The organism is Morganella morganii (genome assembly GCF_041099235.1).
GTDB classification, from domain to species: Bacteria; Pseudomonadota; Gammaproteobacteria; order Enterobacterales; family Enterobacteriaceae; genus Morganella; species Morganella morganii_E.
The window spans coordinates 2,093-58,390 of the sequence record NZ_JBFZSO010000005.1 but is presented as its reverse complement, the minus strand read 5'-3'; the positions used below and the strand labels follow the sequence as shown (position 1 = coordinate 58,390).

The window sequence follows — 56,298 nt, the reverse complement described above, 5'->3', positions numbered from 1 at the left end:
GTCTGAAAAAGCAGACACAGCGGCGGAGAAATCACAGGAATCCGCGCCGAAATCGTCGTCACAGAACGGCAACGGTAAAAACAAAGAGCCGCAGAAAGTCCCGTCTGTCTTTAAACGCGTGTAACCGCGCCGTCCCCGCGTAAATCCGTTATACTCCTCCGGTATATTTTATGACTGAATGAACCGGAGGATTATATGCTTACTCTTGAAACCCCGCGTCTGCATTTGCGTCCCTGGATGCCGGAAGATTATGCACCGTTCCGCGCGCTGAATGCGGATCCGGACGTTATGCGTTTTTTTCCGGACTGCCTGAGCGCGGCAGAAAGTGATGCGATGGCGGATGAAATTATCCGCCGTTTTAAACGGCAGAAAGCATTCGGATTGTGGGTGGCGGAAGAAAAAAGCAGCGGGGAATTTACCGGGTTTGTTGGTCTTAATATCCCGTCCGCGCCGTTTGATTTCAGTCCGTGTACTGAAATCGGCTGGCGTCTGGCGAAACGCTTCCACGGTAAAGGTTATGCAACCGAAGCGGCAAACATCGTGCTGCACCATGCCTTTATAACGCTGAATATGCCGGAGATTGTCGCGTTTACCGCGAAAGTGAATCTGCCTTCTGAGCGGGTGATGGTGAAGGCGGGGATGCGGTATCAGCGGGAGTTTCTGCATCCGTCACTGGAACAGGGGCATCCGTTACAGACGCATGTACTTTATAAGATCACACAGGCGGATTACCGCGCGCGTCAGTCCTGATTATTGCGGGGCGTGCGGCGGCGCTGCGGCAGTGGCGGTACCGGTTTTTTGTCATCGATAAGATGACGGACAGCCAGGATCGGATGATGCCACAGCATACGCGGCCCGGCCCAGCGCATAATCACTTTCATTTCTTCCCGCGGTTTTGGCTGATAACAGTGCACCGGGCACTGTTTACAGGCCGGTTTGTCTTCGCCGTAACGGCATTTTTCCAGCCGTTTCACTGCATACGCCAGCAGATCACGGTAATGTTCCGGAGCATCTGCCGGTGCCGGATGGCGCTGTTCATACAGTTCCACCATACGGGTAACGGTTTTAATTTCCCGCAAAATACGTTTGCCGGCCATCGGAAACTCCTCTTTCGTGCAGTAAAGCCCGTAAATTTAAATACTGTGCTAAAAATTTGCTTTCTTTTTATTTAAAAATAAAATACTGTATATGTATACAGTTCACGGAGAGCAACATCATGCGTATTGAAATTCTGTTAGATAAACGAAATGCAGTGCCTGCGCATCTTATCCAGTCCCTTGAAGTCCAGTTAAAACGCCGGATCCTGCCGTTATATCCGGATATGCAGTTCCGTATTGCGCAAAGCAGCCAGACCACGATTAATATTTCCGGCGTGAAATCCCCCGACGATAAACAGTCGCTGATGGATACCATTCAGACCATCTGGGAAGATGACAGCTGGATGGATGATGACAACGTGCAATCATGATTTTCTTCCTGTTACAGGAAACGCTATCTCCCGGTTTTTGTGCCTTCAGGGGAGATAGCGGTTTTTTTACGCCATTCAGTGATTGCAGATTTTCTCAGCTGATGTGCTGAATCCCTCTTCAGTACCGATAAACTTTCCGCGTGCCGCCAGAAAACTGACCAGTGCTTTTGCATCCATATTCTCTGCCGAGCAGGTATGGAAGCGGGTATTTTCGCCGAACGTGGCATGAATAGCCGCGATAAGTGATTCTGTGGTGTAATGTTTCCCGCTTTCAATAATCATATTCATGACCTCGTGGCCATGGACAGACGCTTTCTCAGACATAATAACTCCGGTCGGATAGTAAAGATGTAATTATTATGCATCTTTTGATGCGCAATAGATTGCGTCAGGTCAGATTATGGTGCGAAAGGGAAGGAGGCATAAGATAACGCCCGCGAAAAAGGGCGTTATCTGACAGGGGGAGAAACTACTGACACTCCGCTAAAATGCGCTGCATCTCATCTTTAACGTGCAGTTTTTCTTTTTTCAGCCGGACGACATTGTCGTTATAGCCTGCGCCGTTCGGGCCTTCAAGCTCGGCGATTTCATTATTTAACTGGTGATGTTTCAGATACAGTGCGGCAAAACGAGGATTTGAGTCTTTAAGCTGTGCTATAAGGGCTTGCTGATCAAATGGCATAGAACCTCCTGTTTGACGGGGAATACAGCCTTTTCAGTATAACAAACACACACCGGAATGCATGGGTCGTATCGTTATATCCGTGATCAGAATGGCATAAATATATCGTGATTTATTGGTGGTGCTGATGGTATCAGGCAGATTTATTAGTTTAACACACTGGCAGTGATGATTTATCTGAGATTATCTGCCAATTTATAAGAATATTCTGTGTTTTACTCTGGCAGTGAACTAAAGATTATTATAATGTTCTTAATAGTCAGCATGAAGATTATGAGACGATTTCATAATCAAATGTACTTATAAAACAAGGTAATTATTTGATGAAAAAATTGATCCTTCCTGTTATGGCCATGTTCGCCGCCGCAGGCGCTTATGCTGAAGAAGCAAAAATCGCTGATATGGAGCCGCTGAAGATTGTGAAAACCGACAATGGCATGAGTGAGCTGAAACATTTCCCGCAGGCTGCGTCAGGTCAGGTTCGCCATGTGATTGCCGTAGAGCCGAAATCTGATGAAGGGCAGTACAAAATCGAGCTGGTTGTCGGTAAAAAACAGATGGTGGACTGCAACCGTCAGTGGTTCGGCGGTACGCTGACACAGAAAACCGTTGAGGGTTTCGGTTATGACTATTATGAGACCGGCGACTTAGCCGGGCCGATGTCCACCATGATGGGCTGCCTCAATAATGAAAAACATGAAGCGTTTGTCAGCGCTAACCTGGGTGACGAAGCCTTTGTCCGTTACAACAGCCGCCTGCCGGTTGTGGTGTATGCCCCTAAAGATGTGGAAGTAAAATACCGTATCTGGAGCACGGATAACCAACTGCTGGATGCACCGGCAAAATAATCCGTTAATATCTGACATATAAAACACGGCATCCGCCGTGTTTTTTTATTCGGTTCTGTCATCATTTCGTCGTACACTTAAACCCATACTGTTTACGGGCGTAATTGTCGTCTATTACTGAGGCTATTGATTATGGAATTTCAGCCATCCCGCCAGATAGCAACCGCGCTGCAATGGGTTCTGAATATTGCACTGCTGATTTTAGGTGTGCTGCTGATTGTATTTATGGGAAAGGAAACACTGACGCTGATTAATCTGCTGTTTTCCGCGCAGGAGAAAACAACCTATCTGTTATTAGACAGTATCGTGACTTATTTCCTCTATTTTGAATTTATTGCCTTAATTGTGAAATACTTTTCGTCGGGCTACCATTTTCCGCTGCGCTATTTTATCTATATCGGCATTACGGCGATGGTGCGCTTAATTATTGTCGATCATTCAGATGCCAATGCGACATTCCTCCATACCTTGTCAATACTGGCGCTGACCGTGGCGTTATATCTGGCAAATACCGATAAGCTTAAACGCAGCTGAAATAACATGCCCCGCAGTGACGCGGGGCAGAATAAACAGATAAACGGGTTCAGCGGATAACCATCACCGATGTTTTGGCATGACGGACAATCGTTGCTGCGGTAGAGCCGAGCAGGAATGTTGCCGCCCCCGGGCGGTGAGAGCCCATCAGGATCAGGTCGGCGTTAATATCTTTGGCATAAGAGAGAATTTCGTTTTTGGCTGATCCGATAGCCGCGTGCAGGGTGTACTGACTTTCCGGCACGGCAATTCCTTTAATAATTTCTTTCAGTGCGGCAAGCGCCAGCTCAATGCGCTCTCCGGATTCCCGCATACTGACCGGCATTGAGGCGTATTCCACCCCGAAGAACATTTCCACGTTAGGGATAACGGTAAAGAAATGGATCTTAGGATTGTCAATTTTCGCCAGTGCTTCCACATGGGGCAGCATTTTGTCTGTCAGGTCATCTTCAAGAATATCAATCGGAACCAGAATCGTGTTGTACATACAGCCTCCTGTTAACTGAAATCAGTGACAGTATGACAAAAAATGACAGCGTGTGCTGTGATCATGACGGCAGCTTATTTAATTTGTGAAATGAAAATAACTATCGTTTATTTTTATTATTAACAATAATAAAAAGGAGAGAATGAATTAAAAAATATAATGATAACGTCATCAGTGACGGGAAATGAAAGAAGGCGTTTTAAAAGCGATAAGAATAATGATTCTCAGTTATAAAAATCAAATAAAATCATAAAATTGGAGACGTGAAAAAAATATTGTGGCATACTGCGGACGCTGAATTAATATTCTGATTTAACCTTGTTAATTGTAATTCTTTATTTCCTGTTCAGAAAGAACGGCATTAATCCGTTTGCTGAACTATAATGATCACGATTCACAGCAAGTATTTGCTTTGTATTAACCACAAAAATAATGTGGAATTAAATTATGTCCAATATACCGGCACAGGCGGATGAAACCGCCGAAAACAGCGCGGATATCAGCCGTGAGATAAAATTTGCGGCCGCGAAAAAAAGTACCTGGGTCAGCGTCTGGGTGAATACCCTGTTGTCTGCATGGCAGATTGTGGCGGGTATTTTCTCGCACTCACAGGGGCTGATTGCTGACGGGGTTCATACTCTGTCTGACCTTATCGCTGATTTTGTGGTACTGATTGCCAACCGCGGCAGCTGTAAAGCACCGGATGAGGAACACCCTTACGGCCATTTCCGTTACGAGAATGTGGCATCACTGGTTCTGGGCGTACTGCTGCTGGTCGTCAGCGGCGGGATGCTGTGGACCGCCGGTTCACGGATTATGTCGCCGGAAACTATTCCGGAAGTACACTCGCTGGCGCTGTATGTCGCGCTGCTGGCACTGCTGGCGAAAGAGGGCCTGTTCCGCTATATGCTGCATGTGGCGCGCAAAGTGAAATCCAATATGCTGGAGGCCAATGCCTGGCATGCCCGTTCGGATGCGGCATCATCGCTGGTGGTGGCCATCGGTATCACCGGCAGTCTGCTGGGTTATAAAATTCTGGATCCGATTGCGGCATTGGTGGTCGGGCTGTTTATTTTGCGCATGGGAGTGAAATTCACCCTGCAGTCTCTCCAGGATTTAATGGATCGCGGTGCGGATGAAGAAACCGTTGCCAAAATCACGCAGTCTGTGATGGAAACCCCGGGGGTGGAAGGGGTGCATGATCTGAAAACCCGTAAGTCCGGCGATTATCTGCTGGTGGATGTCCATATTGAAATTGATGAAAACCTGACGGTCAAAGAAGGTCATGATATCGCTATTGCAGCGGAAATGAATATCCGCCGTGATCCGCAGGTGCTGAGTGTGATGACGCATATTGATCCCGCCCAGTCCGTCCGGGCCGGGCTGACAACCTGATTATTATCTTCTGACAGAATCACCGTTGCGGGGATGAACCCGCAACGGTGATTCTGTTATTAGTTGCACCTGTACCCGGTTTAATTAGAATAGCGGGCATAATGACATTAATGATCAGAGTGCTGCGGGTATGATGAAATTTCCGGGATGGGAAAAATGCAGTTTCAGTGACTATGAAGCCTGCTGTGAAAAGTTCGGTTATAATGCGGAAACCTCACCGCACTATATTAAGTTCGCCATGGAGCAGGGCGTTGAACCGGATTTCTACGCTTACACAAAAAAAGGCGTTATTGAAGGTGCTGTCTGTACAGATAACGGCTGGCTGGCAAACGACAATAATAACCCCGCAAACCGCCTGAAGTGGATGTATTTCCCCCGCTACTCCATCCTGCTGCCTTTTAATAAAAACGTTAAATGTTTTCTGCCATTTAAAACCAAATCCCTGAGTACAGAATGCCGTCAGTTCTATAACAGCTCATTTTCACTGTTTTCCCGGCGTCATGTGGCCGTTTCAAAAGATCTGTCTGCTTTTTCTTCCAAAACCAAAGCCACCCGGAAAAAAGAGATCCGTAAATTTATGGCCGATGGCGGGACATTTGAAAATGTCAGCACCGTCGGGCCGGATTTTTTATTTGAAACCTACTTCCGGTTATATGCAGACCGGCGGGGGCATGAGGTGGAAAATAATCCGGTTATCCGCGCACTTTTTCATCATTGCTATAATAACTTTTTCGGGGAAATTGCGTTTCTTGACGGTAAAGCGGTGGGTATTCAGTTATTGCTTTCCACACCGTCAAAGCGGGGATCATTTATTGATTTTCTGAACATCGGCTACGATATGAATTTACGCAAATATTCTATCGGCACAATGCTGATGTGGCGCAATCTCTGTCTGACAGCAGAACTGCCCGCACCGGTAATTTATTCTTACGGCATGATGTCCGGGGAGTATAAAACCCGCTGGTGTGACCCGGTCAGTATCGGCCGTTCCATCACCTTCTGACGGAAAATACAGACAGATGCCTGTATTTTTATAAAGAACTGCGGGAAAGGCGGATAAACCGGCCCTGTTTATCCCGGTGCAGAGAATAGAGCACTTTTTTATCCCGTGCGGATAACCAGATTTCATCCTGTCCCTGCTCCTGCGTCCGGTAAAGATAATAACCGGCATTATTCAGGTAATTTTTCAGTGGTGCACAATCCCGTGCATCATGAAAAACAACACTGCTCATTTCAGAAACCGACCCTTCTGTCGGGATATATTCAAACTGATAATTCTCTGAGATCCGCGGCGCATTCCGTATCCCGCTGTCCGTGTACATATAGTAACGGTAAATATCGGATTCATGATAAATAATGCGTCCTGTTTCATGAAAAAACAGAAATAAGCCAAACAGCAAAACAGGAATACAAAGAAGTGATAATCTGATTTTTTTCATGCGCTGACCTTCAATACGTTGTCTGTATTTTTCCTGAATATCCGTATTCCGGAATAGTGTGCTACAGATCAAACGATATCAGCGAACGATGCTATCGTATTTATCTGATAATTATGGAAATTAATAATTATCTGAAAGGGTTGGAAATAGCAGAAACAGCAGATTATCCGGCAAAAATAACCTGCTGTGTACAGACGGGATAATTACTGTTGTCGTGCCTGCGGATTGACGCAATTCTGACTGACATCGCCTTTCAGGGCACGCAGCACATTATCCGCAGCGCAGGCAGCCATGGCATAGCGGGTTTCATGAGTGGCGGAGCCGATGTGCGGCATCAGCACGACATTATCCAGCGACAGCAGCGGTGAATCCGGCGGCAGCGGTTCCTGTTCAAAAACATCCAGACCGGCGGCGAGGATCGTTTTATCTTTCAGCGCTTGTGCCAGCGCGGCTTCGTCGATCACGGCACCGCGCCCGATATTGACCAGAATGGCACTGCGTTTCATTTTCTCAAACTGTTCGCGGCCAAATAAATGGCGGGTTTCCGCCGTCAGCGGCAGGGTGATACAGACAAAATCCGACTCTGCCAGCAGGGCATCGAGCGAACGATACTCCGCCTGATACGCTTTTTCGGTTTTTTCATGGCGGGAGCGGGCATTGTAGAGCACTTTCATGCCGAATCCGCAGTGCGCCCGGCGCGCCAGTGCATCACCGATACGGCCCATTCCGGCGATCCCCATCGTTTTATGGTGGACGTCACAACCGTACCAGTCCGGCGTGATACTTTCTGTCCATTCGCCGCGTTTCACCCGCTCTGAGCTGATGATCATTTTCCGTGCGGTCGCCAGCACCAGTGCCATCGTGGCATCGGCAACGGTTTCTGTCAGGACATCCGGGGTATGCATCAGCACCACGTTCCGCGCATTGAGAGCAGAGACATCAAAATTGTCATAACCGACAGTGATGGTGGAAGCCACCCGCAGTTTCGGGGCCATAGCCAGAAAACGGGCGTCAATTTTCCCGCCGGAGCCGAGGATAGCATCCGCCCCGGCCAGCAGCGGTTTTACTGACGGGTCAATGTCCGGATCTATTTCCGCCACGCAGTGAACATCGCATTCAGCGGACAGGCGGGTGAGGATGTCGTCAGGAATATCGCGGTAAACAAGAACGGATGGTTTCATCATGACCTCTCTGAGTGAAAAACTCACAAAATAATCTCTCTTTGATAGTATGATCATTATCACTATATTAAAAATAAATCTGACACTGCATCCAAAAGGCGTTACCCCATGATAAAAATGCAAAAAAGCCACTGGCTGTCCGGCTTTCAGTGGTATTTCTTTATTTTCTGCAATACGGTGCTGATCCCGCCGACACTGCAATCTGCGTTTCATCTTTCTGACGCCGCCACGCTGACTATCACACAATACAGTTTTATCGCCACCGCGCTCGGCAGCCTGGTGCAGGTGTTTACCGGCCACCAGCGCGCGATTATGGAAGGGCCGACCGGTCTGTGGTGGGCCACGATTCTGGGGATCGCTGTGGCGGAAGCCTCTTTCGGGACTTCTGCGGGGGTGACCGGCGCAAACCTTGCGATCGGGATTGCCTGTGCGGGGCTTATCACGCTGGTGATTGGTTTTACCGGCGCAGGAGCCCGTATTGCCCGGATTTTTAACCCTGCGGTGATGGCGGTGTTTATGTTTATGATAGGCGCGCAGCTGGTCTCTATTTTCCTGAAGGGAATGCTGGGACTGCCGTTCGGTATTATGCCGCCGGATGCCACCGTGAATTACCCGGTCTTTTTCCTCGCGCTGGCAACGCTGATCCTGGTGCTGGGTGTGATTGTGTATGCCCCGGTATCCGTGGCCAAATATGCGCTGCTGATTGGTGTCCTGCTGGGCTGGGGTGCGTATGTGCTGCTGTTTTCCCCGCCGGCGCGGGATGTGGCATCCGCATCATGGGAATTTCTGCCGCTCGGCAGCACTGACGGGTTTGAATTCCGCTGGGGTGTGATTATCACCTGTATCCTGACCGGGCTTCTGAATATCAGTAATACCTTCGGTGCCATCCGTTCGACGGATGTGTTTTACATGGATAAACTGCAGGAAAATAATGTCCTGTTCCGGCGCAGTTTTATTGTCACCGGCTCGGTGACGCTGCTGACCGCACCGCTGGCGGTGGTGCCGTTTGCACCGTTTGTCTCCTCGGTGGGATTAATCACCCAGACCAATGACAGCAGCCGGACATCTCTGGTGGTCGGCAGTGTGCTGTTTCTGCTGATGGGGCTGATCCCGCCGGTGACACTTTTCTTCAGCGGGTTACCGCTCGCCATCGGCAGTGCCGTGATGCTGGCGACCTATCTGCCGCTGATGTTTTCCTCACTGGCCTTCGTGGATAAAATTTCCCTGAATGCGCGCAATATTTACCGGCTGGCGATCCCGCTGTTCGTCGGTATTTTTCTGATCAATCCGCCCGCGGTCTTTATCAGCGACCTGCCGGTACTGCTGCGCCCGATGCTGGGGAACGGCATGCTGGTGGCGATCCTGCTGGCGGTATTATCAGAAAGTCTGGTGCGCTGGGATAAGGTAAAGTAGGGCAATTCTGCGGCATTTTTCCGGATGCACGGGAAACTGTGATAGACTTTGTGTCTGTTCCGGCTCCGGAAAATGCACTGACAAAAGGATATTTATGACGCACAAACTCTGGCTGGCAACCGCACTGCTCCCGATTTTGCTCAGCGGTTGTGCCGCGCCTCTGCCACCGGCGCAGACGCAGGAAAACTGCCCGGATTTCACCGGTGTTTATCAGCTGCCGCTGCAGGGGGAATCACAGAGTATTGCCCTGACGCTGCTGGATAAATCCACCAATCAGTATGGTGTGGGCGTGAAGGACAAAAACGGTGTTGATCATTTCACCTCACGTCCGTATCAGGGCGATATGGTGCGGATGGATAAAAAAGAGATGAACGGCCAGCTGGCATGCAGTGTGATGATTGACCAGGTGGGGCTGATTAAGCAGGTTGAAAAAGGCGGACCGATGCCGGGCTTCCCGGGGATTGCCCGCAACGATGATATTAAAATGGCCACCGGTTATGCGTTGTTTATTTTCAGTCCGCAGGGGATTGATTTTATTAACCTGATTAAAACATCAGACGCAGTGCCGGCGGAGTTGCAGCCACCGCGCTGATAGCATGAAGGTGGATGGTGACGCCTGTGATTCCGGCGATAACCGGTAAAAATGAAAAGTCGCTGTGAATACGTCCCTGTAAGCTCAGGCTCGCCATCCATGGCTCGCATGCTTTTCATTTTTTTACCGGTCATCACCCTGTTACATAAAGTCAGAAGTTCATAAATGCAAAAAGCCACCGGACGGTGGCTTTTCAGTATCTTCAGAATAATCAGATATTCTCAACGGACTGCTCGCCGCGGGCCAGCGCGGTTTGTGCGGTCGGGGCATCGGCGATTTTCCGCTCCTCTGCAGTCAGGGTTTTCTCATAACGGCTGTATTTCCACCAGGCGTAGCCGAGGAAAATCAGGATCCCGCTGACGTTATAGAACAGAATGGTTGCAATGTTGGCACCGGTCGGGAAGGTGGAGGCCAGGAAGCCGATAGTGAAAATCACAATCAGCAGGGAAACCACTGCAATCCCTGTGGTGCGTGAACCCATACGGAAGTCACGCGGGATATGATCCAGTTTACGGCGCAGATTCAGATACGCCAGCATGATAAACAGCGGCGGCAGCATTGAAGCAGCGGCGGTCATGTTAATGACAGTGTTCATCAGATCCTGAACGGTATCGGAACCGAGGGTCGGGATAAACATCAGCGGGATCACAATCAGGAACTGGATCCAGGCGGCACGTGCCGGCACGCCGTGTTTGTTCAGTTCCACGGTTTTGGCACCAAAGACACCTTTCGGGATCTCCGCGAAGAAGATTTTAACCGGTGCAGCGGTCCACATCAGCAGGGAGCCGAACATGGCGGTGAAAGAGACCACGCCGACAAAGCGGTTCATCAGGATCTCCGGCAGACCGAAATAGGTGGATAACCCTTCAAAGACCTGTACAGAGCCGCCGGTAAACTTCAGTGCTTCACGCGGTACAAACACGTTGATCACCACGGAGGAGACGGAATAGAGCAGGCCGATGAATAATCCGGCAATAATAATTACCTTCACGAATGCTTTACTGCCGCCTTTTACGTCATTCACATACACGGCAACAGATTCCGCACCTCCGGCCGCCATAAAGATCCACGCGGTGATCCCGAGGAATGCCCAGTTAAAGTTCGGCGTCATGGCTTCCACGGTGATCGGATCAGCAGGCTGAATTCCCCCCACCAGCGCAATACCGGCCAGTGCGATATACGAGAAGGTCAGCAGCAGCATCATTGAGGAAGTGACAGAGGTCATCGGCCCCAGCAGTTTTGCCCCGTTGGTGGACACATAGGTGGAGAACGCAAACAGCACAGTACTGAGCAGTGCGGTGGTGACCGGCGTGAAGATATACTCATAGCCGAGGAAGGCGTAAGAGGCATAGGCGATAACGCGCGGCAGCAGCGAGGTGAAGAAAAACAGGTTCACAAACCAGTAGGTATAGGCGGCGAGGAAAGCCCAGCGGCCGCCGAGAGCACTGCGCACCCAGGCGTACACACCGGCTTCGGAGTTTTTATTCAGGGAGACGAACTCCGCGATAATCAGACAGAACGGAATAAAGTAGAAAATAGTGGCGATAAAGAACATCGGTGCGGAGGCCAGTCCGAGCTCGATATTATTATTAATGACGTTGTTAAAACTGTATACAGCGGCAAAGGTCATGGACAGCAGTCCGAACTTGCCGATGGTATTACGCGCGGATGTGGACATAGCGTTCTCCGTGGATCTCGACGCGGGCGGGTACAGAGCCCTGTTTTGTCGGGTGAAGGCGGGGTGGTTCCCCGCACATTTATTTATTCAGGAAATAACCGTCTTCAATGGTCACGGTAAGCACCACTTTGCGGACATCACCGGTGCAGGTGAACCGGTATGCCTCGTGATTTTCACACACCAGCACATTGCCGGGTTTGCAGAGCAGGATTTCCCCTTTGCCGCGCAGGGTTTCGCGGTCCGTTTCATCACAGTAGGCATTTACCGTGGTCAGCGCGGATTTGGCGGCATACTCCACGTTTTCCTCTCCTTCCAGCCAGTAATGCACCTGAAAATAGCGGCGTTTACCGAGGAAATCCGGCTGCGGCGCTGCTTTAGTCTGAAGGCGGTATATCAGTGAATCACCGACAGAATAGGTCACATCAGGATGAATGGATGGCAGGTTATTGATGGCCTCAATACAACGCTGCCACTTTTTGCCCTGACGGAAAAAACGCTGAAAATCCGTTAAATCAGTAAACAGGATCATGCCCGGCCTCCTGAGTGTGTTTCGCCTGAAAAATGCAGTGTTGCCAGTGTTTCCGCACGGCAGTCGCCTTCGGTAAACGGCAGCAGTGTGAATCCGAAACGGAACGGCCGGAAATAGACACGGTAGCTGTCGAGAACTTCACTGCCCCAGGAGTTAGAGCCCAGCCCGGTCAGGGCGTGGTCAAGGTTCAGCGTGATATGACCGTCCGGCTGCCATTCATGCTGATGTTGGGCGCGGTGGAGTTCTTCCCCGCGGCACGGCCAGCAACTGAAATTGATTGGCTGATCAGGACGCACAAACAGGCCGCTGCCATGATTGTCTGTCAGCGCCAGCCAGCGGGTATCCTGATGGTTGCCGTTGTTCTGCGGGAACGGATAATTGACAAACAGGTCACTGACCGGTGACTGATAGCGGCCGATAAGATTGGCTTTGCAGCTGTCGGCGTAGTTCTCACCCGGCCCGCGCCCGTAGTATTCCGCGTGGTCAAAACGGGCGTCGATGCCCATATCCAGGCCGATGCACGGGATCACATGCGGATAATCACCGTAGGGCTCACCGCTGAGAGTCACCGCAACATGGCCGTCCGGCGCAATGGTGTAGCGGTAAGTGCAGCGCATACCGAAATCAAACACCGGCGGGGCAACCACGGAGTTCACCGTGACAATTACATGGCCGTTTTCCTGTACTGTTTCCATACCCCGGAAATGTTCCTGCATGATTTGCAGGTGTGCCGGATGCCATAAACCTTCATATTCCTGTTTATGGTTATCAATCATCGGTTTAAAGAAACGCATCCGTGGTGCGGCGGCGAGCAGGGATTGCCCGTGGTTTTCCCAGTGAATTAATTTTCCGTCGGTTTTTGAGAAGGTGAGGCTGAAATCACAACCGCGAATATGCATTTCCAACCGTTCGTCACAGACGGTCAGTGGTGTCGCATCATGGCGGATAAACGGCAGCACCGGTGCAGACGCGGCTGCCAGCGGGAACTGATAAACCGCGATTTCATGTCCGGCAGCACTGTAACGGGTGGCATTCAGACGGGTGACGATGATATTGACAAACATTTCGCGACCATCAGCAGCCGGTAAGTGCAGGGCAACGCGGGCGCTTTCGCGGGAGGCGAGTTCAGGCAGTGATAAAATTTCACTGTGAATAATATCGCCGTCAGCACTATATTCAGCGCGGATCTGACATTCTGCCAGCGTACTGAACCAGAAACGGTTTTCAATGGTGATTTCGCCGCTGTTCGCATCAAAATCGCGCACTTTCACCGGTGCAATCACCTGTTTGTACTCTTTCAGCCCGGCGGACGGGGTTTGATCCGGGAAAATCAGGCCATCCATGCAGAAGTTATAGTTGTTCGGGTAATCACCGTAGTCACCGCCGTATTTATAGAACGGACGACCCTGTTCATCCTGCGCCAGAATACCGTGATCACACCATTCCCAGACAAAATGTCCCTGAATGGCATCATGACGGTCAAACACCGCCTGGTATTCACTCAGTCCGCCCGGCCCGTTACCCATGGCGTGAGCATATTCACAGATAATGCGTGGTTTCGGGTGCGGATATTCACCAAACTCATTCATCATCGGTACGCGGGAATACATGGTGCTGATGATATCCACGACATCGGCATCACGGTCTTCTTCATAGTGAATAAGACGGGTGTCATCAATGGCTTTTGCGGCATCATACATGCCACGGATATTACAGCCGTAGCCGGATTCATTACCGAGCGACCACATAATCACGGACGGATGGTTTTTCTGTGCATGCACCTGGCGGCGGATGCGATCGACATACACCGGCTCCCAGGACGGATCATCGGTGATCTGACTGAGATTGCCGACGTTGGCAAAACCGTGGGTTTCCACATCGGTTTCCGCCATCACAAACAAGCCGTAAATATCGCACAGCTCGTAAAAACGCGGATCATTCGGGTAGTGCGCAGTACGGACGGCATTGATATTGTGCTGTTTCATCAGCCGCAGGTCCTGCTCCATCCGGCGGATACCGACAGCACGGCCTTTGTGTTCATCATTATCGTGACGGTTAACGCCGTGTAATTTCACATAATGATTATTGATATAAAACAGGCCGTTGCGGACGTTAATATCGCGGAATCCCACGCGCTGCGGGATCACACTGAGCAGATTGCCGTTGCTGTCCGACAGGCGGATCAGCAGATGATACAGATACGGATCTTCCGCACTCCAGCAGTGCGGGGAATCGATATCTGCGGTGAATATGATGGTATGATCGTCAGCAGTCAGGGTTTTTTTCTGCGAAAAACAGACGGTACTGCCGTCATATAAAACGGCCTCAATCTGCATCCCTTCTGCAGAACCGGCAATTTCCGCAGAGGCGGTCAGCCGGGCGCTGCGGTAATCCGGGGCAAAATCGGTGCGGACAGTCAGATCACGGACATGTACCGGCGGTTGTGCAATCAGATACACATCGCGGAAAATCCCCGCCATCCACCACATATCCTGGTCTTCAATATAGGTACTGTCTGCCCACTGCATGACGCGGACTGATAACAGGTTTTCCCCTGTGCTGACAAATGCGGTGATATCAAATTCAGCAGTCAGGCGGCTGCCTTTACTGAACCCGGCATAGTGGCCGTTCACATAGACTTCAAAGTAGGTTTCAACGCCGTCAAATTTAATAATAACGTGTTGTTGAGACCAGCTTTCATCCAGCGTAAACGTGCGCTGATAGGCACCGGTCGGGTTATCTGACGGGACAAACGGCACATCAATCGGGAACGGCCAGCCCTCATCGGTATACTGAAGCTGTCCGTGGCCTTCCATCTGCCACATATTCGGGACAGTGATGGATGACCATTCTGTCATCGGCGTGTGATAAAACGCCTCCGGTACGCGCAGCGGATGATCAAAATAGCGGAACTGCCATTGCCCGCTGAGCAGTTTAAAGCCCTGACTCAGCTCACGCTGATAAGTGCGGGCAGCGGTGTCGTTATCATAGGCAAAGAAATAGGCACGCGGCGGCAGGCGGTTTTCATGCAGCAGGGTGTAGTTTTCCCAGTTATTCACAGAAGCTCCTTCTTTATAGTCAGCAATCACTGCGGGCTATCGGATGAGATCAATCATTAACGGGATATTAGTAAAAGTTTTACTAAAAACTACACGGTAAAACTAAGATGTTTAACCTGATCACATAATCCGCACAACAGCGGCACAATCTTGTGAGCTGAAACGCTAAATTGTGTAAAAGGCAGTCATCTTTGCAGAAGGTAAATTTTACTGAAAGAAAAACGGCTGCCGGGAAAGGCTGCCGTCTGTTCAGTACAGGGAAGGGGTTACTTCGTGGTGCCGCGCAGAATAAGGCGGGAGGCGGCAAAGACCTGAAGCGGCTCCTGCCGCTCGTCACGCAGACGTTCAAACAGCAGATTCACGCCCTGACTGCCCATTACTTCGGAGTGGATGCGGACGGTCGACAGTGACGGAATGGTAAATTTGGCGGTCGGGATATCATTGACACTGATAAGGGCGATATCCTCCGGGATAGCAATATGCTGTTCATGCAGGGCGCGCAGCACGCCGATAGCAATGGAGTCAGAAGCGACAAACAGGGCCTTCGGGTAGCTCTCTTTGGCCAGCATCTGTTTTGCCAGAGCATAACCGGACGCGCTGGAGAAATCCCCGCGATAGATATCTTCCCCGCGCACCACACCGCGCAGCGAGCCGTATTCAGTAAATGCGACTTCGCGGATATCCGCCGCCGCCGGGGAATCCTGTCCGCCGATAAAACCTATCCGGTCATACCCCTGTGCAATAAAGAAATCGGTCACGGATTGCGCAATATACGCGAGGTCAATATCCACCGCGTCATAATCACTCTGACGATCGCTGAAATCGACAAAACAGACGGCAGAGCAGAGCGCCTGCACATCTGTCAGTACCGCGCGGGCACCATGTCCGATCAGCAGTACGCCGTCCGGGCGGGAAACCGTCTCCGGCAGGTTGTTTTCATAAGCGTGTGTCAGCTCAATACCCAGCCGTTCACTCTGTAATTCAATGCCGTGGCGGATGGAGAGATAGTAAGGATCATTAATTTCCGCTGTTTTCGGATAGCTGTAAACCGCCAGAAAATGCAGCCGCTGTGCCTGACGTTTGCCCGGGGTGTGACGGCGCTGAGCGGAAACGGTGTATTCCAGTTTCTCGGCGATTTCCAGAATACGCAGCTTGGTTTCTTCTTTTACACTGAGTGTCGGGTCGTCATTCAGCACCCGCGACACGGTCGCGAGTGAGACACCGGCTTGCCGGGCGATATCTTTTAGCGTGGCCATTTTTTTGTTCTTTCTCCTCCGGCCGGGAACTGCGGCAGGGCAACAGGCATCATTCAGGCAGTAACAGCTGCTTATAGTAGCACAGAAACTTTTAGTAAAAACCATTCAGCGCATTGGTGTAAACGTTTACACAAATCAGATCAGTATCACAGACTCAAAAACTATTCATGGTTAGAATCTTCCCCGTCCTCACGTTATACTTTGGTTTTCTCTGAATACATTACAAAGCCTGAGAGGTATATGTGGAAATTCTTGTCACCGGCGGTATGGGCTATATCGGCAGCCATACCTGCGTACAGCTGATGAATGCAGGCATGATACCGGTTATTGTGGATAATCTGTGTAACGCCAATGCCAAAGTTCTGGCGCGGATCACCGCAATTACCGGAAAAGAACCTGTTTTTTATCAGGGGGATATCCGTGATGAAGCCTTTCTTGACAGCGTGTTTGCCAAACACCGCATCGATGCGGTGATTCACTTTGCGGGCCTGAAAGCCGTGGGTGAATCCGTGGAAAAACCGGTTGAATATTATGATAACAATATCAACGGCACGCTGGTTCTGCTGCGCAGCATGAAGCGGGCACAGGTAAAACGGATTATTTTCAGCTCTTCCGCCACTGTTTACGGCGACCCGGCCAGTGTGCCGATCACCGAAGAATCCGCTATCGGTAACACCACAAACCCTTACGGCACCAGTAAATACATGGTTGAGCGCATTCTGAATGATGTGCTGATCGCAGATAATGACTGGTCTGTGTCACTGCTGCGTTATTTCAACCCGGTCGGTGCGCATCCGACAGGCACGATGGGTGAAGATCCGAAAGGTATCCCGAATAACCTGACGCCATATATCACTCAGGTTGCTATCGGCCGCCGTGAAAAAGTCAGTATCTATGGAAACGATTACCCTACACCAGACGGTACCGGGGTGCGTGATTATATCCATGTGATGGATCTGGCAGACGGCCATGTTGCGGCACTGAAAACCGTGGCACAGTCTTCCGGGCTGCATATCTATAACCTGGGCACCGGCAAAGGCACCAGTGTGCTGGAAATGATCGCGGCGTTCAGTAAAGCGGCCGGTAAACCGATCCCGTATGCTATCTGCGACCGCCGTCCGGGGGATATCGCCGAGTGCTGGTCCAGCCCGGATAAAGCGGCCCGTGATATGCAGTGGCGCGCCGTCCGTACTGTTGATGATATGGCGCAGGATGCCTGGCGCTGGCAGCAGCAGAACCCGGAAGGTTACGCAGACTGACGAAAGACGAAAACCGGTAACGCCTGAGGACAATCATCGCTAACCCGTTTCATCGTCAGAGAGAATTGTGTCTATGATGACTTTTGATCCGTCTGATTGCCCTCACCGCCGCTATAACCCGTTAACGGGACAGTGGATTTTAGTCTCTCCTCACCGGGCAAAGCGCCCGTGGCAGGGGAGAGATGAAGTCGCTGATGTGGCGGACTTACCGGCTTATGATCCGGACTGCTTTTTGTGTCCGGGAAATACCCGGGTAAGCGGCGATATTAATCCTGCTTACACCGGCACCTATGTTTTTCAGAATGATTTCTCCGCGCTGAGACCGCAGCCCTGCACACAGCCGGAAAATACCAGTCCGTTATTTCAGACTCAGGCCGTCAGCGGGCTGAGCCGCGTGCTCTGTTTTTCCCCCGATCACAGCAAAACCCTGCCGGAACTGCCGGTGGCACAAATCCGTGCCGTCATTGATACCTGGCAGGCGCAGGCACAGGAGCTCGGGGAGAAATACCTCTGGGTTCAGTTGTTTGAGAATAAAGGGGAACTGATGGGCTGCTCGCAGCCGCACCCGCACGGTCAGATCTGGGCAAGTGATTTTCTGCCTGATGCACTGAGCCGCAAGGACGGATTGCTGCGTGACTATTCCCGGCAGCACGGCAGCAACCTGCTGCTGGATTACGCCCGGGCGGAACTGAAAGACGGCAGCCGGATTGTGACAGAAACGGAACACTGGCTGGCAGTCGTGCCGTACTGGGCGGCGTGGCCGTTTGAAACCATGCTGCTGCCGAAACACCGCGTTATTACCCGGATGGACGCCATGACAGAGGCGGAGCGGGATGATCTTGCCGTTGCACTGAAAAAACTCACCAGCCGCTACGATAACCTGTTCCGCTGCGCTTTTCCGTACTCGATGGGCTGGCATTTTGCCCCGTATTTCCAGCAGGGCGAACCGCTGGATCACTGGCAGTTACATGCGCTCTATTATCCGCCGCTGCTGCGTTCCGCAACCGTGCGCAAATTTATGGTCGGCTATGAAATGCTGGCGGAAAGCCAGCGTGACCTGACACCGGAGCAGGCCGCAGAGCGGCTGCGTGCGGTCAGCGACCACCATTTTAAAACCCCTTTATAATCTGAGGTTTCCGATGAAAACAGTTATCAGCAAGGCACAGAATGCCTTTGAGCAATGCTTCGGCGCATCCCCTGACATGCTGATTCAGGCACCGGGCCGCGTGAATCTGATTGGCGAACATACAGATTATAACGACGGTTTTGTTCTGCCGTGTGCCATTGATTTCGGCACCGTGGCGGCGGCCTCGCGGCGTGAGGATCAGAAGGTCTGTGTGGTGGCGGCGGACTATGATAATGATCGTGATGAGTTTGATCTCTCACAACCGATCGAATACCGCGACAATAAATTGTGGGCGAATTATATCCGCGGCGTCATCAAATATCTGGCGGAGCGCGGTTTTGTGTTCGGCGGGATGAATATTGCGGTCAGCGGCAATGTGCCGCAGGGCGCGGGTCTGAGCAGTTCCGCCTCGCTGGAGGTGGTGATCGGTCAGACCGTTAAAGCCCTGTATGACTTACCCGTCAGCCGCGAAGTCATTGCCCTGAACGGGCAGCAGGCGGAGAACCGGTTTGTCGGCTGTAACTGCGGCATTATGGATCAGCTGATTTCGGCCTGTGGTGAAGCCGGACACGCACTGCTGATCGACTGCCGCAGCCTGGAGACCCGTGCGGTTGCCATGCCGGAAAACAGTGTGGTGATGATTATTAACTCCAACAAAAAACGCGGGCTGGTGGACAGCGAATACAACACCCGGCGGCATCAGTGTGAGGCGGCAGCGGCATTCTTCGGTGTGCCGGCGCTGCGGGATGTGACAATGGCACAGTTCGCCGCGCATGCTCATGAGCTGGATGCGGTGACCGCGAAACGGGCCCGTCATGTGATCAGCGAAAATATCCGTACCCTGGCAGCGGCGGAAGCGCTGAAAGACGGGGACTTACCGCGCCTCAGCCAGCTGATGGCGGAATCCCATCACTCCATGCGTGATGATTTTGAAATCACTGTCCCTGAAATTGATGCGCTGGTCGCGATCATTGGTGATGTGATTGGTCTCGAAGGCGGTGTCCGCATGACCGGCGGCGGCTTCGGCGGTTGTGTGGTGGCACTGGTGAAACCGGAACATGTCGCACAGGTTACAGAGGCGATTAACGCACATTACACCTCAATCACCGGCCTGACGGCGGATATTTATGTCTGCCGTGCCAGTGACGGTGCCGGTGTGATCCGCTGACCGGAGGCAATATGACACATATGCAGCAGCGTCCGTATGAACGGGCGCTGGCAACGGAACCGGCCACAGACGGCAGACCGGCGGAGATCGTGGTGCTGACCAACCGCAACGGTATGCGCATCAGTATTGCCGATACCGGCGCGACCTGGCTCAGCTGTGAGTTGCCGCTGGCGGACGGCATACGGGATGTGGTATGCGGTGTAGCGGACAGTGTCGGATTTGCCCGTCAGACCGCCTATTTCGGCGCGACGGTCGGGCGCTTTGCCAACCGGATTGCGGGCGGCGGTTTCACCCTGAACGGGCAGTTTTATCCGCTCGCCTGCAATGAAGGTCGCACCTGTCTGCACGGAGGAACCGATAACTTCAGTCACCGGCGCTGGCAGATCCGCCGCCGCTCAGGAGATTCCGTGACATTTTCTCTGCAGTCACCGGACGGTGATCAGGGTTTTCCGGGCAATCTCAGCGCCGAAGTCACTTATCAGCTGACCCCGGAAAACGAGGTCCGGCTGACTTACCGGACACAAACAGACAAAGCCTGTCCGGTCAGCCTGACCAATCACGCTTACTTTAACCTTGCCGGCGAAAGCAGCGGCGTGAAGGTGACAGAAGGGGATATGCAGATCCGGGCGGACAAACGGCTCGGGCTGAATGCAGATAACTTACCGGATGGCTCGCTCTGCCCGGTGGCCGGCACTGTGTTTGATTTGCGCACCCGCAGGGCGCTGTCACAGGGTTTTATGTCTGAGGCGGCACAACAGCAGACAAAAGGCTTTGATCACGCCTTTGTGCCGGATCCGGCATTGTGTGATGGTAAACAGACTGTTGCGGCGTACTGGTCACCGGCGGGGGATGTGTGTCTGGAAGTGGCTACCACCATGCCCTGCATACAGCTTTATACCGGTAATTATCTCGGCGGTCAGCCGGGAAAACACGGCGATTATCAGGATTATGCCGGGCTGGCGCTGGAAACCCAGTATTTTCCGGACGGGCCGAATCACCCGCACTGGCCGGATGCGGCCAGGGGAATTTCAGCGCCGGGAGAACAGCGGGAGAGTGTGACGGTATACCGGTTTGTGTTTTAAATCAGTGGCTCACAACGATGAGCCACTGTTGCTTTATCAGACAATACGGACACCGGCAGGCATTACGCGTTCCGGAGCCAGCAGGACGCTTTCTGAGCCGTCATCGGTTTCGGCGCACAGCAGCATACATTCAGAGGTTTCGCCGCGCATTTTGGCTTTTTGCAGATTGCACAGCACCACGACCTGCTTATGCAGTAACTCTTCCTCTGTATAATACGGCACGAGACTGGTGACGGTCTGAAGTGAGCGGTCACCGATATTTATCTGAACAATATAGAGTTTATCGGCATTTTCGTGACGTTTGACATCGGTGATCCGGCCGGTGCGGATCTCCAGTTTAGCGAAATCAGGGTAAGCGACAGTGTCCATAGTAAAATCCGGTAAAATTTTAGTAAAAGATAATAAAAATTAGCAGAGTTACACCGGATGGCAAGTACCGGGATCACAAAACAATAACGGAGCGGTAAATGGCAACCATTAAAGATGTTGCGAAACTGGCGGGAGTATCAGTGGCAACGGTCTCGCGGGTTATCAATCAGTCACCAAAAGCGGGGGCGGAATCCATCCGTGCGGTTCAGGCAGCCATGAAGGAGCTGGCTTACCGCCCGAATGCGGCGGCGCGGGCGCTGGTCAGCCAGAGCAGTGATATTGTCGGTGTGCTGGTGGGGGATGTATCCGATCCGTTTTTCGGCTCGCTGGTCAAAGCTGCAGATGACGTGGCGCATCAGCACGGGAAACACCTGCTAATCGGCAATGGCTATCACCGGCAGGAGGATGAACGGCGCGGTATTGAACTGCTGATGAACAGCCGCTGTGATGCCTGTGTGATCCATGCCAAGGCACTGAGTGATGAAGAACTGCGCGGCTATGCGGCGGAAATGCCGTCGATGGTGTTTATCAACCGTATGATCCCGGGACTGGAAAACCGCTGCGTCGCCCTGGATAACCGGCGCGGAACTCAGCTTGCCACACAATATCTGCTGAAACAGGGACACCGCCATATTGCCTGCTTATCATCATCACACACCATTGAAGACAGTGCGCAACGGCTGGCGGGATACAGAGATGCGCTGGCAGAAGCCGGTTGTGAGCTGCCGGAGGCCTACATTGCCGTTGGTGAACCGGTGGCAGAGGGCGGGGAAGCGGCAATGAGTGCGGTGTTATCCCTTTCACTGCCGGTGACGGCGGTGGTGGCATACAATGATTTTATGGCGGCGGGGGCGTTGTCGGTGATTGAGGCAAACGGGCTGCGCGCACCGGAAGATATTTCTGTTATTGGTTTTGATGACAGCATGATCGCACGATATATCCAACCCCGTCTGACCACAATACGTTATCCTGTTGACTTGATGGCTCAGACAGCAACACAGCTGGCACTGGCATTAGCGTCCTCACAGGCGCTGCCGTTTTGTCCGCCGTGTTACACACCGACTCTGGTTCTCCGCCACTCGGTGATGAGCAGATTTTCCTGACGAGAATGTGTTAATTTTATTTATTAGTTATCCCTCACTATTTACTTTGGTACTTTGTTAGAAGGCTGCAAATTCACCTGAATTTGCAGCATTTTTTTTGTCCTGCGACTTTCATTCCTGCTGTTTACTCTCCAGCTGTACTTTCCGGTTTAACGATGTTACAGCAATTTATCATCATGATGATAATAATTTTCATTTGTGATCATATTCTCAATAGCACATATCAATGATAGGATTAATCATTCTCATTTAATATTTCAAATAAAAAATATCAATCCAGTCAGGGAATAATATGAACGCCTCATTCAAACGCTCACTGCTTGCTGTTGCTGTTATGTCAGCGGCCACCACCGCTTATGCTGAAAATAAAGATGATACCATCGTGGTTACCGCTTCCGGTTTTGCGCAGGAAATGCGCGATGCACCGGCGAGTATCACCGTTATCACCAAGGAGCAGTTACAAAATAAACCGGCTGCCAACCTGATTGACATGGTGAAAGATGTGGAAGGTGTCAGTGTGATCGGCGGTAGTCTGAAGCCGGATATCAGTATCCGTGGCCTGTCCGGGGATTACACCTTGATTATGGTGGATGGTCGTCGTCAGAACAGCCGTGAATCCCGCCCGAACGGCAGCGGCGGTTACGAAGCCGGGTTTATCCCGCCGGTGGAAGCTATTGAACGTATTGAAGTGATCCGCGGACCGATGTCCTCGCTGTATGGTTCTGATGCGATGGGTGGTGTGATTAACATCATCACCAAAGCAGTGGCAGACGAATGGCACGGTTCAATGGGTATGGGCGGTATTATTCAGGAAAGTAAAGATTACGGTAACTCCGCAAATACGGATTTCTATGTCTCCGGGCCGCTGATTAAAGATAAACTGGGGTTACAGGTTTACGGCGGGATGAACTATCGCCGTGAAGACCATCTTCAGGAAGGTACGCCGCGTAAAGACGATAAAAATATCACCGCCAAACTGGCCTTTACGCCGATCGAAGGGCAGAAATTCCTTGCGGAAGTTGGCCGCAGTACACAGGAGCATACATCTACCCCGGGGAAATCGATTGCTGATTCTGCCAACTTCGGGACTATTACCAATCAGGCTAAAGATAAGCTGGAAACTAATAATAACCGCAACCACTGGGCATTAACCTGGAAAGGTGACTGGGATGAGATCAACAGCGAACTCAGTGTCTACCAGGAAAATACTATCCGGAAAACCCGTACCGGCACACGTGAGATGGGTAATGAAACATGGAATATGGCTTATGACCATCGTCAGCCGGAAATTACGAACACGGTTGTTGATGGAAAAGTCACTGCATTCCTGCCGTCTAATATCCTGACTCTGGGCGGACAATACCAGTACGCCAAACTGAAAGATGATTCCGTCACAGATTCTATCAGCGTTCCTGACGGGAAAGGCGGCACAAAATTACAACCTGTTTACGCCAGCGAATCGGTATCAGTGGATCAAAAAGCTCTGTTTGTAGAAGATGAATTCAGTGTAACTGATGACCTGACGCTGACCGGTGGTCTGCGTATGAACGACCACGAGTTCTACGGTAAGCACTGGAACCCGCGTGCCTATGCCGTCTATAAACTGACGGATGAAATCACCATCAAAGGTGGTGTGGCAAAAGCCTTCCGTGCCCCGACACTGCGTGAACTCAGTCCGAACTTCGGGACGTCCACTCAGGGCGGTAACGCGGTCATGTACGGTAACCGGGATCTGAAACCGGAAACCAGCGTGACGGAAGAATTGGGTATTGCTTATGACCATGAATCCGGATTTTCCGTCAGCGCGACACTGTTTAACACCGAATTTAAAAACAAACTCACCAGCTATCAGGACGGCACAGAGAAAGATCCGATCACCGGCCTGAACAAATTTGTTTACGACAACGTGGGTAAAGCAAATATCCGTGGCGTGGAAATGGCTTCCCGTATTCCGGTGGCAGAAAAATGGAATCTGAACCTGAACTACACTTTCACCGATTCAGAACGTAAGAGTGACGACGAAAAACTCAACGGCAAATCCCTGAAAGGACAACCGCTGGAAATGACACCGCGTCATATGGCAAATGCCAGACTTGACTGGCAGTACCGCCCTGATATGAACTTCTACACTCAGGCAAGCTACACCGGTAAACAAGTCTGGGCAGCACAGCGTAACGGGGCAAAACAGCCGCGTGAACGCAGCGGGATCACCACCCTCGACCTCGGGATGACCTACCAGGTCATGCCAAATGCGCTGCTGAACCTTGCCGTACTGAACATCGCCAATGAGAAAGGGGATGATATCGATACTAACGGGAACTGGCAGATCGATGAAGGGCGCCGGTATTGGGCTAATCTGAAACTGAATTTCTGATTACGCGTCATCCTTCGCCCTGTGGCGGCGTTGGCTTCGTTCGGCTACCCCGGTCACATACTAATGTATGCTCCCGGGGATATCCTCACTTTGCCGCATGCCACAAACCGGATGATTCAGCAGATTTCGCGAACAAGGATGTGTCAGCGTCTTTCCGCTTTGCCGGTTATCCCGCCGCCCGGGTTTGAAAGAAGATGGTCTTATTCTTTCCGGAGATGACGCAGATTTTGCGGGCAGGGACGTGTCAGCGCCTTTTCGTTCTGCGTGGTATCAGCCGGAGCACTGTAGTAAAACGAGTTTTCACGGAGTCAGGATGTGGAAAAAAATAATGGTGATTTGTTGCATGATGGCGGTATCCCCCCTGATGGCACGGCCCTCGCAGGAAATCACACCGCTCACTGAAGCGGCACAACAACAGTTCACGGTAACGCACCATGAGATGCAGCAGGGTGAGCGTCACTACCGCCTCTTTATCGCGCAGCCTAAACAGCCGCAAACGGCGTACACCGTACTTTATATGCTCGATGGTAACGGTCAGTTTCCGATGATGATTAACCGGCTCAGCGCCGGTAAAAAACGGCCGCTGCCGCTGGTGGTGGGGATCGGTTATCCCTCAGATCAGGCTTACCCGAAAACCCGCACCTTTGATTACACACCGCCCGCAACCGGTGAACAATTTGCCGCAGGCGGCGGCGAACTGCCTTTCCGGCAATTTATCCGTGAACAGGTGATTCCGTGGGTGAGCAGTCACTATTCTGTTAACGACCGCCGCTACTTCTTCGGCCACAGCCTCGGCGGGCTGTTTGTGCTGCGGACAGCCACGGATGAACCCGGTTTATTTACCGATTACATCAGTGCCAGCCCGTCCCTCTGGTGGGGGAATGGCACTTATATGACAGCGGAACGATTTGATCGCCTCCCGGCGGATATCCGGCTGACTATCACTCAGGGCGGACTGGAAGAAAAACCCGAACTGAGCAAAATGAGTGAAGAACAAAAACACAATCTGTCCGTCCGCTACAGTGACATTACCGCGCGGGAAGTTTGTGAGCAGTTACAACTGCGGGACAAACAGTGTCAGTTCCGGATCTTCCCCGGAAAGTCACACGGCAGCGTTATCCCCGATGCGCTGGAAACGGTGATTTCATTATTACCGGTGGATAAGGAAAAATAAGTTATTTTTTTGTTAATCTGCATGTAAAAATACCGCAAATAACAGGGGAACCCCCATATTCCTCTGTTATTTCCTTCCATAACAAAAACTACTCGCAGCCATTAGTTTTTTTGATTTCATTTTTCCCTCACAAGGGGCTATATTCCGCTCCGTTTCAGACATAAATTCACAATCCACTGCTTCTATCGATGACCCGTCATCAACCATTTTGGCGATGAAACAGCCTGAGAAAAAAAGCAGCGTCATGTTTTTTTGATTTTTTTGTTTTAGGTGGAGAAAAGCAGTGAGTCACAGCATCCGCACGCCGCGTCCTGACAGTGTGTTAATCCCTGTCGCAGGTCTGACGTTATTTGCGATTGCATCCGGTTATCTGATGAGCCTGATCCCGTTATCGCTGGGGCATTTTGCCATCGGTACCGATTACGCAGGCTGGTTAGCCAGTGCTTACTATATTGGTTTATTACTCGGTTCGATGCTGATTGAGCCGGTGATTGCCCGTATCGGTCACCGCCGTTCCTTTATTCTCTTTGTGCTGGCACTGGCGGCAACGGTGGCGGTTCTGCCGTTTTATACTGATCTCAGTGCGTGGCTGGCCTCCCGGATGCTGGCCGGGGTAGCGGTTGCCGGTATTTTTGTGGTGATTGAATCGTGGCTGCTGATTGGCGATAACCCGGCGGTCCGCGCCAAACGCCTGAGTTTCTACATGACGGCACTGTACGGCGGCACCACGCTGGGTCAGCTGGCGATCGGCGTATTCGGAACGGCGGGTGTCGTACCGTTTGCGGTGGTGATGGTGCTGCTGTTTGCCGCCGTGCTGCCGCCGCTGTTCTCTAAAGCACAGCCGGTGTGTCACGGCGGACATAAAAGCTTATCCCTGAAACAGATCCTGCGTCTGAGTAAACCGGCGATGGTCGGCTGTATGACCTCCGGTATTGTGATGGGCACCATTTACGGGCTGATGCCGCTGGCATTGCAGGAAAAACATTACAATACCGAACAGGTCGGCGGCCTGATGGCGGCCATTATCCTCGGCGGGATGATTATTCAGCCGGTGATCAGCAAATTATCTTCCCGCATGAGCAAAGTATTATTGCTGGCGATGGTCTCTCTCGCCGGGGTATTTGCGATGGGAATGATTTATCTCTCCGGCCACTATCTGGTGATGGTGGTGGCGCTGACACTGCTGGGGATGTCTTCCTTTGCCCTGTATCCGGTGGCAATCACACTGGCATGTGACACACTCACCGCGAATGTGATTGTGGCGGCTACTCAGGTGATGCTGTTCTGCTACAGCGTGGGGTCGGCGGTGGGCCCGCTGGTGGCCGGACAGTTTATGAAACAGCCGGACGGCATTATGAATTTCTTCTTTATTGTGCTGCTCTCCACCGCGATTTATATGCTGCTTTCTGCGGTACGCCGCAAATCCCGGATTCTGGCAAGCTGATACCGCCGGAAAGAAAAATGCCCTCACTGAGGGCATTTTTGTACATCGGTATTTATTCTGCGGATTTTGGTTTGTGGACAATATCTGCATAATGACTTTTATCATCCGGTTTCGGATAGACGCGGTAAATATATTCATCCGGCGTCACTTTGATATTTTCCACCACGCGGGTAAACAGCACTTCCCCTTTATCATTCTTACCGGTCAGCGTCCGGGTTTTACCGTCTGCGCTGAAGGACCAGTCACCCTGTAATTTCAGCTTTCCTTCCGGGGTGTACATCTTAACGGAACCGTCTTTTTCATAGTTAGCCAGACCAAAGAAGCCCGCCACACTTTCATCGGTGGCCGGAATGGCTTTACCGTCCTGATCCAGTGCCTCTGTCGTTACCCAGGTTTTGCCAATCAGATAATCAGCAGTATTTGCGGCTTTTTGTGCCGTGGCTGTCAGGGGTTTTACCTGAGCATCCGCGGTGGCCGCCAGTGCTGAAAAGGAATACGCCGCTGCGATGATACCGGCAATCATTGTTGTTTTTTTCATGTCAGTTCCTCAGGTTGTTCTGTTTACTGTCTTTTTTAGTGATAACAATACCTGTTATCAATAATACGGAGATTAATCTTGTCAGCTCATTTTTTATGTAAGGAAGTATAAAGCTGATTAAATTTTATCGTCATTTCTGACACATCTTTCGTCGTGCAAAAAGGTTGAAATGTGGAGGAAAAATGAAGAACTGTGCAGAAATTATGATGAATTGTGCAGGGATTATGATTTCACCGTCAGAAAGGGTAAAACGGATTGTCTTATATACCGGCATCAGCAATGATAGCGCCAACAGCAAAACAGTGCTTCAGAAAATTAACTCAAAAGGAATATTAATATGAAAAAGATCATTGCAGGTGTTATCGGACTGAGTTTATTAGGTGCGGGTATGACCGCTTTCGCAGCACCGGCTCCGGTTAATCAGCCGCAGCAGAATGGTCAGTATATGAATGGCTACGGCAACTGCGACGGTAACGGCGGTCGTCATATGATGCGCGGCAACCATGACGGACGCGGTTATCATAATAACCGCGGATATCATAATGGTGGTTACAACCGTGCACCGGTCTTTCAGTCAGCACTGACCACTGCCACTCCGGGTGAAGCCCTGAAAAAAATGAGCGCGGATGCCCCGGCAGTCAGTAAAGACGGCAAACAGTATTTTGTCCGCGCCAGTGTCCGTGATATGAACGGCAACACGCTGTATCAGTCTTCATTATCCACTGCAACGCCAAAAGAAGCGCTGGCGAAAATGGCGGGTGATGCACCGGCGGCCGCATCCGGCCAGCAGTATTATGTCCGCGCAGGCATTATGGAAATTCTGCCGGTTAACAACGCCGCACAGTAACCACTGTCATGAACAAACAAAAATGCCCTCTGATGAGGGCGTTTTTGCTTTGCGGATAAAAAATTGCTGCTGTCAGAGTGTCAGCGCGGTTTCCAGTGCCAGCTCAATCATATTATGCATCGCATTCTGGCGCTGATCGATAGTCAGTTTACCGCCGTTTTTAATATGATCAGAGGTAGTGAGGATCGCCAGTGCCCGTGCCCCCAGCTCCGCCGCGACGGTGTACAGCCCTGCGACTTCCATATCCACCCCGAGAATCCCGTACTGCTCCATCACGGTAAACAGTTCCGGGCGGGTGGTGTAAAACAGATCTGCCGTAAACACATTACCGGTTTTGACCGGTAACTGCAGACGCTCAGCGGTTTTCACCGCAGATGCCAGCAGGTGCCAGTCTGCCAGTGCCGCCAGATCGTTGCCGTAAAAACGGTCACGGTTCACTTTGGAATCGGTACTTGCGCCCATGGCGATCACCACATCCATCAGTGACACATCATCCCGCACTGCGCCGCAGGTGCCGATACGGATGAGGTTTTTCACACCGAAATCCTGAATCAGCTCATACGCATACATTGAGATTGAGGGGATACCCATGCCGTGAGCCATCACCGAAATTCGTTTGCCTTTGTATTCTCCGGTATAACCCAGCATATTGCGGACGCTGTTTACTTCCCGCGCCTGCGATAAATAATGTTCAGCAATAAACTTGGCGCGCAGGGGATCTCCGGGCATAATGATGGTTTCTGCGAAATCGTTTGCGCTTGCCTGAATTGCAACTGCCATAAAAGCACTCTCCTCTCAATCAAACCGTGTGAAGGGTCGGTATTTGTTGGTCAGCATGTTAACACGGTTTGGTTTTTATGCCGCCGCTGCCGGCGGATTTTTCACTCAGGGTTTTTACCGGATTACACATATGAATACAGCAATCGGCATTCTCGGGATCGTGGTACTGCTGGGAATAGGTTATTTACTGTCTGAAAACCGCCGCGCTATTAATCTGCGCACGGTAGTACTGGCTTTTACCATTGAACTGGCGCTGGGCGGATTAATTCTCTATTCCCCGGCCGGGCAGCACGTTTTATTTGTGATGGCGGAAGCGGTCACCACGGTGATCAACTTCAATAATGCCGGGACCTCTTTTATTTTCGGCGGCCTGGTCTCTGACAAAATGTTTGAGATCTTCGGCAGCGGCGGGTTTGTTATCGCGCTGCGGGTATTGCCGATTATTGTCTTTTTCTCTGCCTTGTCAGCGGTACTTTATTATCTGGGGATTATGCAGATCCTCGTACGCTGGGTAGGCGGGGCGTTACAGCGTCTGCTGAAAACCAGCCGTGCGGAATCGATGAACTCAGCGGCCAATATTTTCCTCGGCGTGACGGAAGCCCCATTGCTGGTTAAACCGTATCTCGGCAGTATGACCCGCTCTGAACTGTTTGCCGTGCTGTGCGGCGGGCTGGCATCTATCGCCGGTACTATGCTGGTGAGCTATGCTTCGCTGGGGGTGAAAATGGAATATCTGCTGGCTGCTTCCTTTATGGCGGCACCGGGCGGGTTACTGTTTGCCAAACTGATGATCCCGGAAACACAGCAGACTGCCGATGAATCCAACGCCAAACCGGTGCAGGAAAACCGTCCGGCGAATATTATTGATGCGGCGGCGGAAGGGGCGATTAACGGCCTGAATATGGCCCTGGCAGTCGGCGCAATGCTGCTGGCGTTTGTCAGCCTGGTGGCACTGTTAAACGGATTGCTCGGTGGTGTCGGCGGCTGGTTCGGCCTGCCGGATCTGAGCATGGAACTGATCCTCGGCTATCTGCTGTCACCACTGGCGTGGCTGATGGGTATTCCGTGGAATGAAGCGCTGACATCCGGTGCCATTATCGGGCAGAAAATTGTTATCAATGAATTTTTTGCTTATGCCAATCTGGCGGAATACCTGAAAGGCAATGAAGTCGTGGCTGCCACCGGTCTGCCGATGACTGAGCGGACACAAATCATCCTCTCGTTCGCCCTGTGCGGGTTTGCCAACTTCGGTACGGTGGCGATTGCTATCGGCGGTATCGGCAGTCTGATCCCGAACCGGCGCAAAGAAATTGCCACCCTCGGGATGAAAGCACTGGTCGCCGGGGTGTTATCCAACCTGATGGCGGCCACGATTGCCGGGCTGTTTATCGGTGGATAAAGAGTTTGTTATCTGATTTTCCGAAACAATCTGAATGTCAGGTTCATGATAACGGGCAGGCGAACGAAAAGCATGCGAGCCATGGATGGCGAGCCTGAGCGTACAGGGAGGTATTTACAGCGACTTTTCGTTTTGCCCGTTATCATCAGAACCGGAAAGACGGCGCCGTGCTTAACACCACGCCGTCCTGTCCGGGAGATGATTACTTATAATCCCCCTGCAGATAACGGTAAAAAGAGGGATTTACCCACACTTTTTCGCTCGTTACCTGCATCCCGCTTTTCGTTTTACGGATATTTTCCGCCTGTTTTTCCGCATTCTCCGGAAGTGCCATCAAATCAGCCTGATAATGACCGCCGGTCACACGGGTTTCGGCCACCACATCATAACCGTCCACCGGCACATAACTGCGGTAAAACGGCTGCCACCAGGCGGCGCGGATCAGCCCTTTCTGGTCTGCCGTATTTTTCTTGGCATACTGGTCAATCAGGCTCTGAAAGCGGTTACGCTCTTCAGCTGACGAAAATTCCAGGTCGAGATTATATTCACTGGCGATCGCCACTTTTTTGCCGCTTTTCAGCGTGGTAACCGGATAATCCGCTTCACCCCATTCATCCAGATAGAGAAATGCGGATGATTTCGGCGTCAGCTGCACTTTCGGATCAAACCCTTCGCGGCGCAGCAGATAAATCAGCTGAGCGGCGTGATCGATATCATTATGGCCGTAGCGGATCATCCGTGTTTTATCAAAGCCGGATTCTTCGCGGGTATCTACCAGGTTATAGCCGCTGGTATAGCCTTTATCAATAAAGTTATTCAGAGTTTTCAGTGTCTTCGTGTCATTCGGGAACACCGCGGTTTTCCAGGCGGTATGCAGGCGCGGCACAATATTTTTATCCGACACATTGCCGAGATAGCGGGCGTGATCCTGCTGTTGTGCATCAACAAAAGCCTGAAGCTTATCACTCTCTGCTGCCGGATTTTTCAGGTCATCCGCCGTCAGGGCACCGATGGTGATCATCAGAGCGTCGAACCGGTTTGCTTCCGGCTGTTGTGTCAGCGCAGCAATCTGTGCCGGGCTGTAGGTCTCCGCCAGTTCGGTCAGCGCGAGTTTTTCGGCGGCCTGTTGTGAGGTCAGCGCCAGAGCGGGGTGTAAACCACTGAAAAAGAATGCAGACAACAACGTGCCGATAAATAACGATTTTTGCATGTTTTATCCTGTAAATGCAGCGAACAAACGATTGCATCACCATATCACAGAGTTGCAATCTGAGTGATAAAGTGTCGTGATTTTTTTACACCGGACAGAGATGAAAAAATGCGCGTTAGCCCTTGCAGGACGGAGCGGGATGAGTAAGATACGCGGTACGTGATAGTCATCACGGTTTTGGAGAGATTATGAAAGCGCTTTACCGTAAGTTTATAAAAAAAATCGATCAGTTTTCCGCTCTTATTCCGATGCGTTTTTTCTGATCCGGCGTTCCCGTCTCTCCCTGCGTGTCATATGAACAGCCCTCTGTAACTGAATAAGTAACCGCAACGCCTGACGGCGGGTAAACAGCGGGTGTTGCCAGTGTAACAGGGTGAAATACATGATTTGCCTCCCGGCAGATCAGAGAGAACCGCTGCACAAGCGGCCGGAGCATGATTTGCCTCCGGCCGTCTGTAACCGCTTATTTAAATGCCGGCAGCCAGCCGAACACATCCAGAATGACCGTCAGATACACAATCGCACCGCAGACAATCACCAGATTCAGTACCGCGCTGTTACACGGCGAACGGTAAATGGTATCGCTGTCGCTGTAGCGTTTGCGGGAGGCTTTTACCAGGAACGGCGGTAAAATCACACTCCAGATAGTAAAGGCCAGACCGGCATAACCGATGGCATAAACGAATCCGTTCGGGAAGAAGAAACATACCACCGCCGGTGGCAGATACGTCACTACCGCTGTTTTGAAACGACCGGCGCTGTCATTTTTAAAATTCAGCAGATCGGCAATATAGTCAAACAGGCCGAGTGTTGCTGCCAGCAGGGAACTGGCCACCGCAAAGTTACCGAAGAATGTCAGGATAAGATCCATCGTTTTCCCTGCCATCACCCCGCCGATAGCCTCAACGAACACATCAATGTTTCCGCCTTTGGCAATAATCGGGGAGAAGTTGGCGCGGCTGATGTTACCCATTGTGACACCCAGCCAGAAGATATACAGCAGTACCGCAAATATTGTCCCGATAATGATTGAGCGGGTAATAAAGCGGAATTTTGTTTTGCCGTACAACTTCACCAGGCTCGGCACGTTACCGTGGAACCCGAACGAAATAATACAGAACGGCAGCGTCATCAGAACATACGGCAGATATTTCGTTCCGGGTATTGCCACTGATGCGGAATCCAGCAGATTGGCAATTTCCACGTGTGCAACCAGTCCGGAGAAGGTGGCAAAGAACGCGATAAACTTACCGAAAATTAAAATGGTGGTAATGCGTCCGACCCATAATGAGCTGTACCAGACAATCGCAGCCACCAGACAGGCGACAATCACGACCGCTGCTTTTATCGGCAGGGCGACACCGGTATATTTTAATATCGTCTGAGCCAGAACTGCGGATGACCCGGAGATATAGGCATACGTCAGAATATAGAGTACAAACCCGAAGGCGATACCCACGACAATATTCCATTTTTTGCCCAGTAATTCGGTTGTGAAGGTATTAAAGCTGGCGCCCGGTTCAAAATGCAGGTTAACTTCAACTAACATCAGACCGGTCAGTAACATCATAATTGAAACTAAAATCAAAATAACGGTGGCACCGGAAAACCAGACACCGGCCATCGCAATCGGTAAAGAAAACATACCGCCGCCAACGACAGTTGCTATAACAAGCATGGTTCCGCTGGTCAGTCCGGGTGATTTATTTGTATCGGCACTATGAATACTCATAATAAAAGTTTCCTATTAATGATAAATATCACCAACAGCATTCATATTTATCGATTTTATTTGTTCTTTATTGTTATAGGGATGCAGAGACAAAAAGGCCCCATTAAAATAATGAGGCCTCTGTCATCAGATAATTACACGTAATCAAAGCGTGCAGTGAAGAAACGTAACTGCTTCGGCTCGTATACGAACTTCAGCCCTTTAATGTCTTCTTTGTGTTTGAACAGTTTGATAATACCGTCAGCAACCAGATCCATGTGTGCATAGGTGTATACACGGCGCGGAATAGTCAGACGAACGGTTTCCAGCTTCGGACGGTGATGGTCGCCGGTTTCTTTATTACGGCCTGCGGAGATAATACCGCGCTCCATAGAACGTACACCGGTTTCCATGTAGATGCTGGCTGCCAGGCTCTGTGCCGGGAACTCATCCTGGGTCAGATGCGGGCAGAAACGGCGTGCATCGAGGAATACTGCGTGGCCGCCGACCGGCTCAACAATCGGTACACCGGCTGCTTTCAGTTTTTCGCCCAGGTAACGAACCTGCTTGACGCGGTGCTCGATATATTCGAACTGCATCGCTTCGCGTAAACCGATAGCCATCGCTTCCATATCACGACCGGCCAGACCACCGTAAGAAGGCATCCCCTCATAAACCACAACCAGTTCACGTGCGGCAGAGAACATGTCGTCGTCGTTCATACACAGGAAACCACCGATGTTCACCAGACAGTCTTTCTTACCACTCATGGTACAACCGTCAGCGTAGCTGAACATTTCGTGAACGATGTCTTTAATGGAGACATCCGCGAAACCTTCTTCCTGCTCTTTGATGAAATAGGCGTTTTCCACACAGCGGGTCGCATCGTAGAACACTTTGATGCCGTGCTTATCACATAACTGGCGGACTTCACGCATGTTTGCCATAGAGACCGGCTGACCACCTGCCAGGTTTACAGTTACCGCCAGACAGATGTAAGCGATATTTTCCGCGCCTTTCTCAGCAATCAGTTTTTCCAGTTTCTTAACGTCGATGTTGCCTTTGAATTTCACATCCAGACCCGCATCGTGTGCTTCATCGCGGACGATATCGATGAATGTCGCACCATTTTTTTCCTGGTGATAACGGGTGGTGGTGAAGTACATGTTACCTGCAACATACTGACCCGGTTTGATAGCTAATGAAGAGAGTAAGTTCTCTGCACCGCGGCCCTGGTGAGTAGGAACGATGTGTTTAAAGCCGAATAATTCCTGAACAGTTCTTTCCAGATGGAAGAAGTTTTCGCTGCCTGCGTATGCTTCGTCACCCATCATCATGCCGGCCCATTGTTTATCGGACATGGCGTTGGTGCCGCTATCGGTCAGTAAATCCACATAAACGTCTTTGGAATTCAACAAGAAAGTGTTGTACCCGGCCTCTTTCATTCTTTTGATACGCTCTTCGCGAGGGATCATGGATACGGTTTCAACACTTTTAATACGATACGGTTCTGCTGGATACATCATGGTAAAATCTCCAATTATTTATAATAATAACTCGATAATTTACACAGGCATTTATCTGTTTATAAGTATCATGCCTTGTGAATGATATAGCATTTGTAAATCCGGTAGTGTTCTTGTCTTAATTCAAATTCAGTTTTTTTATTTCTGTTATTTCTTTCTGTGCCATCCTTCTCGTTTGGCGTGAAATCATCATGCGTGAAAAAAAATGAAAAGGGAATGGGGGAGGGGAAAATAAACAAAGTGGGTATTAATTTCGGGTGTAAACCGGGTGATCTGTATCACTTAAACCTAAATGATTCAGTATATTCAATGAGTTGAATTTGTTAATACCTTGTTGTGTTTTTATGTGAAATATACATAATTCTCTTTCTTAAATTCCGTATTTAATATGAATAATTCAATGCTGTCGGGCAGTTATGCCGCAATGAAAAGCCATTTTATTCTGTGAGAATTTATATAGGTTAAGGAAAAGTAAATAAGGACAAAACGTACAAATTTAAATCTATCTTTACAGGAAGAATAAAAAAACGGATGAGAAGTCTTGTTCTTTTTTAACAAGAACTATGCATCAAATGCATTGATATGGTAATTTAAATTAAAATATCTTATAAGTCACGGGTGTTATAATCATCTTTGTTTTTATTGATCATACGGAAAAATGTTATGATTTATTGAATCCTTCAACTGAAACCTGGGATAAAAATAAAAATGTGACACAGTCAGGATAAATTTGATGATAAAGATCACATTGATAATGTTACGTTACATGAATGAAAAGTAAGCGACGACAGGGAATAACAAAGATATTTAATTAAAGCAGTGAATTGTTATGCATTACGGTATGTGGTTGTTTAGTGATCATGTTCACGGTTTAGCATTTACAGTCATGTTAGTAAAGCAAAACCCTGTACTTAAATGTTTACATTATCAGCGGGGGAATAGTAACAGGATGTGTGTGATGTACATATTTCCCGGGGTTTTGTTATTGAAGTTAAATTCTGTAATTTTAAATAAATTAGTAATTTAAAACCAGATTGTATATCTATGATAGTGCGATATTTATTTAAATAACTAAGTTGCAGGTTATTCATCCATGGTAATATCCGGTGTGATTTACAGGAACAGACATGATTTCATGAAGAATCGGCAACTGCCTGCTGAAAACGGAAAATACCGGATTTGTGCTTCAGATCACGCAAGGAAGGTATGAATAACGAAGAAAAATCAGGCAAACCAGCAGGGATTTCCGGATTTCAGCTTGAAAACCCTGCCGGGCAGGAGTGTAATAATGCTGTGCCGGATTAGCTCAGTTGGCAGAGCAGTTCATTCGTAATGAAAATGTCACCAGTTCGAATCCGGTATCCGGCACCATTACTTATCAAAGAGTTAGCGATTATCTCCCGATGCCAGTTTTTCACCTTGGGACGTATTTGGGATGTAACTGTCAAAAATGGCATCTATTTGCTTCGCATGTTCGGTAAGATGATTTGGTGCCAGATGGGCATATCTGCATACCATTTCTATCGACTCCCACCCGCCCATTTCCTGTAATAGAGAAAACAAAAATCATCAACACCAGTTCTTCCGGAGCGGATTATCAGTCACTGCGGTATCACTGTGTATTTATACACATACCGAGTGGCGGTACTTAAAAAGGACAGTGTGTATGAATTATGGTACTGAAATACATGGCGATAACGAAACAATCTACTTGCCAAAAGACAAGCAGTCCGCAGATATCTATGGTCAAAATATGACGGTTATTGCCAGCGGAGATGGTGTTGGTCTCTCCACTGATGCCGGAAGCGGAACCGATGCGCTTATTATTGCAACGGGTAAAGATGCTCAGTTCTATGTAAGTACTAAAGCTGTCGTGCATTCTTCCGGAAATTCATCAAATGCTTATGTTCAGTCTGATGAGGAATCAGAACCGGTTATTGATGGTGCTGCTTTCCATTTTTCAGGGACTGGTGCTGAAATCACGACAAACAACGGTGTAAAGAATGCCACTGTCATTTTAAGCGGGGATGGATCTCATATTAATGATGTCTCTCCGTTTGACAGCCGTAATACGCTGGTTCTAACCGGAGATGAATCGTTCGCATACTCCTATTATGTATCAGGCACAATTATGGCAACGGGTAATGATACCAATATTATCATGGGACAGATTCATGAAGAGCACCCGGATGTCAAAGGTGGTGTTGCTATGCTCAGTGGCACGGATTGTTCTCTGGTTGTGGCTCCTGAAACAGTGGGCTTTTGTGCGCACAACCCGGCATCGGTTACCCTCCGTGAGGGCGGGGCAGTGGCTATTGGCTGGAATGACGGTATCCGTGAGCGTGTATCCGTTTTCTACGAGGGTGAAAACGGCATTGAAGCAGATGTCGCATATACCATGAACGTACAGGGTCAGCTCGTAAAGGTCTGATACGGTCAGACGGTTATAATATCAGGCCTCACCCCGGGTGGGTGGGGCTTTTCTGCGTCATCGCCGGGCGTCTGTTTACAGCTTTTTATTAAGATTGCGGATATTGATGCCTTTTTTCGTCATTTCGGCATTTTTCTCATCAATTTTTTTGTTGCGGTAGTCATTCAGGGCACGCTGATAAGCCTGCTTTATACTGTCATCAGGCAGACTTGCCGCGCTGAAAAAGAGGATGCGATCGACTATCCACAGAAATACTATTCTGATTAATATCGTTGTCTTTCCCTGTTGTTTTTTCATGCTGCTCTCCCTGAGCAAATTGCATATTATTTAATCATATATCAATATCCGGCGGGGTCAATGACACCCTCTTCAGGTATTTTTGTTCCCGGCAGGGGAGCTATCGTTGGTTTCTCAGCCTTCCGGAGACGATTACCAGTCATCATATTCCTGATGTATCGTTAACCTGCAGTACAAAAAAAGAGCATTATTTTAATCTGAGGAATATAAAATGACGAATAAAGTAAGACAAACAGAGAACGGGAAGAACGTGGCCGGAAAGGAAAATCTGAACAAGATGCCTGCACTGACAATCAAGCCACCGCCACTCACTCCCCGGCCGACAACGACAGTAACACCACCACCGATAACCACACCGAATATCACCACGCCCGGACTGAAATAACAGTATGGTCAGCTATATATCCGAAGCCCCGCGAAACCCCGGGGCTTTTTGGTATCAGGCGCGGATAACGCTTATCGGGAGCTTTATTTTTTTACTGACACTTTTATCCGGGATTGATATTGTCTGTTGCCGGAAAATGACCGGACAGCGTAATAAGTCAAATATGGCACGATAAGGCCATCATGAAATCAGCGGGTATATTTAATAATGAAAAAAATAACAATAATTTCTGCTTTGATTGCGGCATCTGTATTATTGGGTGCCTGTGATAAATCAGCGGCAGATAATGCAGCACAAAATGAGCATTCTGCTGCACGCTATTCTGCACCATTCGGCCTGACCTGGGGAATGACAGAAGAGGCATTAACACCACGCCTCGGTGGTCAGTCTGAGCGTGATAACAGCGAATATGTCTGCCCGCTGACCAAAGTGACGTCCAAAACATTTTCCGGCGGATTAAATGAAGCGGGTGAGTACGAATTCCGCTTTTTGCCACGGTACGGGCAGCCGGATTTCAGCGGGCTGGTTGGCATTGGTTATTTTTATTCCACAGATGATGAAACGGCATATCAGACGCTGCTGAAAACATTGCAGCATACTCTTGAGGCAGAATATGGTAAGCCGTCAATACTGGAAAGTAAAAAAGCAGATGAAGAACATTTCATTTATAAATCCGAAGAAAAAGAAGTTAGTTTATTTGTCATGATGCGGAACGAACGCTTTTATATTTCTCTGGATTACAGTTATTTTCCCAAAGAACATCAGGTCTCTCTGAAGAATAATATACAAAAAATAAAAGAGGCCTGCATTAAGCAGCGGGAAGAGTAAGATATCGCGAAGTACAGAAAACCACCGGTCATCCGGTGGTTTTCTGTTTGCGGAATAAAACAGATTAGTGACAGTTTTCTCAGAATAGCGTGTTCCGGTGACATATACTGGTCATCAGGGAAAATAGTTACCGGGAGGGAATACCGGATGAATAAACAGATTTACGATGGCTTATAACACGGCGGTGCTCTATACCGTGATTGATACGCTGCTGATGTGGCGGACGGACTATCTTATCGTCGATCTGCTGAGTTTTGCGGTCACTATTCTGATTATCCTGGTTCCTTCCGGATATCTGACTAAAAAAGAATTATCTTCCTGAATGGTCCCACTGTACCGGAGAAATAAATGTCCGTTTATTTTGTAATTTCTGTTCTGATTATTTTTCTGATTATCCTGCTGATTGTGTTAACCATTACTAATAAAATTGTGATCAGCCGGAAGAAAACGGTTTATCTGTCACTGATTGCGTTATTTTTTGCATTTTTTATTAAAAGTGCGGCGGTGGAAAAAAGTGAACAGATAAAAACTCAGGTTCTTGAGATGGTACCGACACTGAAAGCCATTAATCAGGTTGATCCCGGTATGTTCGAGGCCTTTTTTACCGACTTCAAAAATGCCGGCAATGATTCGAAAAAAAGAGAAGTCCATTATATGAGGCTGCAACAGTGGGCCACCGAAAATATTAAAAAACTGCTTTATCTCGCGGGGGATGACGCGGTGATTAATTACGGGAAAATGCGGCTGGAATTTTTGCAGAAAGCACTGGCGCAGGATACCTCCGGTGACTTCTGCTTTCGTGTGCTGCATCCGGAGGTGTCAGGCCCGCCGGATATGAAAAAGGCTTCCGGCGAGTACCGTGACTTTATTATCAGCAACAGAGCGTTGCTGGATCTGGTGAATTCAGCCGGTGAAGGTGCTCCGGTTGCACATTATTCTGCGGATGAAATTCAGTCATTATTTTCGGCACAAATACAGGGATCAGCGGATAAATACGGTGACCGTTTTCTGACTGATGATCCGTATGTACTGGCGGAAGACAAACTGCAAACCTGTCAGATGGAAATTGACTTAATGACTGATGTGCTGAAAGCACCGCCCCGTGAATCCGCAGAACTGATCCGCTATGTGTTTGCGGATGATTGGCCGGAATAAATAAAAAAACAAAGTTTCAGCAGGAAGGTGACCGCGTATTATTACCTGTTTCTGTACAGGTGCATCATGCCGTTTGTGATGGGTTTCATGCAGCGCGGTTTATTAATACACTTCAGCTGATGTGTGATAACATACTGAAATAAATTAATTAATCATGTATCTAAGTCACCGTATCCGGCAGGAATGGTGGCTTTTTTTTATCTTTTCGCCGTTATCCGTAATCTCGTTTCAGAATGGTTCAGGATCACTGTACGATAATGCTCCCGCAGTTTGGTAATACCCTTAACAAAAAAGAAACAGCAAAGACTAACAGCAATAATAATAAAGTAAGCAGTAACGATAATATTAACAACACCGAAATGCCGTAAAGGTAGTAGTAACAACACCAGTGAAAACATCACGATAGCATAGTGATATGCCTGAGTGTGTTTAATTAAACAATAAATAAACCGCCATGTATAACAGAAGATAGTATTCTGAATGGCATGCTTTTCTGTTCAGTATAAACATATCATTCTGGTTAGCATAAGGATGATATATAATAAGTTAAGCTGAGCACGTATTTATTTTTGTTTTATTTTATAAATAAAGTAAGACGATCCGTTAAGTCAAAGCGGGGTATATTTATTATACCCCGATTTTTATTTGTCCGCCGGACGCGGATAATGGATCAGATTATGCAGTGTCACAATGGTCTTACCGGGATTGGCGTAAGCGTGCGGGATATCCGCATGGAAGCGCAGGGATTCCCCGGCAGAAACGGTGTGCCACTCATCCCCCAGCCGCAGTTGCAGTGCTCCCTCCATCACAATGACATGTTCGATAACGCCGGGTTCATGCGGACCGGATTCGCTGAGCGCCCCGGGCAGCAGATCAATTTTCAGCAAGTCTGTTTTTAGTTCATCATCGAACGGGATCAGCGGTGTGACGCGCATTCCGGAACGGGTCTGTTCAAAGACCGGCAGTTTTGCAAAAGCGTGGAGTGCGGATTGCTGCTGCGGTTGCGCACCTTCCAGAAAAACAGAGAAAGCGACGTTGAAGCCGGTGGCGATTTTCCACAGTGTGGATACCGTCGGACTGGACTGCCCGCGCTCAATCTGGCCGAGCATAGCTTTGCTGACACCGGTCAGTTGTGCTGCCTGGCTGAGACTCAGCCCGCGTTCCGCACGCAGTTGTTTAAAAGTCTCTGCAACAGCGGGTGTGATATCGTGCATAAATTGTCATTATTCCGGGTAAATGTCATTGTCCGTTATAGCATCCGGTGATAGAGTCCGATCGTCTGCTATAACATCCTATGGTGTGTTCCTATGAGTAAGTTAACATTTTTTCGTGCCTTTTCTCCAGCAATGATGATGACTGGGCTGGTTGCGGTGCTGGTCGGCTATGCCAGTTCAGTGGCGATTATTCTGCAGGCGCTGGATGTGGCGGGGCTTGATGCTGCACAAACCGGCGGCTGGCTGATGATGCTGGGGATCGGGATGGGGGTGACAACGATCGGTTTGTCGCTCTGGTATAAAATGCCGGTGCTGACCGCCTGGTCCACACCGGGGATCGCGCTGCTGGTGACCAGTTTGTCCGGCGTGACCATCAATGAAGCCGTCGGCGTGTTTATTTTTGCCTCCGGGCTGATGTTTCTGTGCGGCGTGACCGGTATTTTTGCCCGGCTGATGAATTATATTCCGCGCGCACTGGCCTCGGCGATGCTGGCCGGTATTCTGCTGCGTTTCGGGCTGACGGCGTTCGGTGCGCTGAATACCAGCTTTGTGCTGTGTGCCGCGATGATAGCCGCGTATGTGGTGATGCGGCGGATTTTCCCGCTGTACGCCATTATTGCTGCACTGATCACCGGTATCACAGTGACCGGGCTGAGCGGCGATCTGCATTTTGTCCGGGCCGGCAATGTGTTTGCGCTGCCGGAATTTGTGATGCCGTCATTTACCCTGACGTCCCTGATCAGTGTCGGCATTCCGTTTTTTATTGTGTCGCTGGCCTCGCAGAATGCGCCGGGGATTGCAATTTTACAGGCTAACGGTTATCCGCCGCACACCTCTGTGCTGCTGAGCTGCTCGTCGCTGGCAGCCATTCTGCTGGCACCGTGGGGTGGATTCAGTATCTGTATTGCGGCGATCACCGCCGCGATTTGCATGGCACCGGATGTGCATCCGGATCCGGCACGGCGTTATACCGCTGCTGTCTGGGCGGGGATATTTTATCTGCTGGCGGGGGTTTTCGGCGGAGCGGTCTTTATGCTGTTCAATGCCTTTCCGGCAGTTCTGATACAGATCCTGGCCGGGCTTGCTCTGCTGACCACGCTGATGAACAGTCTGCATCAGTCGCTGGCTGATGAAAAAGGGCGGGATGCGGCGATTATCTGTTTTCTGCTGACGGCATCCGGTATTACGCTGCTGGGTATCAGTTCGGCTTTCTGGGGGTTACTGGCGGGTATTGTGGTGCATCAGATTATGGCAATACGCAGGGGCTGAGCGTCAGACTCCGGAATAACTTAACATTCCGATAAGGTATATAACGGCTTATATTATAGAGTGGAGATAACAAATCCCGCCGATAGTTATACCATTCCGGAGACACCATGAGTTTACAGAATTACCGCGCGGCAGAGCGTCATTTCTGGCGCAGCATCGCGCAGGATGCCATCACCGTCAGTGATCGTGCAGAATGTTATCTGACACCGCTGCCGGTGCCGGTCTTTAACTATATATATCTGCAGGCCGGTGCGGATAACGATGAATTCTCACAGGCGCAGCAGCACTTCATGTCGCATCACAAACCTCATTGCCTGGTGGCGGAGAAATCCGCTGCAGAAGCACTGCATCCGCAGATTATGGCCGCCGGTTATGAGGCTGACGGTGAAACCAGTGCTATGCATTTGAATATTGATGAGTGGCAGCCGTCTTCTGTTCTCCCGGCCGGATGTGAGATCCGTGAGGTGAATGATCAGCTTTCGTTGTGGGCGGAGCCGCTGGACGCCGCTTTTCCGGCAGGCGATGATGATGGCGGGGAGACCGTACCGTTTAGTATCATCAGTGATTATATCAGCTATCATCAGCGGGCAATGGCAAACGGTACTGAACTGCATCATGCTGTTCTGTTATGTCAGGGGAAACCGGTCAGCTGCATCACGCTGTCGCTGTCAGAATACGGCGCGCGGATTGATGACCTCGGAACTGTTCCCGCATATCAGGGCAACGGCTACGCCACACTGTTGCTGGATTATGCACTGACACTATGCCGGAAGCGGGGTATCCGGGATTGTTATCTGGAAGCGTCGTCCGAAGGATTGAGCCTGTATCAGAAGCTTGGTTTCCGCACGCTGTTTAATTATCTGTTTTATGTAAAGGGATGAAGAATGCGTAAGGCCGCCGTCTGTGCACTGCTGAGCTGTTTATTTATGGCTCCTGCAATGGCATCAGAAACACAAAATAGCGGAAAAGAGACTGTCCGGACAGAAAACCTTGCCCGTCAGGATGGCAGTGCTGTTCATTACTACCTGTTGCACCGGCAGGCGGAACCTACCCGAAAATTACTGGTGCTGATTCAGGGTTCCGATTGTAACAGTGCCAAAAACAACCGTTTTATGGTGGATACTTTCGGCGGTGCGTTCCCGGATCATGACATTCTGCTGGTGGAGAAATACGGCATTACCGATGCGCTGCCGTATGATATCCGTGATGGTGAGCGGGCAGACTGCCCGGCGGAAACCATGCTCAATGATTCTCTGTCGGTGCGGGTCAGTGATTATGCTGCGGTGCTCGATCGCCTGAAAGGGGAGTATGACACCGTGCTGCTGCTGGGCGGCAGCGAAGGGGCGACTGTCGCGGAACATACTGCGCTGGCATCACCGGCGGTTGACGCGGTGGTAGCTATCAACGGCGGCGGGCGCTTTTTCCTGGATGATGTCACGGACAGCTTCCGTAATAGTCCTCAGCCACTTGAGGAGTCACAGTTAGCCGGTTTTCTGGCATTTACCGATGCGGTAAAACGTAATGAAGTACCGGACGATATGCTGGTCAGCCAGCACGGGCCGCGCTGGTGGCGTGAGTTTCTGGAAGCCGATACGCAGCAGACACTGAACGGGCAGACAAACCCGGTGCTGGTTATTCAGACGCTGAATGATACCAATGTCAGTGTCACATCGTTTAAGCAGATGCAGAAAGCGGTGGAGAATCCGGTGGTGACATTCAGAACCTTTGATAATCTGGATCACTATTTTAAAGATACAGACGGAAACCGGCATACTGAACACGTTCTGTCAGCTATTCGTGACTGGTATGCCCGGCAGTGATTATCTGCGGATTGCAGGAAAATAAAAAAACAAACGCCCGTTAAAACGGGCGTTCAGTCAGGCGCTGCCGCGTATCAGCGGACAACCAGAACCGAGGTATGGGCGTAACGCACAACCGCTGCGGCGTTGGAGCCGAGCAGATAGGTGGACATATCCGGGCGGCGTGAGCTGATGACAATCAGGTCGCTTTCCAGGGTATCCGCCAGTTTCAGAATCTGATCTTTCGGTGAGCCGGAAACCACATGCAGTTCAAACTGCTCTGCAGGCAGATTAAAATCACTGACCATTTTCGCCAGCTGCTCTTTGGCGCTGTCGAGAATCTCATCTTTTTCCGGCAGGGTGGCGGCGTAGGCAATACCGAAAGAGGCAAAGTGAGAGAATGACGGGATCACAGCGACAAAGTGAATTTTGGCATTTTCAAATTTGGCTAATGTCTGAATAGTCGGGATCACCTCGCGGGTCAGCCCGGTTTCGGAAATATCGATTGGAACTATAATCGTTTTATACATACACACCTCGCAATCTGAAAGCCGGCAAATAAGTTATCAGTCATAGTAACCTGCGTAATGAGCACTATACGTGAAAACGATCAAAATTCACAAATAAACCCCTTAACGGGGCTTAATTGTGTGATGTGGTGACTAACTGAAAATAAAACGGTCGGATTTATCATCCAGAACCTGTTTCAGCAGTGCACTCAGCGTGCCGGCAGGGCAGTCCGGATAAGGCTGCCATTTGTTGTTATCCACATAAAAAAGCTGCCAGTTATCATCAGCTTCTGACCAGGTCAGTCTGGCAATTTGTTTTTCGATGGTTTGCGGGGTGCCGCACGGGCAGACGAGTTGTTTCTGATAAATCAGTATGTTGTTATTGTCCGTACGGTACTGAACATCGAACTCATCGGGGATATGACCATTCGGATACAGGCGCTCAGTGAACAGGCGCATGTTCTGCTTTATTTGCTGTGTCTGAACTGAATTAAATTCCATAGCATTACCATTTTGTGACGAACGAAAATGAAAACTTCCCGTTTATCCCGCCCGTGGTTCCGGCGGATCCGGCCGTATCAGGCAGTGCGTAATCTGCGTAAATTGCGGACCGTCACGGGAGATCATGTTAGCGCATTTCACTGAGGTGAGAAATACTTTTCCGGTGATTTCCGGACAACAGGCAGGGGATAATACAACAGAATTAATCAATCAAAGGAAAACAGACGAAAAAAACGGCTTCCGCAGAAACCGTTTTTCAGTGTACAGACTGTGGTGAAAAAGCCGTTATTTTTTGATTTTGATGACAACGGTTTCGCCGACAGTGACCGGGCCGGTCATTTTGGTCATCTCTTTGATTTCGTCCATGTTAGAGATAACCACCGGAGTCAGGGTGGATTTGGCTTTCTCTTCGAGAAGCGCCAGATCGAATTCAAGTACCAGGTCGCCTTTTTGTACGCGCTGGCCTTCTTCCGCAATACGTTTGAAGCCTTCACCTTTCAGTTCGACAGTGTCGATACCGAAGTGAACAAACAGTTCAATCCCGCTGTCCGATTCAATGGAGAACGCGTGATTAGTTTCAAAAATTTTACCGATTGTACCGTCAACAGGGGCAACGATTTTATTCCCTGCCGGTTTGATGGCAATACCATCGCCGACAATTTTCTCTGCGAAAACAACGTCAGGCACATCTTCGATATTCACAATCTCACCGGACAGCGGCGCCACGATGTCAATCGTGCCGCTGTCTTTTTTATCATCCGAAACCAGCGACTTCAGTTTGTCAAACAGACCCATGAATACTCTCCTAAATGTTGATACGGGACCGGGCGTGAATTTGGCTTTCTCAGCACAGGGTTTTTTCTTTGGTGAAGGTTTCCACCAGTGCCATCAGTTCTGTTGCCGTCGGCTGAGCGAGTGCCTGTTCAGCCAGTGCTTTCGCATCTTCATAATGCGTATTGCGGATCAGTTTTTTGATACGCGGGATAGCAATAGAACTCATACTAAATTCATCTAAACCCATGCCCAGCAACAATAAAGTTGCACGTTCATCACCCGCCAGCTCACCACACATTCCGGTCCATTTCCCTTCCGCGTGGGAAGCGTCAATGACTTGTTTGATAAGGTTCAGCACCGCAGGAGACATCGGGTTGTAGAGATGGGAAATCAGCTCATTTCCGCGATCCACAGCCAGAGTATACTGCGTCAGGTCGTTGGTTCCAATACTGAAAAAATCGACTTCTTTTGCAATGTGACGTGCATTAACTGCTGCCGCCGGGGTTTCCACCATGATACCAACTTCAATAGTTTCATCAAAAGGTTTCTGTTCATCCCGCAGCTGTTGTTTCATTTCGTCCACTATCTTATTGAGTTCGCGGACTTCTTCGACGGAAATCACCATCGGGAACATGATGCGCAGCTTTCCGAAAACCGAGGCACGTAAAATTGCGCGCAGCTGGGTATCGAGAATTTCACGGCGATCCAGACAGATACGGATGGCGCGCCAGCCGAGGAACGGGTTTTCCTCTTTCGGCAGATTCATATACGGCAGATCTTTGTCACCGCCAATGTCCATGGTACGGACAATAATGGCTTCATCCGGCATTGCCTGAGCGACTTCTTTGTAAGCGCGGAACTGTTCTTCTTCCGTCGGCAGCGAGTCGCGATCCATAAACAGGAATTCGGTGCGGTATAAACCGACACCTTCCGCGCCGTTGCGTTCGGCACCCGGCATATCGCGCACGGTACCGATGTTGGCACAGACTTCCACCTGATGACCGTCGAGGGTAATCGCAGGCAGGTCTTTAAGTTTTGCCAGTTCGGCTTTTTCCGCCAGATAGTCATCGCGCACTTCTTTCATGCGCTCAATGTCTTCTTCTGACGGATTGAGATAAATGGTGTTGTTGACCGCGTCCAGGATCAGATAATCATCACTTTTGATATTTTCAGTGGCATTCCCGGTACCGACCACAGCAGGAATTTCCAGAGAGCGGGCCATGATGGAGGTGTGGGAAGTCCGGCCGCCGATATCGGTGATAAAGCCCAGCACTTTTTTCAGGTTCAGCTGTGCGGTTTCGGATGGTGTCAGGTCTTTGGAGACCAGGATTACTTCATCAGCGATGGCGCTGAGGTCGATAATCGCCATGCCGAGAATATTTTTCAGCAGACGGTTACCGATATCGCGGACATCGGCCGCGCGTTCTTTCAGATACTCATCATCCAGGTTTTCCAGGGCGGTGGCCTGTTCTTCAATCACCTGGTGCACTGCGTAATCGGCAGTTTTTTTGCTTTTGATGATGTCAGTGATTTCGTTTTCAAGCTCCTCGTCTTCGAGCAGCATGATATGACCTTCAAAAATTTCGGCTTTTTCGGCACCGAGATTTTTTTCAGCGGTTTCTTTGATGGCATTCAGCTGTGCGGACGCTTTGGCGCGGCCTTCAGTGAAACGCCGGATTTCAGCATCAATCTGCTCAGCAGAAATCGACTTCTGGCTGATAATGATAGGTTCTTCTTTGAGTAACAACGCTTTACCAAAAGCGATACCCGGTGAAACAGAGATTCCTGAAACCATAATAATACCTTTGAGTTTACTGGGGGACGTACAGCAGCGGGCTGCGTGAGCGTACCCGGAAACGGACTATCCCCGGCATGAGACGGCGGCCGGGGATCCTGACAGGTGAGGGCGGAAGGAGATTACTCCAGCTCACCCATCAGTTTGACGAGGTGCTCTACTGCTTTCTGCTCATCTTCACCTTCTGCGGCGATAGTCACCACGGTGCCCTGTGTCAGACCCAGGGTCTGTAATTTGAACAGGCTTTTGGCGCTGGCGCTTTTGCCGCCGGAAGTCAGGGTGATGTCAGAAGCGAAGGTTTTGGCTTCTTTGACAAACTGAGCCGCAGGACGGGTGTGCAGGCCGTTAGGAGCAGTAATGGTGACTTCTTGCTGATACATAGCGTTACCTCATGTTTGAAATTTTTTATCGGCGGTTAATATTAAGACATATAACAGTAATCATAGCCGGAGCAAGTAAAATAGCACAACCCGAAGATTCGACATACGTATTTGGTGTCATTATTTTGAGCTGTGAAATAATTACATTTTTAATACTAAACAACCGCACAAAAATCACCCCGCAGAGTGTCAAACTTTGATCCGTTGCACAAAAAAAGCACCCTTTGCGGGTGCTTTCGAGGTCAGGCAGGGCGGGAACTGAATCCGTTCAGTTGATCAGTTTTCACTGATATCAGCGAACAGCGCAGTACTCAGATAACGTTCACCGGAAGACGGCAGGATCACCACGATATTTTTGCCCTTGAATTTATCTTCTTTCGCGAGACGTTCCGCCGCAATTACCGCTGCTCCGGATGAAATACCGGCCAGAATACCTTCGCGCTCCATCAGTTTACGGGCGGTGGCGAAAGCATCTTCATTACTGACCAGTTCGACGCGGTCAATCAGGCTCAGATCCAGGTTACCCGGGATAAAACCGGCACCGATACCCTGAATTTTGTGCGGGCCCGGTTTGATCTCTTCCCCGGCCAGCGCCTGGGTGATGACCGGGGAGCCTTCCGGCTCGACAGCCACGATAGTGACGTCTTTTTTCCCTTTGATGTTTTTCAGGTAACGGGCAATGCCGGTGATGGTGCCGCCGGTGCCGACACCGGCAACCACAACATCCACATTGCCGTCAGTGTCTTCCCAGATTTCCGGACCGGTGGTTTTTTCATGGATCGCCGGGTTGGCCGGGTTGCTGAACTGCTGTAACACGATATAGCGGGACGGATCAGACGCGCTGATTTCATCGGCTTTTTCAATCGCGCCTTTCATGCCTTTCGCGCCTTCGGTCAGTACCAGGTTGGCACCCAGGGCTTTCAGCAGTTTGCGGCGTTCGATACTCATGGTATCCGGCATGGTCAGGGTGAGTTTGTAACCACGGGCGGCGGCAACATACGCCAGTGCAATCCCGGTGTTACCGCTGGTCGGCTCGACCAGTTCCACACCCGGTTTCAGGATGCCGCGTTTTTCCGCGTCCCAGATCATATTGGCACCGATACGGCACTTGACGCTGAAACTCGGGTTGCGGGATTCCACTTTCGCCAGGATATTGCCGTGACCAAAATGTTTGAGGCGCACCAGCGGTGTGTGACCAATGGTTAGCGAATTATCTTCATATATCTTACTCATCGGTTTTCCTTATAGGGTTATTCATAATCAGACTAAATATAAAACCACATTACCCGCTGACCGGCGGAAAGGAAATACATAATCGGCATATCCTTATAACCGGACAGACGATCAATAGCGAAAAGGTATAAGGCGCAGGAAAACGGCAGGGCGGTGTGATAACCGCCCTGCACGGAAGGGCGTTGCGGATCAGTCGCGGACAAACTGTGCGCGGTAGCGATCCACCCACAGCGCGGTGGCACCGCAGACCGCCGCCGGCATAATAAACAGGTTCACAAACGGGATCATGGTCAGCACACTGACCAGCGAACCGAACTGGAGATTGGTCATATTATCGCGGCGCAGTGTGCTTTTCATTTCCGGAAAACTGACCTTGTGGTTATCAAACGGGAAATCCCCGTACTGCACGGACATCATCCATGCACCGAAAATAAACCAGAGCACCGGCGCAAGTGTCTGCCCGATCCCCGGAATGAAAAACAGGATCAGCAGGATAACGGCACGCGGGATGTAATAGAGCAGTTTGACCATCTCCCGTTTCAGAATGCGGGGGATATCTTTTATCAGATCTGCCCAGCCCTGATCCGGTGCGGGACGCCCGGTGAGTTCCGCTTCCAGTTTCTCCGACAGCCAGCCGTTAAACGGTGAGGCGATGATATTGGCAATCGTGCTGAAAAAATAGCTGAAAATCAGCAGTACAGAAATCACCGCCACCGGCCAGATAAGATAATCCAGCCACTGCAGCCAGCCCGGTACTTTATCCATCAGCCAGGCAATCCACCCGCCGAACCGACTGAACAACCACCAGAGTGCACCGCCCATAACCACGATATTGGCCAGCAACGGCAGAATCACGAAGGCCCGGAGACCCGGACGCATCATCAGCCGCCATCCCTGTGCAACATATGCAAAGCCGCTGAGCGGCCTGACAGGATTTGTCATACTTCCTATTCACTCCTATGATTGGAAAACGTTATACTATCAGACTGAACTATTGATTTGTCCGGCCACAAATGAAATGTCAGGATGAAAAATCAGTCAAAAAGAGCAATTAAATGAACTTTATTGCAAGAAATTCGTGCAGGGACTTGAACTTAACATCATTGACAAATACTCTTGTAATCAAACGATAGTATTTTGCCATGGTGGCCTTTAATTTAAACAACAGAGATAGCACTGATGCAAGATCTGCGTCTGATATTAATCGTTGTGGGTGCGGTAGCAATCATCGCATTGTTACTTCACGGACTGTGGACGAGCCGTAAAGAGCGTTCTTCCCTGTTTCGCGCGCGCCCCATGAAGCGTCGTAAGTACGAGTCGCAGGATGAAGCCGCTGATGATATGTCAGAGGCACACGGCTCCCGTCACTCTGCTGTATTACCGGAAGATCCGGCTCCGCAGGTCTCCCCGTATTCAGAAGCGCAGAATGAGCAGGATCCGTTATTATCTGCCGGCAGAATGTATCCGTCATCAGAGCCGGAAGAACCGCCTGTGATGCCGAAAGCCCAGAGCCCGCGCCGTCAGCCGGTAAAAGCACCTGAAACAGAGCCGCAAATCGGATTATTTGATGCACTTGAGCAGGAAGCACAGGCACCGGCTGCTCCGGCTCCGGAGGTTATGACAACAGCCGCGGTGATTACTGCTGCTGAAACCGACCTGCCTCACGCGGAAGAGCCGGTAACTGAACCTGAACCGGTGCAGGAAGCGCCACGCAGCAGTGCAGAGAACAATGAGATTGTGCTGGCGCTGTTTGTGTCCGCCCATCCGGGACAGATGGTCGCTGGTGACATTCTGCGTACCGCTATCGAGCAGGCCGGGTTCCGTTTCGGGGCGATGAACATCTATCACCGCCATGTCGATCCGGCAGGCAGTGGTCCGGTGTTATTCAGTCTGGCCAATATGGTGAATCCGGGCACGTTTGTACCGGAGCAGATGGAAGAGATCGAAACCCCGGGCGTGGCCATGTTTATGATGGTGCCGTCTTACGGTGATGCAAGCCAGAACTTCAAGCTGATGTTACAGGCCGCTCAGCGTATCGCCTCTGATGTCGGGGGTGTGGTACTGGATGAGGAACGCAAAATGCTGACACCGCAGAAAATCGAGGTGTACAAGGCGCGCATCCGCAAAGTTCTCGTCGCCAAACAGAGCTGAGACACTCAAATCGCACAAAAACCCCCGCAATGACGGGGGTTTTTTTCAGGTATAAACAGATTGCAGATCACTATGATGCCAAAAAATAACGAAAACGACATTGAACAGCTGCGCGCCACACTGCGCCATCATGAATACTGTTATCACGTGCTGGATAACCCGGAAGTGCCGGATGCGGAATATGACCGCCTGATGCAGCGTCTGAAAGCGCTGGAAGCGGAGCATCCGGAACTTATCACACCGGACTCCCCGACACAGCGCGTCGGGGCATCACCGCTGAGTGCGTTTGAACAGGTGCGCCATGAGATTCCGATGCTGTCACTCGATAACGTGTTTGATGAGGAGAGCTATCTTGCCTTTGACAAACGTGTACGGGACCGCCTGAAAGACACGCAGGATCTGACATTCTGCTGTGAGTTAAAACTCGATGGTCTGGCGGTCAGTTTGCTGTATGAAAACGGCAGTCTGGTGCAGGCGGCGACCCGGGGTGACGGCACCACCGGGGAAAACATTACCGCCAATGTGCGGACCATCCGTGCTATTCCGCTGAAACTGCGCGGGGAAAACATCCCGCAGCGTATTGAGATCCGCGGCGAAGTCTTTATGCCGCAGAAAGGCTTTGAGGCGATGAATGAGGAAGCGCGCCGTACCGGGGGCAAAGTGTTTGCCAACCCGCGCAACGCCGCAGCCGGTTCATTGCGTCAGCTGGATCCGTCGGTGACAGCCAAACGCCCGCTGACCTTCTTTTGTTACGGTGTGGGCGTGCTGGAAGGCGGTACACTGCCGGGCAGTCACTATGATCGCCTGCAGCAATTTAAAGCGTGGGGCTTACCGGTCAGTGACCGTGTAATGCGCTGCACCGGCAGTCAGGCGGTGCTGGATTTTTATCACAATGTGGAAGAGAGCCGTCCGGTACTGGGCTTTGATATTGACGGCGTGGTGATCAAAGTGGATTCCATTGCACAGCAGGAGGCGCTGGGTTTTGTGTCCCGTGCCCCGCGCTGGGCGACAGCCTTTAAATTCCCTGCTCAGGAACAGATGACCGTTGTCCGTGATGTGGAATTCCAGGTCGGCCGTACCGGTGCGATTACCCCGGTTGCCCGTCTGGAGCCGGTGCTGGTGGCCGGTGTGACGGTCAGTAATGCCACACTGCATAATGCGGATGAAATCAGCCGTCTAGGCCTGAAAATCGGTGATACTGTGGTTATCCGCCGTGCCGGGGATGTGATCCCGCAGGTGGTGGGCGTGGTGGAATCAGAGCGTCCGGCAGATGCGCGGGACATTGAATTTCCGCTCAGTTGTCCGGTGTGCGGGTCAGATATCGAACGGGTGGAAGGCGAGGCCGTCGCCCGCTGTACCGGTGGCCTGATTTGCGGGGCGCAGCGCAAAGAAGCACTTAAACACTTTGTCTCCCGCCGTGCCATGGATGTGGACGGGCTGGGGGATAAAATTATCGACCAGCTGGTGGATGCGGAGTATGTGAAGACCCCGGCGGACCTGTGGCGTCTGACCCCCGGTAAGCTGACCGGGCTTGATCGCATGGGACCGAAATCCGCACAGAAACTGACTGACGCGCTGGCTGCATCAAAACAGACCACTTTTGCCCGTTTTCTTTATGCCCTGGGGATCCGCGAAGTCGGCGAAGCCACAGCAGCCAATCTGGCAGAGCACTTCGGCACCCTGGATGCCTTACAGCAGGCCGATACAGAAGCACTGAAAGCTGTTCCTGATGTCGGGGAGGTTGTCGCGAAGCATGTGGTCAATTTCTTCCGCGAGCAGCACAACCGGGAGGTTATCACTGATCTGACCGGAGATATCGGTATCAGCTGGCCGGATGTGGTGGCGGTGGATGCATCGGCACTGGATAATCCGTTTGCCGGCAAAGTGGTTGTACTGACCGGCTCACTGCAGATCCTGACCCGTGATGAGGCGAAAGATCGTCTGACGGCTCTGGGAGCGAAAGTTACCGGCAGTGTCTCGAAGAAAACCGATCTGGTGGTTGCCGGGGAAGCAGCAGGCTCCAAGCTGGCCAAAGCGGAAGAGCTGGGCATTAAAGTGATCAATGAAGATGAATTTATTGCGCTGCTGAACTGACAGACAAGCTGAAAAACGGTCTTCCGCAGAAGACCGTTTCAGTCACATCAGGAGAGATGATGGAGAAAGAAGATTTAGTGGCTATCGCTAACACTGCTATGCCATTTGGTAAGTACAAAGGTTGCTGTTTAATTGACCTTCCCGGGGAATATCTGCTCTGGTTTGCCCGTAAAGACAGTTTCCCGGAAGGGCGCCTGGGGCAGCTGATGCAACTCACCCTTGCGATTAAAATCGAAGGTTTAAGTGGTCTGATAAAACCGCTTAAACGTCCTGCTCACTGATCCCGGGTCAGTGCATCGATGACTTTCCGGCTCAGTATACGAAACTGGCGCTGTTCATCGTCATTCAGACTTGCAAATACTTTTTCTGCATTGCGGGTGCGTCCTGTCGCCGCGCGGGACAGAAACTCTTCACCTTCCGGTGTCAGCTGGGTAACCAGTTCCCGTTTATCGGTCTCCGACTGATACTGGGAAACAAACTGGTGTTTTTTCAGCGCCCGTAATGATTTCGAGACATTCTGGCGCGAAATCCCGAGTTTCTGGCTTAAATCCGACGGGGTTAAATCCCCCTGAAGGCGCAACATTTCCATTACGTCATACTGTGCCCACGTCACCTTTTCAGGTGAGCTGATGGTCCGTTGCGCTACCAATGTGCACTGTAACAATGACAGTGTATTTTCCAGTTCCTTGAATGACATATCACCTCCCTTTTATCCTCACCCTTAGTTTAGCCGAAAGGCAAAATCAGGAAAAGAAAATTGATTAACAAAAGTTAATCAATTAAGCTTTTAGTTAACCAAAGTTAATTAAAAGGTGATGGTATGACAGACTTTCAACAGAAGATTATCCTGGTTACCGGGGCATCAACCGGAGTAGGCGAAGGAATTGCCCGTGAATTACTGAAAAAAGGGGCTAAAGTTGCGATTACCGGGCGGAATCCGGAACATCTGCAAAAGGCCATAAATGAGTGGGATCCTACGGGAGATAGCGTGCTGGCAATTGAAGCAGATGTACGTAAATTGAGCGATTGTGAGCGGATGGTGAGCACGGTGTCAGATAAATTCGGAGCTTTACACGGGCTGGTAAACAATGCCGGGATCACCGGACCGCATGGTGTGAAGATTGAGGATTACGATTTTGAGGCCTGGCAGGATGTGATGGATACGGATGTAACCGGTACATTTCTCGGGATGAAATTCGGCATTCCTGCCATTATTAAAAGCGGCGGCGGGGCGGTGGTGAATCTATCAGCCTGTAACGGCGTCACCGGTATTGCGGGGATTGCACCTTATACCGCCGCCAAGCACGCAGTACTCGGGCTGACCCGCGCGGCGGCACTGGAATATGCAGAGCAGGGCGTGCGGATTAATGCGGTCGGCCCGGGTTATGTGGCGACACCAGCTATTCTGGCGTTACCGCAGGATGTGCAGGCAATGATGGCGGAGAGTCATCCGATGAAACGGATGGCAACACGGGAGGAGGTGGCAAAAATGGTGGCGTTTCTGTTATCAGATGACAGTCTTTTTTGTACCGGCGGATTTTATCCGGTGGATGGCGGGTATACTGCGCAATGACAGGAAGGCAGAAACGAAAAACCCCGGTCAGAGACCGGGGTTTGAATTTGGTGGAGCTAAGGGGGATCGAACCCCTGACCTCTTGCATGCCATGCAAGCGCTCTCCCAGCTGAGCTATAGCCCCGGAAAACCGGGTGTCGCGGTATTTATCAGTCACCAAAGATTTGGTGGAGCTAAGGGGGATCGAACCCCTGACCTCTTGCATGCCATGCAAGCGCTCTCCCAGCTGAGCTATAGCC

57 protein-coding genes, 2 tRNA genes and 2 pseudogenes (1 of these 61 running past the window's edge) are annotated in these 56,298 nt (G+C 50.4%); 33 read left to right on the top strand and 28 right to left on the bottom strand.

Going from position 1 to position 56,298, the window contains the following annotated elements; translation table 11 throughout:
* Together AB7038_RS10160 and AB7038_RS10155 are read left to right on the top strand one after the other, a co-directional pair.
* Positions 1-124, top strand: the 3' end of a protein-coding gene (locus tag AB7038_RS10160) for a bactofilin family protein (RefSeq protein WP_369453260.1). 587 nt of this gene lie to the left of the window's left edge; the window shows 124 of its 711 coding nt (coding positions 588-711); the start codon falls outside the window, past its left edge; the stop codon is at positions 122-124.
* 71 nt (positions 125-195) lie between these two features.
* Positions 196-750: a GNAT family N-acetyltransferase gene (locus tag AB7038_RS10155; protein WP_369453259.1), complete on the top strand. Its 555-nt coding sequence runs from the start codon at positions 196-198 to the stop codon at positions 748-750.
* On the opposite strand, the gene AB7038_RS10150 is transcribed toward AB7038_RS10155, so the two are convergent.
* Positions 741-1,097 carry a nitrous oxide-stimulated promoter family protein gene (locus tag AB7038_RS10150; RefSeq protein ID WP_024474904.1) on the bottom strand — a complete coding sequence of 119 codons (357 nt, stop codon included), beginning with the start codon at positions 1,095-1,097 and terminating at the stop codon, positions 741-743. The genes AB7038_RS10155 and AB7038_RS10150 overlap by 10 nt on opposite strands.
* A gap of 119 nt (positions 1,098-1,216) precedes the next feature.
* Here AB7038_RS10150 and AB7038_RS10145 point away from each other — a divergent pair, with 119 nt between their 5' ends.
* Entirely contained in the window at positions 1,217-1,468 is a 252-nt protein-coding gene (locus tag AB7038_RS10145; RefSeq protein ID WP_101924225.1) for a DinI family protein, read from the top strand.
* Positions 1,469-1,543: 75 nt separating this feature from the next.
* Here AB7038_RS10145 and AB7038_RS10140 read toward each other — a convergent pair whose 3' ends face one another.
* Together AB7038_RS10140 and AB7038_RS10135 are read right to left on the bottom strand one after the other, a co-directional pair.
* On the bottom strand, positions 1,544-1,792 hold the full coding sequence (locus AB7038_RS10140; RefSeq protein ID WP_369453258.1) for a YecH family metal-binding protein: 249 nt from the start codon (positions 1,790-1,792) through the stop codon (positions 1,544-1,546).
* A gap of 145 nt (positions 1,793-1,937) precedes the next feature.
* Positions 1,938-2,150, bottom strand: coding sequence for a DUF465 domain-containing protein (locus AB7038_RS10135; RefSeq protein ID WP_368889017.1), 213 nt, complete (start codon positions 2,148-2,150; stop codon positions 1,938-1,940).
* 323 nt (positions 2,151-2,473) lie between these two features.
* On the opposite strand from AB7038_RS10135, the gene eco reads away from it, so the two are divergent.
* Together eco and psiE are read left to right on the top strand one after the other, a co-directional pair.
* On the top strand, positions 2,474-2,998 hold the full coding sequence (eco, locus tag AB7038_RS10130) for a serine protease inhibitor ecotin (protein WP_369453257.1): 525 nt from the start codon (positions 2,474-2,476) through the stop codon (positions 2,996-2,998).
* A 132-nt stretch (positions 2,999-3,130) separates the two neighbouring features.
* Positions 3,131-3,532, top strand: a complete 402-nt coding sequence (gene psiE, locus AB7038_RS10125) for a phosphate-starvation-inducible protein PsiE (protein ID WP_123568420.1) — start codon at positions 3,131-3,133, stop codon at positions 3,530-3,532.
* A 49-nt stretch (positions 3,533-3,581) separates the two neighbouring features.
* On the opposite strand, the gene AB7038_RS10120 is transcribed toward psiE, so the two are convergent.
* Positions 3,582-4,019, bottom strand: coding sequence for a universal stress protein (locus AB7038_RS10120; RefSeq protein WP_004238583.1), 438 nt, complete (start codon positions 4,017-4,019; stop codon positions 3,582-3,584).
* 447 nt (positions 4,020-4,466) lie between these two features.
* Between AB7038_RS10120 and AB7038_RS10115 the strand changes: the two genes are divergently transcribed.
* Both AB7038_RS10115 and AB7038_RS10110 read left to right on the top strand, forming a co-directional pair.
* Complete coding sequence (locus AB7038_RS10115) at positions 4,467-5,414, top strand: cation diffusion facilitator family transporter (protein WP_369453256.1); 948 nt, start codon at positions 4,467-4,469, stop codon at positions 5,412-5,414.
* A gap of 130 nt (positions 5,415-5,544) precedes the next feature.
* On the top strand, positions 5,545-6,417 hold the full coding sequence (locus AB7038_RS10110) for a GNAT family N-acetyltransferase (protein WP_369453255.1): 873 nt from the start codon (positions 5,545-5,547) through the stop codon (positions 6,415-6,417).
* 28 nt (positions 6,418-6,445) lie between these two features.
* Here AB7038_RS10110 and AB7038_RS10105 read toward each other — a convergent pair whose 3' ends face one another.
* A complete protein-coding gene (locus AB7038_RS10105) occupies positions 6,446-6,853 on the bottom strand; it encodes a hypothetical protein (protein WP_369453254.1) in 408 nt (135 codons plus the stop codon).
* A 203-nt stretch (positions 6,854-7,056) separates the two neighbouring features.
* Positions 7,057-8,034 (bottom strand): glyoxylate/hydroxypyruvate reductase GhrB, encoded by a 978-nt coding sequence (ghrB, locus tag AB7038_RS10100; RefSeq protein WP_368889140.1) that lies wholly within the window; start codon positions 8,032-8,034, stop codon positions 7,057-7,059.
* A 108-nt stretch (positions 8,035-8,142) separates the two neighbouring features.
* Between ghrB and AB7038_RS10095 the strand changes: the two genes are divergently transcribed.
* Both AB7038_RS10095 and AB7038_RS10090 read left to right on the top strand, forming a co-directional pair.
* On the top strand, positions 8,143-9,447 hold the full coding sequence (locus AB7038_RS10095; protein ID WP_349419474.1) for a uracil/xanthine transporter: 1,305 nt from the start codon (positions 8,143-8,145) through the stop codon (positions 9,445-9,447).
* 94 nt (positions 9,448-9,541) lie between these two features.
* Positions 9,542-10,039: a hypothetical protein gene (locus AB7038_RS10090; protein ID WP_368889014.1), complete on the top strand. Its 498-nt coding sequence runs from the start codon at positions 9,542-9,544 to the stop codon at positions 10,037-10,039.
* A gap of 211 nt (positions 10,040-10,250) precedes the next feature.
* Here AB7038_RS10090 and AB7038_RS10085 read toward each other — a convergent pair whose 3' ends face one another.
* The 4 genes from AB7038_RS10085 to ebgR form a co-directional block, all read right to left on the bottom strand.
* Entirely contained in the window at positions 10,251-11,717 is a 1,467-nt protein-coding gene (locus AB7038_RS10085) for an amino acid permease (protein WP_368889013.1), read from the bottom strand.
* Positions 11,718-11,796: 79 nt separating this feature from the next.
* Positions 11,797-12,246, bottom strand: a complete 450-nt coding sequence (locus AB7038_RS10080) for a beta-galactosidase subunit beta (RefSeq protein ID WP_369453253.1) — start codon at positions 12,244-12,246, stop codon at positions 11,797-11,799.
* Positions 12,243-15,305: a beta-galactosidase subunit alpha gene (gene ebgA / locus AB7038_RS10075; protein ID WP_369453252.1), complete on the bottom strand. Its 3,063-nt coding sequence runs from the start codon at positions 15,303-15,305 to the stop codon at positions 12,243-12,245. The genes AB7038_RS10080 and ebgA overlap by 4 nt, the downstream gene beginning before the upstream one ends.
* Before the next feature lie 266 nt (positions 15,306-15,571).
* On the bottom strand, positions 15,572-16,561 hold the full coding sequence (ebgR, locus tag AB7038_RS10070) for a transcriptional regulator EbgR (protein WP_368889010.1): 990 nt from the start codon (positions 16,559-16,561) through the stop codon (positions 15,572-15,574).
* 242 nt (positions 16,562-16,803) lie between these two features.
* Between ebgR and galE the strand changes: the two genes are divergently transcribed.
* The 4 genes from galE to AB7038_RS10050 all read left to right on the top strand — a co-directional run bounded on the left by galE (position 16,804) and on the right by AB7038_RS10050 (position 21,196).
* Entirely contained in the window at positions 16,804-17,820 is a 1,017-nt protein-coding gene (gene galE / locus AB7038_RS10065) for a UDP-glucose 4-epimerase GalE (protein WP_369453251.1), read from the top strand.
* A 73-nt stretch (positions 17,821-17,893) separates the two neighbouring features.
* On the top strand, positions 17,894-18,946 hold the full coding sequence (locus AB7038_RS10060) for a UDP-glucose--hexose-1-phosphate uridylyltransferase (RefSeq protein WP_369453250.1): 1,053 nt from the start codon (positions 17,894-17,896) through the stop codon (positions 18,944-18,946).
* A 13-nt stretch (positions 18,947-18,959) separates the two neighbouring features.
* The gene (galK, locus tag AB7038_RS10055; RefSeq protein WP_369453248.1) at positions 18,960-20,114 is read left to right on the top strand and encodes a galactokinase; all 1,155 of its coding nucleotides are present in this window, start codon (positions 18,960-18,962) and stop codon (positions 20,112-20,114) included.
* Between the two features lie 11 nt (positions 20,115-20,125).
* The gene (locus AB7038_RS10050) at positions 20,126-21,196 is read left to right on the top strand and encodes a galactose-1-epimerase (RefSeq protein ID WP_369453247.1); all 1,071 of its coding nucleotides are present in this window, start codon (positions 20,126-20,128) and stop codon (positions 21,194-21,196) included.
* A gap of 36 nt (positions 21,197-21,232) precedes the next feature.
* Here the strand turns inward: AB7038_RS10050 and AB7038_RS10045 are convergent, their stop codons facing one another.
* Positions 21,233-21,565 (bottom strand): tRNA-binding protein, encoded by a 333-nt coding sequence (locus tag AB7038_RS10045; protein WP_369453246.1) that lies wholly within the window; start codon positions 21,563-21,565, stop codon positions 21,233-21,235.
* Between the two features lie 98 nt (positions 21,566-21,663).
* On the opposite strand from AB7038_RS10045, the gene AB7038_RS10040 reads away from it, so the two are divergent.
* From AB7038_RS10040 to AB7038_RS10025, 4 genes are all read left to right on the top strand, one after another.
* Positions 21,664-22,668: a substrate-binding domain-containing protein gene (locus AB7038_RS10040; RefSeq protein ID WP_369453245.1), complete on the top strand. Its 1,005-nt coding sequence runs from the start codon at positions 21,664-21,666 to the stop codon at positions 22,666-22,668.
* A 292-nt stretch (positions 22,669-22,960) separates the two neighbouring features.
* Positions 22,961-25,042 carry a TonB-dependent receptor domain-containing protein gene (locus AB7038_RS10035; RefSeq protein ID WP_369453244.1) on the top strand — a complete coding sequence of 694 codons (2,082 nt, stop codon included), beginning with the start codon at positions 22,961-22,963 and terminating at the stop codon, positions 25,040-25,042.
* Positions 25,043-25,355: 313 nt separating this feature from the next.
* Positions 25,356-26,216, top strand: coding sequence for an alpha/beta hydrolase (locus AB7038_RS10030; RefSeq protein WP_369453243.1), 861 nt, complete (start codon positions 25,356-25,358; stop codon positions 26,214-26,216).
* A gap of 283 nt (positions 26,217-26,499) precedes the next feature.
* On the top strand, positions 26,500-27,660 hold the full coding sequence (locus tag AB7038_RS10025) for an MFS transporter (protein WP_369453242.1): 1,161 nt from the start codon (positions 26,500-26,502) through the stop codon (positions 27,658-27,660).
* 52 nt (positions 27,661-27,712) lie between these two features.
* Here AB7038_RS10025 and AB7038_RS10020 read toward each other — a convergent pair whose 3' ends face one another.
* Complete coding sequence (locus AB7038_RS10020; RefSeq protein WP_186723606.1) at positions 27,713-28,198, bottom strand: DUF4822 domain-containing protein; 486 nt, start codon at positions 28,196-28,198, stop codon at positions 27,713-27,715.
* Positions 28,199-28,535: 337 nt separating this feature from the next.
* On the opposite strand from AB7038_RS10020, the gene AB7038_RS10015 reads away from it, so the two are divergent.
* Positions 28,536-29,045: a hypothetical protein gene (locus AB7038_RS10015; RefSeq protein ID WP_024474923.1), complete on the top strand. Its 510-nt coding sequence runs from the start codon at positions 28,536-28,538 to the stop codon at positions 29,043-29,045.
* A 72-nt stretch (positions 29,046-29,117) separates the two neighbouring features.
* Here AB7038_RS10015 and deoD read toward each other — a convergent pair whose 3' ends face one another.
* A complete protein-coding gene (gene deoD / locus AB7038_RS10010; RefSeq protein WP_072870151.1) occupies positions 29,118-29,825 on the bottom strand; it encodes a purine-nucleoside phosphorylase in 708 nt (235 codons plus the stop codon).
* Positions 29,826-29,955: 130 nt separating this feature from the next.
* Here deoD and AB7038_RS10005 point away from each other — a divergent pair, with 130 nt between their 5' ends.
* Positions 29,956-31,224 carry a NupC/NupG family nucleoside CNT transporter gene (locus tag AB7038_RS10005; protein ID WP_072870604.1) on the top strand — a complete coding sequence of 423 codons (1,269 nt, stop codon included), beginning with the start codon at positions 29,956-29,958 and terminating at the stop codon, positions 31,222-31,224.
* Positions 31,225-31,426: 202 nt separating this feature from the next.
* Here the strand turns inward: AB7038_RS10005 and AB7038_RS10000 are convergent, their stop codons facing one another.
* The 3 genes from AB7038_RS10000 to AB7038_RS09990 all read right to left on the bottom strand — a co-directional run bounded on the left by AB7038_RS10000 (position 31,427) and on the right by AB7038_RS09990 (position 35,671).
* Positions 31,427-32,434, bottom strand: a complete 1,008-nt coding sequence (locus AB7038_RS10000; RefSeq protein ID WP_368889001.1) for a hypothetical protein — start codon at positions 32,432-32,434, stop codon at positions 31,427-31,429.
* 463 nt (positions 32,435-32,897) lie between these two features.
* Complete coding sequence (locus AB7038_RS09995; RefSeq protein ID WP_108656537.1) at positions 32,898-34,166, bottom strand: aromatic amino acid transporter; 1,269 nt, start codon at positions 34,164-34,166, stop codon at positions 32,898-32,900.
* A gap of 134 nt (positions 34,167-34,300) precedes the next feature.
* Positions 34,301-35,671, bottom strand: a complete 1,371-nt coding sequence (locus AB7038_RS09990; RefSeq protein WP_262861457.1) for a tyrosine phenol-lyase — start codon at positions 35,669-35,671, stop codon at positions 34,301-34,303.
* 1,295 nt (positions 35,672-36,966) lie between these two features.
* Between AB7038_RS09990 and AB7038_RS09985 the strand changes: the two genes are divergently transcribed.
* Positions 36,967-37,042 (top strand) — tRNA-Thr (locus AB7038_RS09985).
* A gap of 15 nt (positions 37,043-37,057) precedes the next feature.
* Here the strand turns inward: AB7038_RS09985 and AB7038_RS09980 are convergent.
* Positions 37,058-37,228, bottom strand: a pseudogene (locus AB7038_RS09980) (integrase); the annotation flags it as partial.
* 109 nt (positions 37,229-37,337) lie between these two features.
* Here AB7038_RS09980 and AB7038_RS09975 point away from each other — a divergent pair.
* Complete coding sequence (locus AB7038_RS09975) at positions 37,338-38,102, top strand: hypothetical protein (RefSeq protein ID WP_369453241.1); 765 nt, start codon at positions 37,338-37,340, stop codon at positions 38,100-38,102.
* A 75-nt stretch (positions 38,103-38,177) separates the two neighbouring features.
* On the opposite strand, the gene AB7038_RS09970 is transcribed toward AB7038_RS09975, so the two are convergent.
* Positions 38,178-38,399 (bottom strand): hypothetical protein, encoded by a 222-nt coding sequence (locus AB7038_RS09970; RefSeq protein WP_369453240.1) that lies wholly within the window; start codon positions 38,397-38,399, stop codon positions 38,178-38,180.
* Positions 38,400-38,610: 211 nt separating this feature from the next.
* On the opposite strand from AB7038_RS09970, the gene AB7038_RS09965 reads away from it, so the two are divergent.
* The 5 genes and pseudogenes from AB7038_RS09965 to AB7038_RS09945 form a co-directional block, all read left to right on the top strand.
* Positions 38,611-38,784, top strand: a complete 174-nt coding sequence (locus tag AB7038_RS09965) for a hypothetical protein (protein WP_369453239.1) — start codon at positions 38,611-38,613, stop codon at positions 38,782-38,784.
* Positions 38,785-38,991: 207 nt separating this feature from the next.
* Entirely contained in the window at positions 38,992-39,612 is a 621-nt protein-coding gene (locus AB7038_RS09960) for a hypothetical protein (protein ID WP_369453238.1), read from the top strand.
* Positions 39,613-39,778: 166 nt separating this feature from the next.
* On the top strand, positions 39,779-39,934 hold the full coding sequence (locus tag AB7038_RS09955; RefSeq protein ID WP_368888997.1) for a hypothetical protein: 156 nt from the start codon (positions 39,779-39,781) through the stop codon (positions 39,932-39,934).
* Between the two features lie 26 nt (positions 39,935-39,960).
* On the top strand, positions 39,961-40,767 hold the full coding sequence (locus AB7038_RS09950) for a hypothetical protein (RefSeq protein ID WP_369453237.1): 807 nt from the start codon (positions 39,961-39,963) through the stop codon (positions 40,765-40,767).
* 11 nt (positions 40,768-40,778) lie between these two features.
* A pseudogene (locus AB7038_RS09945) lies at positions 40,779-40,910 on the top strand (CatA-like O-acetyltransferase); the annotation flags it as partial.
* A gap of 498 nt (positions 40,911-41,408) precedes the next feature.
* Here AB7038_RS09945 and AB7038_RS09940 read toward each other — a convergent pair.
* On the bottom strand, positions 41,409-41,981 hold the full coding sequence (locus AB7038_RS09940; protein WP_369453236.1) for a helix-turn-helix domain-containing protein: 573 nt from the start codon (positions 41,979-41,981) through the stop codon (positions 41,409-41,411).
* 93 nt (positions 41,982-42,074) lie between these two features.
* Between AB7038_RS09940 and AB7038_RS09935 the strand changes: the two genes are divergently transcribed.
* From AB7038_RS09935 to AB7038_RS09925, 3 genes are all read left to right on the top strand, one after another.
* Entirely contained in the window at positions 42,075-43,250 is a 1,176-nt protein-coding gene (locus AB7038_RS09935) for a benzoate/H(+) symporter BenE family transporter (RefSeq protein WP_369453235.1), read from the top strand.
* A 107-nt stretch (positions 43,251-43,357) separates the two neighbouring features.
* Positions 43,358-44,131, top strand: a complete 774-nt coding sequence (locus AB7038_RS09930) for a GNAT family N-acetyltransferase (protein WP_369453234.1) — start codon at positions 43,358-43,360, stop codon at positions 44,129-44,131.
* A gap of 3 nt (positions 44,132-44,134) precedes the next feature.
* Positions 44,135-45,070, top strand: coding sequence for an alpha/beta hydrolase (locus tag AB7038_RS09925; RefSeq protein ID WP_369453233.1), 936 nt, complete (start codon positions 44,135-44,137; stop codon positions 45,068-45,070).
* A gap of 74 nt (positions 45,071-45,144) precedes the next feature.
* Here the strand turns inward: AB7038_RS09925 and uspF are convergent, their stop codons facing one another.
* The 7 genes from uspF to cysZ all read right to left on the bottom strand — a co-directional run bounded on the left by uspF (position 45,145) and on the right by cysZ (position 51,183).
* Entirely contained in the window at positions 45,145-45,579 is a 435-nt protein-coding gene (gene uspF, locus AB7038_RS09920) for a universal stress protein UspF (protein ID WP_072870176.1), read from the bottom strand.
* 132 nt (positions 45,580-45,711) lie between these two features.
* Positions 45,712-46,059 (bottom strand): DUF3024 domain-containing protein, encoded by a 348-nt coding sequence (locus AB7038_RS09915; protein ID WP_004240248.1) that lies wholly within the window; start codon positions 46,057-46,059, stop codon positions 45,712-45,714.
* A 285-nt stretch (positions 46,060-46,344) separates the two neighbouring features.
* Complete coding sequence (gene crr / locus AB7038_RS09910; protein ID WP_004240252.1) at positions 46,345-46,854, bottom strand: PTS glucose transporter subunit IIA; 510 nt, start codon at positions 46,852-46,854, stop codon at positions 46,345-46,347.
* Between the two features lie 49 nt (positions 46,855-46,903).
* The gene (ptsI, locus tag AB7038_RS09905) at positions 46,904-48,628 is read right to left on the bottom strand and encodes a phosphoenolpyruvate-protein phosphotransferase PtsI (protein ID WP_349419553.1); all 1,725 of its coding nucleotides are present in this window, start codon (positions 48,626-48,628) and stop codon (positions 46,904-46,906) included.
* 122 nt (positions 48,629-48,750) lie between these two features.
* A complete protein-coding gene (gene ptsH, locus AB7038_RS09900) occupies positions 48,751-49,008 on the bottom strand; it encodes a phosphocarrier protein Hpr (RefSeq protein WP_004240254.1) in 258 nt (85 codons plus the stop codon).
* Positions 49,009-49,284: 276 nt separating this feature from the next.
* Positions 49,285-50,241: a cysteine synthase A gene (gene cysK, locus AB7038_RS09895; RefSeq protein ID WP_004240255.1), complete on the bottom strand. Its 957-nt coding sequence runs from the start codon at positions 50,239-50,241 to the stop codon at positions 49,285-49,287.
* A 189-nt stretch (positions 50,242-50,430) separates the two neighbouring features.
* Complete coding sequence (cysZ, locus tag AB7038_RS09890; RefSeq protein WP_072870183.1) at positions 50,431-51,183, bottom strand: sulfate transporter CysZ; 753 nt, start codon at positions 51,181-51,183, stop codon at positions 50,431-50,433.
* Positions 51,184-51,417: 234 nt separating this feature from the next.
* On the opposite strand from cysZ, the gene zipA reads away from it, so the two are divergent.
* The 3 genes from zipA to AB7038_RS09875 all read left to right on the top strand — a co-directional run bounded on the left by zipA (position 51,418) and on the right by AB7038_RS09875 (position 54,767).
* Complete coding sequence (zipA, locus tag AB7038_RS09885; RefSeq protein ID WP_368889138.1) at positions 51,418-52,392, top strand: cell division protein ZipA; 975 nt, start codon at positions 51,418-51,420, stop codon at positions 52,390-52,392.
* 75 nt (positions 52,393-52,467) lie between these two features.
* Complete coding sequence (gene ligA / locus AB7038_RS09880; protein ID WP_214180915.1) at positions 52,468-54,486, top strand: NAD-dependent DNA ligase LigA; 2,019 nt, start codon at positions 52,468-52,470, stop codon at positions 54,484-54,486.
* 59 nt (positions 54,487-54,545) lie between these two features.
* A complete protein-coding gene (locus AB7038_RS09875; RefSeq protein ID WP_368889137.1) occupies positions 54,546-54,767 on the top strand; it encodes a DUF3820 family protein in 222 nt (73 codons plus the stop codon).
* Here the strand turns inward: AB7038_RS09875 and AB7038_RS09870 are convergent.
* Positions 54,761-55,183 carry a MarR family winged helix-turn-helix transcriptional regulator gene (locus tag AB7038_RS09870; RefSeq protein WP_072870192.1) on the bottom strand — a complete coding sequence of 141 codons (423 nt, stop codon included), beginning with the start codon at positions 55,181-55,183 and terminating at the stop codon, positions 54,761-54,763. The genes AB7038_RS09875 and AB7038_RS09870 overlap by 7 nt on opposite strands.
* Positions 55,184-55,306: 123 nt before the next feature.
* Between AB7038_RS09870 and AB7038_RS09865 the strand changes: the two genes are divergently transcribed.
* Complete coding sequence (locus AB7038_RS09865; RefSeq protein WP_369453232.1) at positions 55,307-56,059, top strand: SDR family NAD(P)-dependent oxidoreductase; 753 nt, start codon at positions 55,307-55,309, stop codon at positions 56,057-56,059.
* A gap of 48 nt (positions 56,060-56,107) precedes the next feature.
* Here the strand turns inward: AB7038_RS09865 and AB7038_RS09860 are convergent.
* Positions 56,108-56,183: transfer RNA gene (locus tag AB7038_RS09860), tRNA-Ala, on the bottom strand.
* Positions 56,184-56,298 lie beyond the last annotated feature (115 nt).

Bases quoted from the DNA above. Each gene is read 5' to 3' on its own strand.
- AB7038_RS09950 (WP_369453237.1), top strand. From the start codon at position 39,961: ATGTCCGTTTATTTTGTAATTTCTGTTCTGATTATTTTTCTGATTATC.
- AB7038_RS10020 (WP_186723606.1), bottom strand. From the start codon at position 28,198: ATGAAAAAAACAACAATGATTGCCGGTATCATCGCAGCGGCGTATTCC.
- AB7038_RS10140 (WP_369453258.1), bottom strand. From the start codon at position 1,792: ATGTCTGAGAAAGCGTCTGTCCATGGCCACGAGGTCATGAATATGATT.
- AB7038_RS10005 (WP_072870604.1), top strand. From the start codon at position 29,956: ATGAATACAGCAATCGGCATTCTCGGGATCGTGGTACTGCTGGGAATA.
- psiE (WP_123568420.1), top strand. From the start codon at position 3,131: ATGGAATTTCAGCCATCCCGCCAGATAGCAACCGCGCTGCAATGGGTT.
- eco (WP_369453257.1), top strand. From the start codon at position 2,474: ATGAAAAAATTGATCCTTCCTGTTATGGCCATGTTCGCCGCCGCAGGC.
- uspF (WP_072870176.1), bottom strand. From the start codon at position 45,579: ATGTATAAAACGATTATAGTTCCAATCGATATTTCCGAAACCGGGCTG.
- AB7038_RS09925 (WP_369453233.1), top strand. From the start codon at position 44,135: ATGCGTAAGGCCGCCGTCTGTGCACTGCTGAGCTGTTTATTTATGGCT.
- AB7038_RS10150 (WP_024474904.1), bottom strand. From the start codon at position 1,097: ATGGCCGGCAAACGTATTTTGCGGGAAATTAAAACCGTTACCCGTATG.
- AB7038_RS10000 (WP_368889001.1), bottom strand. From the start codon at position 32,434: ATGCAAAAATCGTTATTTATCGGCACGTTGTTGTCTGCATTCTTTTTC.
- AB7038_RS09940 (WP_369453236.1), bottom strand. From the start codon at position 41,981: ATGCACGATATCACACCCGCTGTTGCAGAGACTTTTAAACAACTGCGT.
- AB7038_RS10040 (WP_369453245.1), top strand. From the start codon at position 21,664: ATGGCAACCATTAAAGATGTTGCGAAACTGGCGGGAGTATCAGTGGCA.
- deoD (WP_072870151.1), bottom strand. From the start codon at position 29,825: ATGGCAGTTGCAATTCAGGCAAGCGCAAACGATTTCGCAGAAACCATC.
- AB7038_RS10115 (WP_369453256.1), top strand. From the start codon at position 4,467: ATGTCCAATATACCGGCACAGGCGGATGAAACCGCCGAAAACAGCGCG.
- AB7038_RS10145 (WP_101924225.1), top strand. From the start codon at position 1,217: ATGCGTATTGAAATTCTGTTAGATAAACGAAATGCAGTGCCTGCGCAT.
- AB7038_RS09930 (WP_369453234.1), top strand. From the start codon at position 43,358: ATGAGTTTACAGAATTACCGCGCGGCAGAGCGTCATTTCTGGCGCAGC.
- AB7038_RS10155 (WP_369453259.1), top strand. From the start codon at position 196: ATGCTTACTCTTGAAACCCCGCGTCTGCATTTGCGTCCCTGGATGCCG.
- ebgR (WP_368889010.1), bottom strand. From the start codon at position 16,561: ATGGCCACGCTAAAAGATATCGCCCGGCAAGCCGGTGTCTCACTCGCG.
- cysZ (WP_072870183.1), bottom strand. From the start codon at position 51,183: ATGACAAATCCTGTCAGGCCGCTCAGCGGCTTTGCATATGTTGCACAG.
- ptsI (WP_349419553.1), bottom strand. From the start codon at position 48,628: ATGGTTTCAGGAATCTCTGTTTCACCGGGTATCGCTTTTGGTAAAGCG.
- AB7038_RS10110 (WP_369453255.1), top strand. From the start codon at position 5,545: ATGATGAAATTTCCGGGATGGGAAAAATGCAGTTTCAGTGACTATGAA.
- AB7038_RS09990 (WP_262861457.1), bottom strand. From the start codon at position 35,671: ATGATGTATCCAGCAGAACCGTATCGTATTAAAAGTGTTGAAACCGTA.
- galK (WP_369453248.1), top strand. From the start codon at position 18,960: ATGAAAACAGTTATCAGCAAGGCACAGAATGCCTTTGAGCAATGCTTC.
- AB7038_RS09965 (WP_369453239.1), top strand. From the start codon at position 38,611: ATGACGAATAAAGTAAGACAAACAGAGAACGGGAAGAACGTGGCCGGA.
- AB7038_RS10035 (WP_369453244.1), top strand. From the start codon at position 22,961: ATGAACGCCTCATTCAAACGCTCACTGCTTGCTGTTGCTGTTATGTCA.
- AB7038_RS10015 (WP_024474923.1), top strand. From the start codon at position 28,536: ATGAAAAAGATCATTGCAGGTGTTATCGGACTGAGTTTATTAGGTGCG.
- AB7038_RS09955 (WP_368888997.1), top strand. From the start codon at position 39,779: ATGGCTTATAACACGGCGGTGCTCTATACCGTGATTGATACGCTGCTG.
- AB7038_RS09915 (WP_004240248.1), bottom strand. From the start codon at position 46,059: ATGGAATTTAATTCAGTTCAGACACAGCAAATAAAGCAGAACATGCGC.
- cysK (WP_004240255.1), bottom strand. From the start codon at position 50,241: ATGAGTAAGATATATGAAGATAATTCGCTAACCATTGGTCACACACCG.
- AB7038_RS10060 (WP_369453250.1), top strand. From the start codon at position 17,894: ATGATGACTTTTGATCCGTCTGATTGCCCTCACCGCCGCTATAACCCG.
- AB7038_RS10085 (WP_368889013.1), bottom strand. From the start codon at position 11,717: ATGTCCACATCCGCGCGTAATACCATCGGCAAGTTCGGACTGCTGTCC.
- AB7038_RS09875 (WP_368889137.1), top strand. From the start codon at position 54,546: ATGGAGAAAGAAGATTTAGTGGCTATCGCTAACACTGCTATGCCATTT.
- AB7038_RS10105 (WP_369453254.1), bottom strand. From the start codon at position 6,853: ATGAAAAAAATCAGATTATCACTTCTTTGTATTCCTGTTTTGCTGTTT.
- AB7038_RS09935 (WP_369453235.1), top strand. From the start codon at position 42,075: ATGAGTAAGTTAACATTTTTTCGTGCCTTTTCTCCAGCAATGATGATG.
- AB7038_RS10050 (WP_369453247.1), top strand. From the start codon at position 20,126: ATGACACATATGCAGCAGCGTCCGTATGAACGGGCGCTGGCAACGGAA.
- AB7038_RS09970 (WP_369453240.1), bottom strand. From the start codon at position 38,399: ATGAAAAAACAACAGGGAAAGACAACGATATTAATCAGAATAGTATTT.
- AB7038_RS10135 (WP_368889017.1), bottom strand. From the start codon at position 2,150: ATGCCATTTGATCAGCAAGCCCTTATAGCACAGCTTAAAGACTCAAAT.
- AB7038_RS10120 (WP_004238583.1), bottom strand. From the start codon at position 4,019: ATGTACAACACGATTCTGGTTCCGATTGATATTCTTGAAGATGACCTG.
- AB7038_RS10080 (WP_369453253.1), bottom strand. From the start codon at position 12,246: ATGATCCTGTTTACTGATTTAACGGATTTTCAGCGTTTTTTCCGTCAG.
- crr (WP_004240252.1), bottom strand. From the start codon at position 46,854: ATGGGTCTGTTTGACAAACTGAAGTCGCTGGTTTCGGATGATAAAAAA.
- AB7038_RS10090 (WP_368889014.1), top strand. From the start codon at position 9,542: ATGACGCACAAACTCTGGCTGGCAACCGCACTGCTCCCGATTTTGCTC.
- AB7038_RS09870 (WP_072870192.1), bottom strand. From the start codon at position 55,183: ATGTCATTCAAGGAACTGGAAAATACACTGTCATTGTTACAGTGCACA.
- AB7038_RS10030 (WP_369453243.1), top strand. From the start codon at position 25,356: ATGTGGAAAAAAATAATGGTGATTTGTTGCATGATGGCGGTATCCCCC.
- AB7038_RS09995 (WP_108656537.1), bottom strand. From the start codon at position 34,166: ATGAGTATTCATAGTGCCGATACAAATAAATCACCCGGACTGACCAGC.
- ptsH (WP_004240254.1), bottom strand. From the start codon at position 49,008: ATGTATCAGCAAGAAGTCACCATTACTGCTCCTAACGGCCTGCACACC.
- ligA (WP_214180915.1), top strand. From the start codon at position 52,468: ATGCCAAAAAATAACGAAAACGACATTGAACAGCTGCGCGCCACACTG.
- ghrB (WP_368889140.1), bottom strand. From the start codon at position 8,034: ATGAAACCATCCGTTCTTGTTTACCGCGATATTCCTGACGACATCCTC.
- AB7038_RS10045 (WP_369453246.1), bottom strand. From the start codon at position 21,565: ATGGACACTGTCGCTTACCCTGATTTCGCTAAACTGGAGATCCGCACC.
- AB7038_RS10095 (WP_349419474.1), top strand. From the start codon at position 8,143: ATGATAAAAATGCAAAAAAGCCACTGGCTGTCCGGCTTTCAGTGGTAT.
- AB7038_RS09960 (WP_369453238.1), top strand. From the start codon at position 38,992: ATGAAAAAAATAACAATAATTTCTGCTTTGATTGCGGCATCTGTATTA.
- AB7038_RS09865 (WP_369453232.1), top strand. From the start codon at position 55,307: ATGACAGACTTTCAACAGAAGATTATCCTGGTTACCGGGGCATCAACC.
- AB7038_RS09975 (WP_369453241.1), top strand. From the start codon at position 37,338: ATGAATTATGGTACTGAAATACATGGCGATAACGAAACAATCTACTTG.